This is a genomic window from Streptomyces prunicolor NBRC 13075 (assembly GCF_000367365.1).
GTDB classification, from domain to species: Bacteria; Actinomycetota; Actinomycetes; order Streptomycetales; family Streptomycetaceae; genus Streptomyces; species Streptomyces prunicolor.
The window spans coordinates 113103-163208 of sequence record NZ_BARF01000054.1; the positions used below are offsets into that span (position 1 = coordinate 113103).

Below are 50106 nucleotides of genomic sequence, written 5' to 3' on the forward strand. Positions count from 1 at the left end.
CTGCGGGACAGTGTCGAGACCCTGGTCACGGCCGCCGTGGACTTCGACCGCTCACTCGGTTTCTCGTGGGACGCGGTGGGCTCGGCCCTGGGCGTCACCAAGCAGGCGGTCCACCGCCGCTACGGCGCCCGCCGCGCCGCGACCCAGGCCGCGGCCGACGCCGAGCGCACGACGGAGGCGGCGACGACCCGCCCGGTGGGCGTGAACACCGGCCTCCCCACGATGCCCGCACTCCCCGCGCTCCCCGCGCTCCCGACGGTCCCCGCCGCCCGCTCCATGCCGACCCAGCCCACAGCAGGCAGCCCCACCCTCCGCGAAGAGCCCAGGCCCACGGCTTTCCCGGGCCCCCGAAACGGCTGACCCCACTCGAACCTTGCCTGCCTCCCGGCGAAAACCCGGGAGGCAGCTGCATGTTCAAACCCAGTTCGCCTGCGGCCCGGACCCACGCACGGCCACCCACAAACGCAGACCAAGCGCGCGCACGGCCACCCGCTGGCCGCCGACGAGAACTCCCACGCCAAAGGCCCACCCCTCAACCGACGGTGAACGCCGCGCGCGGAGCACACACCCACCCAACAACCACCGGCCGGCGGCCGCCGACGGCGAGAACCCCCACGGGAAACGTCCACTTCTCAGCGGACGGTGAACGGGCGGTGCGCGGGTGGGAGACAAACCGAGGCCGAAGGCCGAGGTGACTCACCCGATATCCGGCGGATCAACACGCACCCGCACCACATCCCCCCCACCCCGAGCCATCCGAGCAGCCTGCGCAGCCTTCAGCGCCGCAGCCAACGCCCCCCCACTCCCCGGCCGCACCCGAATCAACGCCCGCACCCACTCCTCCCCGACAGGGGGATCCCCCACCCGCCGAGCCCGCCCCGCCGAAGCAACCGGCACCACCATCGCAACCGGCCCCAACACCTCAGCATCCGGCGGCAGTTCAACAGCAGCGAGAAACTCCGCAACAGCCCCCGCCACCCCCGCCACCGCAGCCATCCGAGAAACCGGCGGAAACCCCAACTCCCCCCGCTCCGCAAGCTCCCGCACGGCATGCCCAACGGGATCCCACCGCACCAACGCCTGCACAGGCCGCAAGGTAGGTTCCGCAACCACGACCACAGTCCCCCCACCCCCCTGCGCCCGCACCAACGAACTCGCCGCGATCCATCGCCGCAACGCATCCTCCCCGGCCCGCAGATCAGGCCGCCCGAGCATCGCCCACCCGTCCAGCAGCAACGCCGCCGCATACCCCCCGTCGGCAACCGGCTCGGCCCCCGGCGTACTCACGACCAACGCAGGCGTCCCCGGCACCGTGTCAAGCACCTGCTCCCTCCCGGACGTCCGCACCGGCACCGCAGGAAACGCCCGCCCCAACTCCTCCGCGGTCCGCCGCGCCCCCACGATCTGGGCCCGCAACCGGAACCCCCCGCACTCGGGACAGTGCCAGGAGTTCTCCTCGACCCCGCACCACCCGCACCGCAGCACACCGGCGTCCTGCCCCTCCAACGGCCCCGCACAGTGCCGACACCGCGCGGCAGCCCGACACTGCGCACAGGCCATCCGCGGCACATACCCCCGCCGAGGCACCTGCACCAGCACGGGCCCGTGCTTCAACCCCTCCCGCACCGCCTGCCACGCCAACGTCGGCAACCGCGCGGCCCGAGCAGCCTCGTCCCGCGCCAAGTCCCCGTCCCCCACGGTCCGTACAAGCGGCGCAGCCCCCCGCACCTGCTCGCGCGACGCGACCAACGGCCGCGCCCACCCGCTCTCCACCAGCTGCGCGGCCTCCACCGTGCAACTCCAACTCCCCAACAAGAACCCGCACTTGTCCAAAGCGGCCCGCAGCAGCAACACATCCCGCGCATGCGGCTGCGGCGCGTGCGGCTCGCTGTGACTCCCGTCCCCGTCGTCCCAGATCGCGACAAGCCCCAGATCCTGAACGGGCGCGAACATCGCGGCCCGCGTCCCGACGACCGCGCGCACGGACCCCCGCCGCACGGCCAGCCACTGCCGATACCGCTTCTCGGGCCCCGCATCGGCGGTGAGCAGCGCATGCCGCCCCTCCCCCAGCAGCGCGGTCAACGCGGCGTCGACCCGCCCGGCGGCCCGCCCGTCCGGTACGACGACGAGCGCCCCGCGCCCCGAGGCGAGCGTCGCGGCGACGGCCCGCGCGATCTCCTCGCTCCACTCCGGCCCCGGCAACGCGTTCCACACGGCCCGGGGCGCGCCCCCCGACGCGAGCGCCTCCAGGAACCCGGCCCCCCGCTCGTACCGCCCCCAGGACCCCACCTCGGGCACCTCAGGCGGCGGCAACGGCGCCGGCGACGGCTTCTGCTCGGCCCGAGCACTACGCGGCGGCACGGCAAGCTGCAGCACATCGGCAAGGCTCCCGGCGTACCGATCGGCAACGGCCCGAGCGAGCCCCAGCAACTCTTCACTCAGCACAGGCTCGGGCGACACGACCTGTGCCAGCGCGGCAAGCGGCCCGGAGTAATCCGACTCGGCCAGCCGCTCGACAAGAAACCCGTCGATCAGCCCCCCGCCCTCACGCCGCCCGTCCCGCACCCGATGCCGCCCGGCCCCGAACCGCACCCGCACCCGCACCCCGGGCTGCGCATCGGCGTCAAGTTCCTCGGGCACCGCATAGTCGAAGTACCGGTCAAGATGCAGCACCCCTTTGTCGACGAGTACCCGCGCAACCGGCAACCGCCCGGCCAACGCGGCCCCCCGCCACGTCCGCGGCTTCGCCTTCGGCCCCTTCGCCTGCCGCACACTCTCCCGAATCAACGCAAGCTGCTCAGGCGGCGCACCCTCCGCACCGCCACCCCGTTCCCCGTTCTCGCTGCTCACCCTTGCATTCTTACCAAACGCCACTGACAACGGCCGCCGCCCGCCCTACGCACTCGCCCCTCTAGCCCTCGGCGAGGACCCGAACAATGAGGTCCTCGGCGAAGGCCATGTCCTCGTCCGGGTCACTGTCGCGGAACCGCCCCCCGGCCTCCGAGGCGGCGAACCCGAGCATGAACGTGGACAACAGCCGCTCGGCCCGCGGAATCCGCTCCTCCTGAAGACCGGCGGCGCGCAGCGCACCGTAGACCGCGTTCCGAGGCCCGACGGCCTCCGGCGTGACCGCAGGACGCTGGAAGAGCAGCAGAAACAGATCGGGGTGGCGTCGGGCCGTGGCCCTCATACTGCGGCCGAGCAGACGCAGTTGCTCCCGCCAGCCCAGCCCAGGCCCGGGCACCTCGATCTCCAGCAACAGCCGCTCCACGAGGCCGTCGAGGAGCCCCTGCTTGTCGCCGACATGGCGGTAGAGCGTCATCGGGTTCACGTCGAGTTCCTGCGCGACGGCCCGCATCGTTACGGCCGACAGCCCCTTCCGGGTCGCCAACTCCCATGTCACATCCAGCACTTGATCACGACTGATCCGCCGTGGCGTCACTTGACATCCTCCTCCGAAGCTACGTATACACAGTATACGTATACGTTGTATATATCGACGGAATCGAGGGAACGGCAACCATGCTGACCGTCACCGGCCTGCGCAAACGATGGGGCCCCGTCCAGGCCCTCGACGGCTTCGACCTCCACATCGACCCCGGCGAGATCTGCGGCCTGATCGGCCACAACGGCGCCGGCAAAACCACCTTCGCCCGCACGGTCACCGGCCTGGAGCACCCCGACGCGGGCACGATCCTCGTAGCCGGAGTGAACCTCGCCACGGCCCCACGCTCCGCCCGCACCCTGATCGGCCTGGCCCCCCAGGAACTGGCCCTCTACCCCACCGCCACACTCCGCCAGAACCTGCGCCTCTACGGCGGCCTCGCCGGCCTGCGCCGATCCGAACTGCGCACCGAACTGGCCGCCGTAGCAGAGGAGTTGCTCCTCACCGACGTACTCGACCGCCCCATCTCAACACTCTCCGGCGGCCAACAGCGCCGTGCCCAGGCGGCCACGGTCCTCCTCCCCCGCCCCCGCGTCCTGCTGCTCGACGAACCCACCATCGGCGCCGACCCCACCACCCGCGAAGCGCTCCTACGACTCGTCAGGACCCGCGCCGACGAAGGCGTCGCCATCTGCTACACCACGCACTACCTACCGGAGTTGGAGCACCTGGACGCCACGCTCGCGGTCGCCGCGTCCGGCCGCGTGATCGCCCGCGGCAACCGCGCCGACCTCCTGAACGGCCTGCCCGGCGAGATCACCGTGACATTCAACGGCCCTGCACCCGGGCACCTGACACAGCCCTCGACCGCCCCCGACGAACTGCGTTTCAGCACCACGGCCCCGGCACAGGCACTGGCCCGTTTCCTCCACGACCTGGGCCCCGACACCACCCGAGTCCGCTCGGCCACGATCCGCGAACCCTCACTGGACGACCTCTACCGCAGCCTGGCCACGCGCCAACTCCCCACGGAGACCCCCGATGCGGCCTGAACTCACGTCGCCCACGGCCCGCCGCACCTGGGTCATGACCCGCCACACCCTGGTCCTCCTGGTCCGGGACCCGGGAACCCCACTCGCCTACACCGTCATGTCCCTGGTGCTGCTGAGCGTGCTCCACCCGGTGTACGACCGCCTGGCCACCCCCGGCACACCGGGCATCGTGCAGGCCGCTCCGGGCATCGCGGTGATGTTCACCCTGCTCGCCCTGGACGTGGCCGGCCAACTCCTGCTCTCCGAACGCACCTGGCACACCTGGGACCGCCTGCGCTCCGGCCCGGCGTCCCCGTCGACGATCCTGGCCGGCAAGGCCCTCCCGTTGGTCACGCTGTTCCTGGCCCAGCAGACCGTACTGTTCCTCTTCGCCGCCACGGCCTTCGGTTTCCCCCTCACCGCCGGCACCTGGCGAGTCCCCCTACTGGCCCTCCTCTGGGCGGCCTGCGTCACCTCCTGCGGCCTCGCCCTCGGCGTCCACGCCCGCACCCAGGGCCAGTTGGCCGCCGCCTCCGACATAGGCGCCCTCACGATCACCTGCCTCAGCGGCTGCCTGGTCCCCCTCACCGTCCTCCCCCACTGGGTCTCCACGGTGGCCCCCGCGACCCCGGGCTACTGGGCCCTCCACGGCTTCCAGGCAGCGGTCACCGGCGACACCCGCGCCTACGCGCACTCGGCGGCGGTCATCGCAGCCATCACAGCGACGGCACTCGTCGTCTCGGCCCGGGGTATCCGCCGCTGATCTCGGCCGGAAAACACCGAGGCCCGGCTCCCCCAAGGGAAACCGGGCCTCGTAGAGCCTGAAGACAGCGCAGGAACTAGCGCAGGAACTACAGTCCCGCGGCCTTCCGCAGCGCGTCCACGCGGTCGGTGCGCTCCCACGTGAAGTCGGGGATCTCACGGCCGAAGTGACCGTACGCCGCGGTCTGGGCGTAGATCGGGCGCAGCAGGTCGAGGTCGCGGATGATGGCGGCCGGACGCAGGTCGAAGACCTCGTCGATCGCCTTCTCGATCCGGTCCGTGTCGACCTTGGCCGTGCCGAACGTCTCGACGAACAGGCCCACCGGCTCGGCCTTGCCGATCGCGTACGCGACCTGGACCTCGCAGCGCGAGGCGAGGCCCGCGGCCACGACGTTCTTCGCTACCCAGCGCATCGCGTAGGCGGCGGAGCGGTCCACCTTGGACGGGTCCTTGCCCGAGAAGGCGCCGCCGCCGTGACGGGCCATGCCGCCGTACGTGTCGATGATGATCTTGCGGCCGGTCAGGCCGGCGTCGCCCATGGGGCCGCCGATCTCGAAGCGGCCGGTCGGGTTGACCAGGAGGCGGTAGTTCTCCGTGTCGAGCTTGATGCCGTCTTCCAGGAGCGCCTTCAGCTCGGCCTCGACCACGAACTCGCGGATGTCGGGGGCGAGCAGCGACTCCAGGTCGATGTCCGACGCGTGCTGCGAGGAGACGACGACCGTGTCGAGACGGACGGCCTTGTCGCCGTCGTACTCGATGGTGACCTGGGTCTTGCCGTCGGGGCGCAGGTACGGGATCGTCCCGTTCTTGCGGACCTCCGAGAGGCGCTTCGCGAGGCGGTGCGCCAGGAAGATCGGGAGCGGCATCAGCGTCGGCGTCTCGTCCGTCGCGTAGCCGAACATCAGGCCCTGGTCGCCCGCGCCCTGCTTGTCGAGCTCGTCCCCTTCTTCACCTGCGGCGGAACCCTCGACCCGCTTCTCGTACGCCGTGTCGACACCCTGCGCGATGTCCGGGGACTGCGCGCCGATCGACACCGACACACCGCAGGAGGCGCCGTCGAAGCCCTTCTTCGAGGAGTCGTAGCCGATCTCCAGGATCTTGTCGCGGACGAGCTGCGCGATGGGCGCGTAGGTCTTGGTGGTGACCTCGCCGGCCACGTGCACCAGGCCGGTCGTGATCAGCGTCTCGACGGCGACCCGGGAGGTCGGGTCCTCCGCCAGAAGCGCGTCGAGAATGGTGTCGCTGATCTGGTCAGCGATCTTGTCGGGGTGACCTTCGGTCACGGACTCCGAGGTGAACAGACGACGGGACACAACGCTCCCTGAGGTTGCAGCGGCTGCTGGCTGATCATTGGCGGACGGGACGGGAGCTGCGCCCGACGTCGTCCGAGAACAGTTTATCGGTCGCGGTCGACAGACGGTCCCCCTGTCTCGTCTCTCGGGAAACGCTGTGACCTGCGGCACGCGCATTTTGCCGAATGCCGAGTGCCGTTGGCCAGAGCCGCCACGCACCAATGTCAGGTTTCGGCGAACTGACAGACGGCTGACAGATGGCTGAAACACATCAGGCGAGACGCTGCGCCACCAGGTCCCATACGGTCTCGGCCAGCGCTTCCTTCGGTCCGTACGGAACGGCGGTCTCGCTGCCGTCGGCGCCCAGCACAACCGCCTCGTTCTCCTCGGAACCGAACGTCTTGCGCTCCCCCACCTCGTTCACCACCAGCAGGTCGCACCCCTTGCGTGCCAGTTTGGTACGGCCGTTGGCGAGGACGTCGTCCGTCTCGGCGGCGAACCCGACGACCACCTGTCCGGGACGGGCCCGCTCGGCGGAGATCTCCGCGAGGATGTCCGGATTCCGTACCAGGACGATCGGGTCGGGTTCCTTGCCGTCCTTCTTTTTGATCTTCCCGGACGCGTACTCCGCCGGTCGGAAGTCGGCGACCGCCGCCGCCATGACGACGGCATCCGCGTCCGCGGCGGCCTTCAGCACCGCTTCCCGCAGCTGTACGGCGGTCCCGACCGGGACGACGTCCACGCCCGCCGGGTCCGGCAGTCCCGTGTTCGCGGCGATCAGCGTGACCCGGGCGCCCCGGGCTGCGGCCGTGCGCGCGAGGGCGTAACCCTGCTTGCCGGAGGAGCGGTTGCCGAGGAAGCGGACCGGGTCGAGGGGCTCGCGGGTGCCGCCGCCGCTGACGACGACGTGCCGGCCCTTGAGGTCGGGCTCGGTGACGCCCCGCGCGAGCACCCGGCGGCAGACCTCGAAGATCTCGGTGGGGTCGGGCAGCCGGCCCTTGCCGGTGTCGACGCCGGTCAGCCGGCCGACGGCCGGTTCGATCACCACAGCACCCCGGCGGCGCAGCGTCGCCACGTTCTCCTGGGTGGCCGGGTGTTCCCACATCTCCGTGTGCATGGCGGGCGCGAAGACGACCGGACAGCGGGCGGTGAGAAGGGTGTTGGTGAGGAGGTCGTCGGCCAGGCCGTGCGCCGCCTTCGCCAGCATGTCCGTCGTCGCCGGTGCCACGATCACCAGGTCGGCGCTCTGTCCGATGCGCACATGCGGGACCTCGTGGACGTCGTCCCACACCTCGGTCGAGACGGGGTGCCCGGAGAGCGCGGACCAGGTGGCCGCGCCGACGAAGTGCAGGGCGGAGGCGGTGGGGACGACGCGGACGTCGTGGCCCGACTCCGTCAGTCTGCGCAGCAGTTCGCACGCCTTGTACGCGGCGATGCCTCCGCTGACCCCCAGAACGACCTTGGGCTTGTCCACCGTCTCTCCCCGAACTCGGAAACGTGCGTGCGACTCGTGCGACCTGTACGACTCCATGACACACCACAGGCCCGACAGTCGCTGCCGGGCCTGTGGATAAAGCTGCTGCGGCTCAGGTCGCGGGGCCCTCGACGGCCTCGGAGGTGAGCAGACCCGCGTTGATCTCGCGCAGGGCGATGGAGAGCGGCTTCTCGTGGACGTGGGTGTCGACGAGCGGACCGACGTACTCGAGCAGGCCCTCGCCGAGCTGCGAGTAGTACGCGTTGATCTGACGGGCACGCTTGGCGGCGTAGATCACGAGGCTGTACTTCGAGTCCGTGGCCTCGAGGAGCTCGTCGATCGGAGGGTTGATGATGCCCTCGGGAGCGGTGATGGAAGAGGACACGCTCTGCCTTCCGAAAGATGGGATGAGATCGGAAAAACGATCACACAACTTCCATCAAGGCTAGCAGCTCGCGCGCTACGTCCTCGACGGAGGTGTTGACCAGGGTCGCGTCGAACTCGGGCTCCGCCGCGAGCTCGATCTTGGCCGCCTCCAAGCGGCGCTCGATCACCTCGGGCGGCTCGGTGCCCCGTCCGGTGAGCCTGCGCACCAGCTCCTCCCAGGAGGGAGGAGCCAGGAACACCGAGTGCGCCTCGGACATGGACTCGCGGACCTGCCGGGCGCCCTGGAGATCAATCTCCAGGAGGACCGGTACGCCGGACTCCAGGTGCTCGAGTACGGCGGTACGCGGCGTGCCGTAGCGGTTGCCCGCGAATTCGGCCCACTCCAGAAGCTCGCCGTTGGCGATCAGCTTGTCCATCTCCTCGTCGGAGACGAAGAAGTAGTGGACGCCGTGCTTCTCGCCGGGGCGGGGCCTGCGGGTCGTCGCCGACACCGAGAGCCACACCTCGGGGTGTTCCTTGCGCATATGGGCGACGACCGTGCTCTTGCCGACCCCAGAGGGGCCGGAGAGCACGGTCAGCCGCGGACGTACGTCCGGGGGCTCGGGGGTCGTCCCCCGGAATGTTGCAGCCATGCAGCGATTATTCCAGCAATCCCGGTGTGCCCGGGACTCCCGGTCCGGAGTATCCGGACTCAGGAACCAGTGCTGCCGAACTCACGCTCCAGGGAGGCGATCTGGTTGGAACCAAGGCCACGGACACGGCGGCTCTCGGAGATACCGAGTCGCTCCATGATCTGCTTGGCGCGGACCTTGCCCACGCCGGGCAGAGACTCAAGCAGGGCGGAGACCTTCATCTTGCCGATGACGTCGTTCTCCTGGCCCTGCTTGATGACGTCATGCAGGGAGGCGCCGGAGTGCTTGAGTCGATTCTTGACCTCGGCCCGCTCCCGGCGAGCCGCGGCGGCCTTTTCGAGCGCGGCTGCGCGCTGTTCAGGGGTAAGGGGCGGAAGAGCCACGCCTACGTCACCTCGGATGTCGAACTGTCGGATACGGACCGGTGAGGAACCTAGTCGCCCCACACCTGGGGAGCTACGAGCAACACGCTTGCCCGTTGTCCCCCACTACCTAAAGGGTGTGGGGGTACCCCCACTGCTCGGAGACTAGCGGCCAGGGACGCCAGAGTCAGCGAGAACAGAGGAAAAGTCCTGGTCAGCCTGCGCCAGGCCGGACATTCCAGACATAATGCCCCTGATTTGAGGATGTATTCAGACTCAAGTCGCTCCGGAGTCGCTCGTCGAGCCACTCATCGGAGGACTCGATCGACCCGTTCGAACACCTCAGACGGTCGCAAAGGCGACGCGGATCTCCTCCGCGAAGCCATCTGAGGCCGTCCGCAGGGCTCCCACGTCGGGACCATGACGTAGAACACTCCGGCTCACGTTCGGGACGACGTTGCGCAGCGCCGACCCGAAGACCCCGGAAAGATCCGCCGGAGTGGCCCCCTGCGCCCCGATACCGGGCGCGAGGATCGGACCGTTGATGGCGAGGTCGTACGACGACAGGTCGCCCAGCGTGGCGCCGACGACGGCCCCGAAGGAGCCCAGTGGCTCCTCCCCGGCGTTCTCGGCGGCCAGGTGGGCCAGCATGGTCGCTCCGATGTTCCGGCCGTCCGCGCGGAGCGCGTGCTGCACCTCGCCGCCCTCCGGGTTGGAGGTCAGCGCGAGCACGAAGAGGCCCGCGCCGCTCTCCCGCGCCAGTTCGATCGCCGGGGCGAGCGATCCGTAGCCGAGATACGGCGAGACGGTCAGCGCGTCGGAGAAGAGCGGGGCGTCCTTCCGGAGGAAGGACTCGGCGTACGCGGCCATGGTCGAGCCGATGTCGCCGCGCTTGGCGTCCATGACTACGAGCGCGCCGGCCGCCCGCGCCTCCTCGACGGACTTCTCCAGGACGGCGATCCCGCGCGAGCCGAAGCGCTCGAAGAAGGCGCTCTGCGGCTTGAGGACGGCGACCCGGTCGGCGAGTGCCTCGACGACCGTGCGGCTGAACCGCTCAAGGCCGGCCACGTCGTCGTTCAGGCCCCACTCGGTGAGCAGCGAGGCGTGCGGGTCGATGCCGACGCAGAGCGGGCCGCGTTCGTCCATGGCCCGGCGGAGACGTGCGCCGAAGGGTTCGAGAGGGCTCATACCGGCTTCCTTGCGTCGGCGCCGACCGCGTCGGCGAGGGTGGCGTACGGGCTCGTGCGCAGGCGTGCGGCGAGGCCCTTGTGGATCGCGCGGCCCCAGAAGGGGCCTTCGTAGATGAAGGCGCTGTAGCCCTGCACGAGCGTGGCGCCGGCGAGGATGCGCTGCCAGGCGTCCTCGGCGTTCTCGATGCCGCCGACGCCCACGAGGGTGATGCGGTCGCCCACGCGCGCGTAGAGGCGGCGCAGTACCTCCAGGGAGCGGGACTTCAGAGGTGCTCCCGACAGTCCGCCGGTCTCCTTGACGAGCTCGGGTTCGGATTTCAAACCGAGTCCATCGCGCGCGATGGTGGTGTTCGTGGCGATGATGCCGTCCAGGCCGAGTTCGACGGCAAGGTCGGCGACCGCGTCCACGTCCTCGTCGGCGAGGTCCGGGGCGATCTTCACCAGGAGCGGGACGCGGCGGTCGGTCACCGCGCGGTCGGCGGCCTCGCGGACGGCGGTCAGCAGCGGGCGCAGTGCCTCGGTCGCCTGGAGGTTGCGCAGCCCGGGCGTGTTGGGCGACGACACGTTGACGACGAGATAGTCGGCGTGCCGGGCGAGCCGCTCGGTCGACTTCACGTAGTCGCCGACGGCCTCCTCCTCGGGGACGACCTTGGTCTTGCCGATGTTGACGCCGACGACGGTCCGGAAGACCGCCTCACGAGCCTTCAGGCGGGCCGCCACGGCCGCGGAGCCCTCGTTGTTGAAGCCCATGCGGTTGATGAGCGCCCGGTCCGGCACAAGGCGGAACAGCCGCTTCTTGGGGTTGCCGGGCTGCGGCTCCCCCGTGACCGTGCCGATCTCGACGTGGTCGAAGCCGAGCATCGACATGCCGTCGATCGCGACCGCGTTCTTGTCGAAGCCGGCGGCGAGCCCGAACGGGCCGTGCATACGCAGCCCGAAAGCCTCCGTGCGCAACTCCTCGAACCGGGGCGCGAGGGCGGCGGCGACGAACGTGCGCAGGACGGGGATGCGGACGGCGAGCCGGATCCAGCGGAAGGCGAGGTGGTGGGCCTGCTCCGGGTCCATCCGTTTGAAGACCAGACGGAAGAAAAGCTTGTACATCTCAGTGTCCTCACGAGAAGGGGGACACCGTTTCCGGTGTCCCCCTCAAGGCTGCTAGTCGCGGGCCGCGGTCAGGTGTTCGGCGTGTTCCTGGAGTGAACGCACGCCCACGTCACCGTGGTTGAGGGCGTCGATGCCCTGGACCGCGGCGGCGAGCGCCTGGACCGTCGTGAGGCACGGCACGGACCGCGCCACGGCCGCCGTACGGATCTCGTAGCCGTCGAGGCGGCCTCCGGTGCCGTACGGGGTGTTGACGATGAGGTCGACCTCGCCGTCGTGGATGAGCTGGACGATGGTCTTCTCGCCGTTCGGGCCGACGCCCTCGGACTGCTTGCGGACGACCGTGGCGTTGAGGCCGTTGCGCCGGAGGACCTCAGCGGTACCGGACGTGGCGAGCAACTCGAAGCCGTGGGCGACCAGTTCACGCGCCGGGAAGATCATCGAGCGCTTGTCGCGGTTGGCGACCGAGATGAACGCGCGGCCCTTGGTGGGCAGCGGGCCGTAGGCGCCCGCCTGGGACTTGGCGTACGCCGTGCCGAAGACGGAGTCGATGCCCATGACTTCGCCGGTGGAGCGCATCTCCGGGCCGAGGACGGTGTCGACGCCACGCCCATGGATGTCGCGGAAGCGCGACCACGGCATGACGGCCTCCTTGACGGAGATCGGCGCGTCGAGCGGGAGTTCGCCGCCGTCGCCGTGGGCCGGGAGCAGCCCCTCGGCGCGCAGTTCGGCGACGGTCGCGCCCAGCGAGATCCGGGCGGCGGCCTTGGCGAGCGGTACCGCGGTCGCCTTCGAGGTGAAGGGGACCGTACGGGACGCGCGCGGGTTGGCCTCCAGGACGTAGAGGATGTCGCCGGCCATCGCGAACTGGATGTTGATCAGCCCGCGTACCCCAACACCCTTGGCGATGGCTTCGGTTGAAGCCCGCAGGCGCTTGATGTCGAAGCCGCCCAGGGTGATCGGCGGCAGGGCGCAGGCCGAGTCGCCGGAGTGGATGCCGGCCTCCTCGATGTGCTCCATGACGCCGCCGAGGTAGAGCTCGTGGCCGTCGTAGAGCGCGTCGACGTCGATCTCGATGGCGTCGTCCAGGAAGCGGTCGACCAGGACCGGCCGCGAAGGGCTGATCTCGGTGGACTCGGCGATGTACGACTCCAGGCGGGTCTCGTCGTAGACGATCTCCATGCCTCGGCCGCCCAGGACGTACGACGGGCGGACGAGGACCGGGTAGCCGATCTCGTCGGCGATGGCCTTGGCGCCCACGAAGGTGGTCGCGGTGCCGTGCTTGGGGGCCGGGAGGCCCGCCTCCGCGAGCACCTGGCCGAAGGCGCCGCGGTCCTCGGCGGCGTGGATGGCCTCGGGCGGGGTGCCGACGATCGGAACGCCGTTGTCCTTGAGGGCCTGGGCGAGACCGAGCGGGGTCTGGCCGCCGAGCTGCACGATCACGCCCGCGACCGGACCGGCCAGGGACTCCGCGTGGACGATCTCCAGCACGTCTTCCAGCGTGAGCGGCTCGAAGTACAGGCGGTCGGAGGTGTCGTAGTCCGTGGAGACGGTCTCGGGGTTGCAGTTGACCATCACGGTCTCGTAGCCCGCGTCGCTGAGCGCGAAGGAGGCGTGGACGCAGGAGTAGTCGAACTCGATGCCCTGGCCGATGCGGTTGGGGCCCGACCCCAGGATGATGACCGCGGGCTTCTCACGCGGGGCGACCTCGTTCTCCTCGTCGTAGGACGAGTAGAAGTACGGGGTCTGCGCGGCGAACTCGGCGGCGCAGGTGTCGACCGTCTTGTAGACCGGGCGGATGCCGAGCGCGTGCCGGACCTCGCGGACGACGTCCTCGCGCAGGCCGCGGATCTCGCCGATCTGCTGGTCGGAGAAGCCGTGCCGCTTGGCCTCGGCGAGCAGTTCCGGGTCCAGCTTGTCGGCGGCGGCCAGCTCGTCGGCGATCTCCTTGATGAGGAAGAGCTGGTCGACGAACCAGGGGTCGATCTTCGTGTACTCGAAGATCTCCTCCTGGGTGGCGCCCGCGCGGATGGCCTGCATGACGGTGTTGATCCGGCCGTCGGTGGGCCGTACGGCCTCCTCCAGGAGCTGGATCTTCTCGCCGGGCTCGCCGACGAACGTGAACTGGCTGCCCTTCTTCTCCAGGGAGCGCAGCGCCTTCTGGAAGGCCTCGGTGAAGTTGCGGCCGATCGCCATGGCCTCGCCGACCGACTTCATGGTGGTCGTGAGGGTCGAGTCGGCGCTCGGGAACTTCTCGAAGGCGAAACGGGGCGCCTTGACGACTACGTAGTCGAGGGTCGGCTCGAAGGAGGCCGGGGTCTCGCGCGTGATGTCGTTCGGGATCTCGTCGAGGGTGTAGCCGACGGCCAGCTTGGCGGCGATCTTGGCGATCGGGAAGCCGGTCGCCTTGGAGGCGAGGGCCGAGGAACGCGACACGCGCGGGTTCATCTCGATGACGATGACGCGGCCGTCGACCGGGTCGATCGCGAACTGGATGTTGCAGCCGCCGGTGTCGACGCCGACCTCGCGGATGATCGCGATGCCCACGTCGCGCAGCACCTGGTACTCGCGGTCGGTCAGCGTCATCGCCGGGGCGACGGTGATCGAGTCGCCGGTGTGCACGCCCATGGGGTCGAAGTTCTCGATGGAGCAGACGACGACCACATTGTCGTTCTTGTCGCGCATCAGCTCCAGCTCGTACTCCTTCCAGCCGAGGATGGACTCCTCCAGGAGGACCTCGGTGGTCGGAGACAGGGTGAGGCCCTGGCCGGCGATGCGGCGCAGCTCCTCCTCGTCGTGGGCGAAGCCGGAACCGGCGCCGCCCATGGTGAAGGAGGGCCGGACGACGACCGGGTAGCCGCCCAGGGTGTCGACGCCGGCGATCACGTCGTCCATGGAGTGGCAGATGACCGAGCGGGCGGACTCGCCGTAGCCGATCTTCTGGCGGACGGCCTCGACGACGTCCTTGAAGAGGTTGCGGTCCTCACCCTTGTGGATGGCCTCGACGTTGGCGCCGATGAGCTCGACGCCGTACTTCTCCAGGGTGCCCGCCTCGTGCAGCGAGATGGCGGTGTTGAGCGCCGTCTGGCCGCCCAGGGTGGGCAGGAGGGCGTCCGGGCGCTCCTTGGCGATGATCTTCTCGACGAAGTCCGGGGTGATCGGCTCGATGTAGGTGGCATCGGCGATCTCCGGGTCGGTCATGATCGTCGCCGGGTTGGAGTTGACCAGGATGACGCGGAGGCCCTCGGCGCGCAGGATGCGGCAGGCCTGGGTGCCGGAGTAGTCGAACTCGGCGGCCTGGCCGATAACGATCGGACCGGAGCCGATGACCAGGACGGACTGGATATCGGAGCGCTTAGGCACGCTGGCCCTCCATCAGTGCTGTGCTCATCAAAGATGTGAAGCGGTCGAACAGGTAGGCGGCGTCGTGCGGGCCCGCTGCCGCTTCGGGGTGGTACTGGACGCTGAACGCCGGCCGGTCGAGCAGCCGCAGCCCCTCGACGACCTGGTCGTTCAGGCAGACGTGCGAGACCTCGGCGCGGCCGTACGGCGTCTCGGAGACCTTGTCGAGGGGCGCGTCGACGGCGAAGCCGTGGTTGTGCGCGGTGACGTCGACCTTGCCCGTCGTACGGTCCTGCACGGGCTGGTTGATGCCCCGGTGGCCGTACTTCAGCTTGTACGTGCCGAAGCCGAGCGCGCGGCCCAGGATCTGGTTGCCGAAGCAGATGCCGAAGAGCGGAGTGCCGCGCTCCAGGACGGCCTGCATCACGGCGACGGGGTGGTCGGCGGTGGCGGGGTCGCCTGGGCCGTTCGAGAAGAAGACCCCGTCGGGCTGTACGGCGTAGACGTCCTCGACGGTCGCGGTGGCCGGGAGCACGTGCACCTCGATGCCGCGCTCGGCCATCCGGTGCGGGGTCATGCCCTTGATGCCGAGGTCGACGGCGGCGACGGTGTACTTCTTCTCACCGATCGCGGGGATGACGTACGTCTCCTTGGTGGCGACCTCGGCGGAGAGGTTCGCGCCCGTCATCTCGGGGGCCTCGCGCACCTCGGCGAGCATGGTGTCGTCGTCGGGCAGCGTGCCGCCGGAGAAGATGCCGACGCGCATGGCGCCGCGCTCGCGCAGATGGCGGGTCAACGCGCGCGTGTCGATGCCGGAGATCCCGACGACACCCTGGTTGCGCAGTTCCTCGTCCAGGGAGCGGCGGGAGCGCCAGTTGGAGGGCACGCGCGCGGGGTCGCGCACCACGTAACCGGCGACCCAGATGCGCTGCGACTCGGGGTCCTCGTCGTTCACACCGGTGTTGCCGATGTGCGGGGCGGTCATCACGACGACCTGGCGGTGGTACGACGGGTCGGTCAGGGTCTCCTGGTAGCCGGTCATGCCGGTGGAGAACACGGCCTCGCCGAAGGTCACCCCCACGGACCCGTAGGCACGGCCGCGGAAGATCCGGCCGTCCTCCAGGACGAGTACGGCGGGAACCTTGGCGGCTCCCCTGGTGGAGGTCGTCATCGTGCGCCTTCCGTGTCGGTCGTTTCGAGACTCTTGTTGAGCATGCTGTTCAGGGTGTCGACCCACTCCGCGTGCTCGGCCGCGTGGTCCGAGCGGAACCCGGAGTCGATCAGCCGGTCGCCGTGCGCCCACGTCACGACCAGCAGCCCGCCCTCGCTGAGCACCTTCCCGGCGATGCCCTTGCCGAGCAGTGCCTCGCGCAGCGCGCCGGCCGGGATGAAGAAGTCGGTGGCTCCCGGTCGTACGACATCCAGGCCCGCCTCCGTCAGGGTCAGCTCGACCCGGCTGCGGGTGCCCAGGCCGTGCGCCACGATGCGGTCGAGCCACTGCCCGGCGGTGGTGGAGCCGTGGTAGCGGCCACTCATCGTCAGTTTCACCTCGCCGGGCTCTTCCGGCGCGGCGGGCAGCTCGGGCAGGTCTCCCTGGAGCGTGCCGCGCCACTTCCAGCCCTCGCGCATCAGCCAGTAGACGAGCGCGATGAACAGGGCGAGGCCGACGAGCCAGCCGATACGGGCGGCCCAGTCGGTCACCGGGGCGGACTTCTCCCCGGCCGCGAGGTGGGTCAGTTCCAGAGGTGTCACGTGAGCTTCCCGTCGACGAGCGTGGCCTTGCCCCGGAGCCAGGTGTGCGTCACACGGCCCGGCAGCTCACGCCCCTCGTACGGGGTGTTGCGACTGCGCGAAGCGAAGCCCGCGGGGTCCACCGACCCACGGTATTCCGTGTCGACGAGCGTGAGGTTGGCGGGCTCACCAGCCGAGACGGGACGGCCGTGCCCCACCGCCCGCCCGATCTCGGCGGGCTTGGCGGACATGCGCTCGGCGACCCCGGTCCAGGTGAGAAGCCCGGTGTCCACCATGGTCTCCTGCACCACTGACAACGCGGTCTCCAGGCCGACCATCCCCATGGCGGCGGCGGCCCACTCGCAGTCCTTGTCCTCGTGCGGGTGCGGGGCGTGGTCGGTGGCGACGATGTCGATCGTGCCGTCGGCGAGCGCCTCGCGCAGGGCCAGCACGTCGCGCTCGGTGCGCAGCGGCGGGTTGACCTTGAAGACGGGGTTGTAGGAGCGCACCAGCTCATCCGTGAGGAGGAGGTGGTGCGGGGTGACCTCGGCGGTCACGTCGATGCCACGGGACTTGGCCCAGCGGACGATCTCGACGGACCCGGCGGTCGACAGGTGGCAGATGTGGACGCGGGAGCCGACGTGCTCGGCGAGCAGGACATCTCGGGCGATGATCGATTCTTCGGCCACCGCCGGCCAGCCCCCGAGCCCGAGTTCGGCGGAGACGACACCCTCGTTCATCTGGGCGCCCTCGGTGAGGCGCGGCTCCTGGGCGTGCTGCGCGACGACTCCCCCGAAGGCCTTCACGTACTCCAGCGCCCGGCGCATGATCACCGCGTCGTCGACGCACTTGCCGTCGTCGGAGAAGACGGTGACCCCGGCGGCCGACTCGTGCATGGCGCCCAGCTCGGCGAGCTTCTTGCCCTCCAGGCCGACGGTGACGGCGCCGATGGGCTGCACATCGCAGTACCCGTGCTCCTGGCCGAGCCGGTAGACCTGCTCGACGACACCGGCGGTGTCGGCGACGGGGAAGGTGTTGGCCATGGCGAACACGGCCGTGTAGCCGCCGCTGGCGGCCGCGCGGGTACCGGTCAGGACGGTCTCGGAGTCCTCACGGCCGGGCTCGCGCAGGTGGGTGTGCAGGTCGACGAGCCCGGGCAGCAGCACCTTGCCGTCGGCCTCGACGACCTCGGCACCTTCGGCGGACAGCCCACTGCCGACCTCGGCGATGGTGTCCCCGTCGATCAGCACGTCCTGCGGCTCGCCGCCGAGGATCTTCGCACCACGGATCAGGATCTTGCTCATGTGACTTACTTCTCCTCGATACGGGTGTGACTGACGGCGGGTTCGTTGCCGCCCAGAAGCAGATAGAGCACGGCCATCCGGATGGACACTCCGTTTGCGACCTGCTCGACGACGGTGCAGCGGTCCGAGTCGGCGACCTCGGCGGTGATCTCCATGCCCCGGACCATCGGCCCCGGGTGCATCACGATGGCGTGCTCGGGCATCTTCGCCATGCGGTCGCCGTCGAGGCCGTAGCGCCGCGAGTACTCGCGCTCGGTCGGAAAGAACGCCGCGTTCATGCGCTCGCGCTGGACGCGCAGCAGCATCACCGCGTCGGACTTGGAGAGCGTGCTGTCGAGGTCGTAGGAGACCTCGCAGGGCCAGGCCTCGACGCCGACCGGCACCAGGGTCGGCGGGGCGACCAGGGTGACCTCGGCGCCGAGGGTGTGCAGCAGGTCGACGTTCGAGCGGGCGACGCGGCTGTGCAGGATGTCGCCGACGAGCGTGATCCGCTTGCCGGCCAGGTCCTGCCCGAGCCCGGCGTCCCGGCCGACGAGTCGGCGCCGCATGGTGAACGCGTCCAACAGGGCCTGCGTCGGGTGCTGGTGGGTGCCGTCACCGGCGTTGATGACGGCCGCGTCGATCCACCCGGAGGTGGCGAGCCGGTACGGCGCTCCGGAGGCGCCGTGCCGGATGACGACCGCGTCGACGCCCATGGCCTCCAGGGTCTGCGCGGTGTCCTTCAGGGACTCGCCCTTGGAGACGCTCGACCCCTTGGCGGTGAAGTTGATGACGTCGGCGGAGAGGCGCTTCTCGGCGGCTTCGAAGGAGATACGCGTGCGCGTGGAGTCCTCGAAGAAGAGGTTGACGACGGTACGGCCGCGCAGGGTCGGCAGTTTCTTGATCGGCCGGTCGGCGACCCGGGCCATCTCCTCGGCGGTGTCGAGGATCAGGACGGCGTCGTCGCGGGTGAGGTCGGCGGCCGAGATGAGATGACGCTGCATCTGTCAGGCTCCGTAAGGCAGTTCAGGTCAGGAGAATTCGGGCGCGCGGAGGCAGGACGTGCCACAGGGGCACGGCATCCGTCCGCTACGGGGTCTGCTTGACGCCGAGCAGCACGGTGTCGCGACCGTCCTCCTCGGCGAGCTGGACCTTGACCGTCTCCCGCAGCGACGTGGGGAGGTTCTTGCCGACGTAGTCGGCGCGGATGGGCAGTTCGCGGTGGCCTCTGTCGACCAGGACCGCGAGCTGCACCGCGCGGGGGCGCCCGATGTCGTTCAGGGCGTCGAGGGCGGCGCGGATGGTGCGGCCGGAGAAGAGCACGTCGTCGACGAGGACGACCAGGCGGCCGTCGATGCCGTCACCGGGGATGTCGGTGCGGGCCAGCGCGCGGGGCGGGTGCATGCGCAGGTCGTCGCGGTACATGGTGATATCGAGGGAGCCGACCGGGATCTTGCGGTCGGTGATCTCTTCGAGCTTGACGGCGAGCCGCTGGGCGAGGAAGACGCCCCGGGTCGGGATGCCGAGGAGCACCACGTCGTCGGCGCCCTTGGCGCGCTCGACGATCTCGTGGGCGATGCGGGTCAGGACCCGCGCGATGTCGGGGGCTTCGAGAACCGGCCGGGCATCGGACTCGTACTGCTGGGTGTCCATAAGAAACGGACCTCCTTCTCCGCCTCACGGGACGGACCTTAAAGGACGTCGGATTTGCGCCATCCACGGTAGCAGGCCGGGGCGACACCCCTGATCACCCCTATGGAGTAATCGGACACCGCTACCGCGGAAGAGCCGGTGCGGACCATTCGGCTTGACGCGGGAGCGTAACGCTGCGTAACCTCACAGTGAGTTACCAGCCGCGCGGCGCGGAAACACTGCAGCCGCGTCGACACAGTGTCCGGGAGCTATATGTCCAGCGAATACGCCAAACAGCTCGGGGCCAAGCTCCGGGCCATCCGCACCCAGCAGGGCCTTTCCCTCCACGGTGTCGAGGAGAAGTCACAGGGACGCTGGAAGGCGGTCGTGGTCGGGTCGTACGAGCGCGGCGACCGTGCCGTCACCGTGCAGCGCCTCGCCGAATTGGCTGACTTCTACGGGGTTCCGGTGCAGGAGCTGCTGCCGGGCACCACGCCGGGCGGGGCCGCCGAGCCGCCGCCGAAGCTGGTCCTCGACCTGGAGCGGCTGGCCCACGTGCCCGCCGAGAAGGCCGGCCCGCTGCAGCGCTACGCGGCGACGATCCAGTCCCAGCGCGGCGACTACAACGGCAAGGTGCTCTCGATCCGCCAGGACGACCTGCGCACACTCGCCGTCATCTACGACCAGTCCCCCTCGGTCCTCACCGAGCAGTTGATCAGCTGGGGCGTGCTGGACGCCGACGCGCGTCGCGCGGTCTCCCACGAGGAGAACTGAGCCGCTCCCGCCGAGCCGCTTCCCGTCTCAGCAGAAACGTGCCGCCGGGGTGGCCGGAACTTCACCGTTCCGGCCACCCCGGCGGCTTTCTGCGGGCCTCAGGAGCCTCATGCGTACGGGAACGCCCTGATGCCCGCGGGAACGCCGGAGGGCCCGCAGCGGTCGTGCTGCGGGCCCTCCGGCGTTTCGCTCGCGTATTGCTCTCGCGTACTGCTTACGCCTCGTCGCGGCGCAGCGTGGGCTTCAGGTCCTTGAAACGGCCCAGCAGGCCGTTCACGAACGAGGGCGACTCGTCCGTGGAGAACTCCTTCGCCAGCTGCACCATCTCGTCGAGGACGACGGCGTCCGGGGTCTCGTCGACCCAGATCAGCTCGTAGGCGCCGAGGCGCAGGATGTTGCGGTCCACCACGGGCATGCGGTCGAGCGTCCAGCCGACCGAGTACTGCGCGATCAGCTCGTCGATACGGCGCGCGTGCTGCGCGTACCCCTCGACCAGCTCCATCGTGTACTCGCTGACCGGCGGCTGCCGGGTGTCGTCCCGGGAGAGCCGGATCCAGTCCGCGAGGACGGTCTGGACGCCGACACCGCGCTGGTCGCCCTCGAAGAGGATCTGGAAGGCGCGCTTGCGGGCCGTATTGCGGGCAGCCACGGTTAGCTGTTCACCCGGCCGAGGTAGTCGCTGGAGCGGGTGTCGACCTTGATCTTCTCACCGGTGGTGATGAAGAGCGGGACCTGGATCTGGTAGCCGGTCTCCAGGGTGGCGGGCTTGGTGCCACCGGTGGAGCGGTCGCCCTGGACGCCGGGCTCGGTCTCCTGGATGACGAGCTCGACGGCGGCCGGCAGCTCGACGAAGAGCACCTCGCCCTCGTGCTGCGCGACCGTGGCGGTGAAGCCCTCGATCAGGAAGTTGGCGGCGTCGCCGACGGCCTTGCGGTCGACCATGAGCTGGTCGTAGGTCTCCATGTCCATGAAGACGAAGTACTCGCCGTCCATGTACGAGAACTGCATGTCGCGCTTGTCGACAGTGGCCGTCTCGACCTTGACGCCGGCGTTGAACGTCTTGTCGACGACCTTGCCGGAGAGCACGTTCTTGAGCTTGGTGCGCACGAAGGCAGGGCCCTTGCCGGGCTTGACGTGCTGGAACTCGACGACGGACCAGAGCTGGCCCCCGTCGAGCTTGAGCACCAGGCCGTTCTTGAGGTCGTTCGTGGAAGCCACGGTTGCGGAATCTCCTGGACTGACGTGGACGACCACGGGACACGCGCACAGCTCGGAAAAGCTAGAGCGCGAGCAGCTCCTTGGTCGTGATGGTGAGTAGCTCGGGTCCGCCGTCCGCCTCAGGGCGTACGACGAGCGTGTCATCGATCCGGACACCGCCCCGGCCCGGGAGGTGAACCCCCGGTTCGACGGTGACCGGCACGCAAGCGTCCAGTTTACCCATGGCCGCGGGGGCCAGCTGCGGCTCCTCGTCGATTTCGAGTCCGACACCGTGGCCGGTGGGGGCCGCGAGGCCCTCTGAGTACCCCGCGGAGTCCAGTACCTGACGGGCCGCGCGGTCCACATCCCGGTAGGCGGCACCGGGGCTCAGGGACTCCCGCGCAGCGCGCTGGGCGGCGAAGACGAGGTCGTAGAGCTCGATCTGCCAGTCGGCGGGAGAGGTGCCGATGACGAACGTACGGCCGATCTCGCAGCGGTATCCGCGATAGGTGGCGCCGAGGCAGACGGAAAGGAAATCTCCTTCCTCGACCCTGCGATCGGTCGGCCGGTGACCGCGTCTGCCGGAGTGCGGGCCGGTGGCGACGGAGGTGGCGAAGGCCGGGCCCTCCGCGCCGTGGTCGACGAGCCGTCGCTCCAGTTCGAGGGCGAGGTGGCGTTCGGTGCGGCCGACGAGGATCGACTCCAGGAGCTCTCCGAGGGCTTGGTCGGCGATCTCGGCGGCGATTCTCAGACAGGAGATCTCCTCCTCGTCCTTGACGACCCGCAGCTGTTCGACCGCGCCGCCGATGTCGGTGAGGCGGAGCGTGGGGGCGACCGAGCGGAGGGCTCGGTGGCGGGTCACGGTGAGGTGGTGTTCTTCTACGGCCATGGATTCGGCACCGTGCGCTGCCGCGAGGTCTGCGGCTGCTACGGCGGGGTCGCCACCGGGGCCGGGGAGTGTGTGGATGCGGAGGGCCTCGTCGGGACGGCCCTCTGGTGGCCGCTCGTCCAGCGGGTCTGTGCAGACCAGCGTGTCGTCGCGCTTGCCGAGCAGCAGGACGGTTCCCTGCGGGGCTGGACCGGCCAAGTAGCGCACGTTGGCTGGATTGGTGACCAGCGCGGATTGACTGCCGCCGGCTTGGGCTCGGTCCCTGAGCCTTGCTCGGCGGGCTGCGTAGACCTCTGACATGAGATGAGCGTAGGAGCGGTGGCTGGATTGTGCTGGTTGGGAGGGTGCCGTTCGGGGGACGGGGTGGGTTCGGCGGTTGTGTGCCGGGTGCGCGCCGGTGGGGGCTCGTCGCGCCCACGCGGCGGAGCCGCACATTGATACAGCCCCGCGCCCCTAAAAGACAAAAGACATGAGTCCCGGTGATTACCAGCTCGGGGGGCTGGCTATCGATCGTGCGAGTACGTCGTTCAGGACCTGGGCCGTCTGCTGGACGTCCATCTGGGAGTTGTCGATGATCGGGAGGCCCGAGCCGTACCAACCCGCCATGCGGCCGTGGATGCGGGCGACCTCCTCGTCGGTGAGGCGGCGGTTGCCGGCTCGTTTGGCGTTGCGTTCCAGGACGATTTCCAGGCCGGGCAACAGGACGACCGGGAGGAGGCCGGGGCCCACGTGGCGTTTCCAGCCGCCGAGGCCTACGACCGGGCGGTCGGGGAAGACCGCGTCGTCGAGGATGCAGGAGATGCCGTTCGCGAGGAAGTTGCGCGCGGCGAAGCCGCAGGTGCGGCGGGCCAGGCGGTACTGGGCCTCGGAGTGGTCGTTCCAGCCCGACTGGGGGTCGGCGAAGCCCGAGCGGACCCATTCGCGGACGTCGTCGAGGCTGATATGGGCCGTGGGGACCCGGCGGTGGTCCGCCCAGTACTTGGCGACGCTCGTCTTGCCCGCGCCGGCGGGGCCGATGAGCAGCACCGCGAGGGTCGTGGAGGTCGGGTCGGGGGCTGCCGCGGCCGGTGGGGCGCTGGGCATGGGCACGGGGCCGCCCGGCGGGAGCTGGATGTGGCCGGTGGTGTCCGGGGTGCGGCGCGGCATCGTGTGCGGCACCGGCGGGGTGGGCGCGAAGCCCGGGGCCGGTGGCGGGGGTGGCACGGGCGCCGGGCCCGGATGGTGCGGGCCCGACTGTTGTCCGGCCGGGGACCAACCGGTGGTCGGTCCCTGCCCCGGCTGGTGGGGCGGCGGCAGCGGTGACCCCACTGCGTGCTGCATCCGGTGCCACTCCGTCTCGTACAAGGCAATTGGCGCTGGCAGCGGGCCCGAACCCCGCTCCGTACCGAACGGTACCTTCCCCGGCCGCCATTTGGTGAACGGCCGGGGAGCGGCCGAAGTGCCCATCCCCGCAAGGCAAATGGGCAGGAACGGGCTTCGCCGGACTTACTCGCCCACTTCGCCGTACGCGGCGAGCAGGACGGCCGGGTCGGGGCCCTCAAGGACCGTCGGCTTGGCGAGGCCGTCGAGGACGATGAAGCGGAGCAGGTCGCCGCGGGACTTCTTGTCGACCTTCATGTTCTCCAGCAGCTTGGGCCACTGGTCGTAGCGGTAGCTGAGCGGCAGGCCGACCGATGCGAGGACCGTGCGGTGCCGGTCGGCCGTCGCGTCGTCCAACCGGCCCGCGAGACGGCCCAGTTCGGCCGCGAAGTGCATGCCTACGGCCACTGCGGCGCCGTGCCGCCACTTGTAGCGCTCGTTCTTCTCGATGGCGTGCGCGAGGGTGTGGCCGTAGTTGAGGATCTCGCGCAGGCCCGACTCCTTGAGGTCGGCGGAGACGACCTCGGCCTTGACCTTGATGGAGCGCTCGATGAGCTCGGCGGTGTGCGGGCCCGCCGGGGTGCGGGCGGACTCCGGGTCGGACTCGATGAGTTCGAGGATCACCGGGTCGGCGATGAAGCCGGCCTTGATGATCTCGGCGAGCCCGGAGACGTAGTCGTTGACCGGGAGGGAGTCCAGCGCGGCCAGGTCGCAGAGCACGCCGGCCGGGGGGTGGAAGGAGCCGACGAGGTTCTTGCCCTCGGCGGTGTTGATGCCGGTCTTGCCGCCGACGGCCGCGTCGACCATGGCGAGCACGGTCGTCGGTACGGCGATCCAGCGGACCCCGCGCAGCCAGGTCGCGGCGACGAAGCCGGCCAGGTCGGTGGTGGAGCCGCCGCCGACACCGACGATGACGTCGGAGCGGGTGAAGCCGGACTGGCCCAGCGCCTTCCAGCAGTAGGCGGCGACCTCGGCGGTCTTGGCCTCCTCCGCGTTCGGCACCTGGATGGCGACGGCCTCGAAGCCCTGCCCGGCCAGGTCCGCGCGCAGCGCCTCGCCCGTCTCGGCGAGGGCCTCCGGGTGGATGATCGCGACCCGCTTGACCCGGTCGCCGATCAACCCGCCGAGTTCACCCAGGAGTTGACGGCCCACCAGGACCTCGTACGGGTCGCTGCCCGCCGTGCCGCCGACCTGGATCCGCGTCACTGACTCGCTCATGCTTCCTTCAACTCCAGTGCGTCCAGGACGGCTTGGGTGACGTCCTCGGGGGTGCGGCCGTCGGTGGGTACGACGGCCTGCGCGACCTCGGCGTACAAGTGGCGCCTGGCTTCCATCAGTTCGCGCCACTGCTTGCGCGGGTTGATGGCGAGCAGCGGGCGGGCCGCGTTGAGGCCGGTGCGCTTGACCGCCTCGTCCACGTCCATGGAGAGGTAGACGACCCGGTGTCCGGTGAGCAGCGTGCGCGTGTCCTCGTCGAGGATCGAGCCGCCGCCGAGCGCGAGGACGCCGTCGTGCCCGGCGAGTGCCTGGTGCACGGCGCGCTTCTCGATGGCGCGGAAGACGGGCTCGCCCTCGTCGACGAAGATCTCGGCGATGGTGCGGCCCTCGGCGGCCACGATGTCGTCGTCGGTGTCCCGGTAGCCGACGCCGAGCCGGTCGGCGAGCTGCTGCCCGACGGTGGACTTGCCGACGCCCATGGGACCGACCAGGACGACGAGCGGGGCTGCGGTCACCGGATGGCCAGGTTCTCGAGGTACGAGCGGACGTTGCGGCGGGTCTCGGGCACCGAGTCGCCGCCGAACTTCTCGGCAACGGCGTCCGCGAGGACGAGGGCGACCATCGCCTCGGCGACGATGCCGGCGGCCGGAACCGCGGACACGTCGGAACGCTGGTGATGAGCCTGCGTGGCCTCACCGGTCACCACGTCGACGGTCTGCAGGGCACGCGGCACGGTCGCGATGGGCTTCATCGCGGCGCGCACGCGCAGCAGTTCACCCGTGGACAGCCCGCCTTCGGTGCCACCGGAGCGCCCGGAGACCCGACGAATGCCCTCATCGGTGTTCACGATCTCGTCGTGCGCCTGGGAGCCGGGCACCCGAGCCAGCTCGAAACCGTCACCGATCTCGACACCCTTGATCGCCTGGATACCCATGAGGGCACCGGCGAGGCGGGCGTCCAGCTTGCGGTCCCAGTGCACGTGCGAACCGAGGCCGACGGGAACGCCGTAGGCAAGGATCTCGACGACACCACCGAGGGTGTCACCGTCCTTGTGGGCCTGGTCGATCTCCGCGACCATCGCCTTCGAGGCATCCGCGTCCAGGCAGCGCACGGGGTCGGCGTCCAGCTTCTCGACATCGGCGGGCGTGGGCAGCACACCCCGCGGCGCCTTGGCGGAAGCCAACTCCACGACATGCGAGACGATCTCGATCCCGGCCGTCTCCTTGATGTACGACCGGGCGACGGCGCCCAGCGCGACACGGGCCGCGGTCTCCCGCGCGGAGGCACGCTCAAGGATCGGCCGGGCCTCGTCGAAGCCGTACTTCTGCATACCGGCGAGGTCGGCGTGACCGGGCCGCGGGCGGGTCAGCGGAGCGTTACGGGCGAGACCCGCCAGGATCTCCGGATCGACCGGGTCGGCCGCCATGACCTGCTCCCACTTGGGCCACTCCGTGTTGCCCACCATGATCGCGACCGGCGAACCGAGGGTCAGCCCGTGCCGGACACCGCCGAGGAAGGTGACCTCGTCACGCTCGAACTTCATGCGCGCGCCGCGTCCATAACCGAGCCGGCGCCGGGCCAGGTGGTCCGCCACCATGTCCGTGGTGATCGGCACGCCGGCGGGAAGGCCCTCCAGCGTCGCCACGAGTGCGGGACCGTGGGACTCCCCCGCGGTCAGCCAGCGCAACCTGCTCAACGGTGCTCCTCATGCTCGCGCCCTGGTACTGCTGCGTACGCGCGTCCTCGCGTACGACGACGACGTGACCGGGTGCGCGGCCCTGGCCCGCCACCCCCCGATCCTCCCACGTCCGGGGCACACACCTGCCCGACGGTCCAGGGAACGGACGCGGAGTGGTGGAGGCGCCTGGCGTACGGCCCGTCCTCGCTCCGCACGACCGGGCCAAGGCCGGGGTTCGATTGTCGCGCGCGTGGCCGCCTTGCGGGGGCCGCGTGAACGGCCGGACGGTGGCTTCTTGACGGCTTTGCCGGGGTGAGGTCGAGGGTCGCCTGACGGCGATGGTGGACGCTCTACGGAGCCTGGGTCAGCAGTCGGCCATCACCTCTCACCCGCGGCATCTGGCCGGAGGCAATGACCCGCCAGACCGTGCTGCCGGGTTGGGTTCATCAATCAACCGACGTCGTCCAGCCCGCCCTGTCGACCCCGGCCGGCAACAGCGGAGTGGCGCCCCTCACCGATCCGCCAGCGCCTTCTCTCCCGCCCTCCGCATCGCGTCCACCGGTGCCGGTCGGCAGCCCGTCATCTGTTCCACCTGGAGTACCGCCTGGTGGACCAGCAGGTCGAGGCCGCTGACGACCGCGCCGCCGTAGCCGGACCAGCGGGCCGCGAGGTTCGTGGGCCAGGGGTCGTAGAGGACGTCGAAGAGGGTGGCAGGCCGTTCCGGTACGGCCGAGGCGAGTGCGTCCGTCGTACCGGCGGGCGTGGTCGCGAAGACCAGGGGGGCGCGCAGCCCCTCGGCCGCGTCGGCCCAGTCCGCCGTGCGGACCTCCACGTCGAGCCGCTCGCCCCACTGCCGCATCTCGGCGGCGCGGGCCTCGCTGCGGACGTAGGCGACGACCTTGCCGGTGCAGACGCGGGAGAGGGCGGCGAGCGCGGAGGACGCGGTGGCGCCGGCGCCGAGGATCGCGGCCGAGTCGACCTGTTCGATGCCGTGTTCGCGGAGGGCGGCGACCATGCCGGGGATGTCCGTGTTGTCGCCGACCCGTCGGCCGTCCTCGGTGAACACGACCGTGTTGACCGCGTCCACCGATGCCGCGGTCTCGCTGATCTCGTCCAGCAGCGGTATGACCGCCCGCTTCAGCGGCATGGTCAGCGACAGGCCCGCCCACTCCGGTCCGAGGTCCTTGAAGAACCCCGGCAGGCCCGCCTCGTCGACGTCGAAGCGGTCGTAGGACCAGTTGTCGAGCCCCAGCTCCCCGTACGCCGCGCGATGCAGCACCGGGGAGAGGGAGTGGGCGATGGGCGAACCGAGCACGGCGGCACGGCGGGCGTCAGTTGCCCGAACTGTCATTGAACTTTTCCTTGAGTGCCTGGAATTCGGCGTACGTCTTGGCGAATTCGGTCTTGTTCTCGCCGTCGGTCGCCACGAAGTAGATCCAGCCGTCGCGGGTCGGGTTCAGTGCCGCTGCCAGAGCCTCGTCACCGGGGTTGTCGATGGGGCCGGGCGGCAGGCCCTTCTGGGTATAGGTGTTGTACGGGTCCTTGTTGCTGTTGATCTCGGACTCGCTGATGCGGATCTTGCTCTGGCCCTTCAGATAATTGAAGGTCGAGTCGAATTGCAGATACTGGTTGGTCTGATCGTTCGTGGTCTTGAGACGGTTGTAGACGACTTCGGCCATCTTGCGGAAGTCCTCGTGCGTCTTGCCCTCGGCCTGGACGAGGCTCGCGACCGTGATGAGCTGCAGCGGGTTTTCCAGGTTGAGCGCCCTGGCCTTCGCCGAGAGGCCGATCGCGTCGTATTTCTCATTGGCCTGGGCGACCAGCTGCTTGAGGACCGTCTCGGGTTTCATGCCCTTGGCGGCGCCATAGGTTCCCGGGAAGAGGAAACCCTCCAGCGGGTCCTTGATGTTCTTGTTGTCGTTCGCCCAGCTGGGCAGTCCGAGGCTCTTGTACTCCTTGGCGGCAACAGCCTTGGTGGTGCCGTCGGAAATCTGGAGTTTCTTGTCGATCGCCGCGTAGACCTGGGCGTTTCGCCAGCCCGGGGCGACGATCAGATTGTCCTGGCTCGTAGGGTCGAGCATCAGCTTGACGGCGCTCGCGGCGGACATATTCTTCTTCAGCAGGAAGACGCCGGCCTGGATCTTCTTCCCGTCCGGATTCTGGGACTGGGCGACCACGAAGGCGTCCACGCTCTTGACGACGCCCGCTTCCTTCAGCTTCTGCCCGATATCCGATCCGAAGGCGCCCTTGGGGATGGTGACGCTCACCGAACCGGTACCGTCGCCCGCGTAGTCCGGCGCCGAGCCGAAACGGTTCTGGTAGAGGTGGTAACCGAAGTAGCCGACGGTGGCCAGGCCGCCGCCGAACACCATGACGACCACAAGGCAGGCGCAGCCGTTGCGACGCTTCCGCTCCTTGCCGCCTTTATCCTTGCCTTTGCCTTTGCCGCCCTTGCCCCGCCGGTCACCGCGCCCACGCCCGTCCGGCTCGTCGTCGGCCTCGTCGTCATCGTCGCCGCCACCCGCGAAGAACGCGTGTTCACCCTGATCGGGGCCCGGGTCCCAGTCGGTCTTCTCGGGTTCGGGCTCGGTGCGGCGCCTGCTCGGCGGCTCCGGCGGCGGGTACGCCTCGGGCGTGCCGTAGAAGTCGGGCTGCTGTTCGCCGTAGGCCGCGGCCTGTTGCCCGTACGGGTCGACAGGATCCGCGACGTACGGGACCTGACCGGGCACACCGGTGCCGTCCCAGCCGCCCTGCTGATATTGCTGCTGACCGGCGTACTGCTGATGGCTCTGATCGGCGTACTGCTGCTGGTCCGCCCACTGTTGCTGGTCGGGGTACTGCGGGTTGCCCTGTTCGTCGTAGACCTGGTATTGCTGCTGCGCCTGACCGTAGTCGGCCTGCTGGCCATGGCCCCAGTCGCCGTACTGCTGCGGCTGCTGCGGCTGTTCCGGATAGTGCTGCGGCTGGCCGCCGTAGGAGGACTGCTGCCCCGGCTGGGCCTGCTGTCCTTCCCATCCGACGTCCCCGAACAACGGGTCCTCCGGATGCCACGGTTCGGAGCCTGGGCCCCGGCCATACTCAGTCATCGATCCCCTAGAGCCGCGAGGCGGCGGTCGCGGCGCTTGCGGCTCCGGCTTCCGTCCCGCCTCTTGCTGTGCCATGGCTGTTCGAACACCATCACATCGCGCGGAACGTTACCGTATCGCGATCAGATGACCACTTCGACGCCCTCGCCGGGTGCTTTACCTGACACCCGTTCGGATTCCAGGGCCTGCTGCAGAATGATGACCGCTGCCGCCTGGTCGATGACCGACCTGCCCTTCTTGGACTTCACCCCGGAGGCGCGCAGTCCCTGACTGGCCGTCACCGTGGTCATCCGTTCGTCCAACAGTCTGACCGGTACCGGGGCGATGCCCTTCGCGAGTTCCTGGGCGAAGGCCCGGACCTTCACGGCGGCCGGTCCCTCGCCGCCCTTGAGGGAGCGCGGGAGACCGACGACGACTTCGATCGGTTCGTACTCCTCGGCGAGTTGCTTCAGCCGGCGGTGCGCCGCCGGGATGTCGCGGCCGGGGACCGTCTCGACGGGAGTGGCGAGGATCCCGTCGGGGTCGCACGAGGCGACCCCGATCCGGGCGTCCCCGACGTCGATCGCGAGTCGACGTCCTCTGCGCATCTTCGCGGCCGTTTCTTACTTGGCCGTGTCGGCGACGAGGCGTTCGACAGCGTCCACGGCCTCGCCGACGGCGGCCGGGTTCTGGCCACCACCCTGGGCCACGTCCGGCTTGCCGCCACCGCCACCGCCGAGGGTCTTGGCAGCCGCGCGGACCAGGTCGCCGGCCTTGAGACCGCGCTCGCGGGCGGCCTCGTTGGTGGCGATGACGGTGAGCGGCTTGCCGTTGTTGACCGTGAAGAGGGCTACGACGGCTGCGCGTCCGCCCTGGATACGGCCGCGCACGTCGAGGACCAGCTTGCGCAGGTCGTCGGCGCTCGTGCCGTCCGGCACCTGGCCGGTGACCAGCGCGACACCGTGCACGTCCTTGGCGGACTCGACGAGACCGGCGGCCGCCCGGAGCACCTTCTCGGCGCGGAACTTCTCGATCTCCTTCTCGGCGTCCTTCAACTTGCCGAGCATGGCGGAGACCTTCTCCGGAAGCTCCTCCGGGCGCCCCTTGATCAGCTCCTGGAGCTGGGCGACGACCGTGTGCTCACGCGCGAGGAAGTTGTAGGCGTCGACACCAACGAGCGCTTCGATACGGCGGACTCCGGAGCCGATCGACGACTCGCCGAGCAGCTTGACCAGGCCGAGCTGCGAGGTGTTGTGGACGTGCGTACCGCCGCACAGCTCCTTGGAGAAGTCGCCGATGGTCACGACGCGGACCCGCTCGCCGTACTTCTCGCCGAACTCGGCGATGGCGCCCTGCTTCTTGGCCTCGTCGAGGCTGAGGATCTCGGCGTGCACGTCCAGGTCGCGGGCGAGCACCTCGTTGATCTTCTGCTCGACGTCGGTCATCACGGCCGTGGGAACCGCGGACGGCGATCCGAAGTCGAAGCGGAAGCGGCCCGGCTGGTTCTCGGAACCGGCCTGCGCGGCCGTCGGACCCAGCGCGTCACGCAGCGCCTGGTGGGTGAGGTGGGTGGCCGAGTGGGCGCGGGCGATGGCGGTACGGCGGCGGATGTCGATCGCGGCCTCGGCCTTGGCGCCGACGGTGACCTCGCCGTACTGGACGACGCCCTTGTGAACGTAGACGCCCGGGACCGGCTTCTGGCAGTCGCGGATCTCGATCACGGCACCGGACTCGACCTTGATGCGGCCGGTGTCGCCGATCTGGCCGCCGCCCTCGGCGTAGAACGGGGTGCGGTCGAGGACGATCTCGACCTCGTCGCCCTCGGTCGCGGCCGGGGAGGAGACACCGTCGACGAGGATGCCGACGATGGTGGACTCGCCCTGGGTGTCCGAGTAGCCGATGAAGTCGGTCTCGCCGGCCTTGTCGGCGATCTCGCGGTAGGCACCGACGCCCGCGTGGCCGGTCTTCTTGGCCTGCGCGTCGGCCTTGGCCTGGTCGCGCTGCTGCTTCATCAGTCGCCGGAAGCCGTCCTCGTCCACGGAAAGGCCCTGTTCGGCGGCCATTTCGAGGGTGAGGTCGATCGGGAAGCCCCAGGTGTCGTGGAGCAGGAACGCCTTGTCGCCGGCGAGGATCTTGCCGCCCGACTGCTTGGTGTCGGCGATGGCGGTGTCGAGGATGTTGGTGCCGGCCTTCAGCGTCTTGACGAAGGCGGCCTCCTCGGCGAGGGCCACGGTCTCGATGCGCTGGCGGTCGGTGACGAGCTCGGGGTACTGCTGGCCCATCATCGCGATGACGGTGTCGATGAGGTCCTTGACGACCAGACCCGTGGCACCGAGCAGGCGCATGTTGCGGATGGCGCGGCGCATGATGCGGCGCAGGACGTAACCGCGGCCCTCGTTGCCGGGGGTTACGCCGTCGCCGATGAGCATCACGGACGTACGCATGTGGTCGGTGACCACGCGCAGGGAGACGTCGGACTCGTGCGACTCGCCGTACTCGACGCCGGTCAGCTCGGTGGCCTTCTTGATGACGGCCATGGAGGTGTCGATCTCGTACATGTTCTGCACGCCCTGCAGGATCATCGCGAGGCGCTCCAGGCCGAGGCCCGTGTCGATGTTCTTGCTGGGCAGCTCGCCGAGGATCTCGAAGTCCTCCTTGCCGATGCCCTCGCCGCGCTCGTACTGCATGAAGACGAGGTTCCAGATCTCCACGTACCGCTCGTCGTTGACGGCGGGGCCGCCCTCGACGCCGAACTCGGGGCCGCGGTCGTAGTTGATCTCGGAGCACGGGCCACAGGGTCCGGGGACGCCCATCGACCAGTAGTTGTCCTTCTTGCCGAGGCGCTGGATGCGCTCGGCGGGGACGCCGATCTTCTCGCGCCAGATGGTCTCGGCCTCGTCGTCGTCGAGGTAGACCGTGATCCACAGACGCTCGGGGTCGAGGCCGTAACCACCCTTGTCCTGGGGCGAGGTGAGCAGCTCCCAGGCGTAGGTGATGGCGCCTTCCTTGAAGTAGTCGCCGAAGGAGAAGTTGCCGCACATCTGGAAGAACGTGCCGTGCCGGGTGGTCTTGCCGACCTCTTCGATGTCGGGCGTGCGCACGCACTTCTGCACGCTGGTGGCGCGCGGCCACGGCGGCTTGACCTCGCCGAGGAAGTACGGCTTGAAGGGGACCATGCCGGCGGGGACCAGGAGCAGAGTCGGGTCGTCCGCGATGAGCGACGCCGAGGGGACGACGGTGTGGCCGCGCTCCTCGTAGAAGCTCAGCCAGCGGCGGCGGATTTCAGCCGACTCCATCAGTGGTCCTCATTCCGGTTGTACGAGTACGTCGTCCTGTCGTTTCTTTCGACGGACATCGGGGTGTTGCGGTTCTCGATGGCGATGTGCTGCCGGGGCGCCGGGAGTTCGGGGTCGACCGGGGCGTTGATCCCCAGCGCGTCACCGAGTTCGGCCTCGCGCTGGGCCATGCCCGCGCGGACGTCGAGCGCGAAGTGCACCGCGCTGTCCTTGAGCTTGTGGCCCGCTTCGAGCGCCTTGTTGGCCGCGGCGACGGCGAGGTGCTCGGGGGTCAGCTGCTTCAGCTTGCGATTGACCTTGGTGGTCGCCCAGACACCGGCGGCTACGCCCGTGCCGAACCAGAACGTACGGCGGAACATCGCTCGGTCAGTCCTTCTTCCGGGTGCGCTTGCCCCGCCGTCCGGCCGGGACGGTACGGCCCACGATCACCGTACGACGGGACGCCCCGGACGGCGCGGGCACGTCCTCGCGGCGGCCGCCCAGGGCCCGGCGGACGCCGTAGCCGAAGGCCGCGACCTTGACGAGGGGCCCGCCGAAGGTGGAGGCGACGGTGGTGGACAGTGCGGAGGCGTTCGAGGTGACTTCCTGGACGTCGGTGGCGATCGCGTCGACCCGGTCGATCTGGGTCTGCGCGGAGCGCACCGCCGCGGAGGCGTCCGCCAGCAGCGGCACGGCCTGATCGGTCACGTCCGCGACCAGCTTGGTGGTCGCCTTGAGCGTCTGGGCCAGCCTCACCAGTGCGACGGCGAGGAACGAGACCAGGATCGCCCAGAAGACGGCCACCAGGATCCCGGCCACCTCTCCACCGGACACCTGACACCCGCTCTCGTAAACACCTGTTGATGACTCGTCCGAGCCTATCGCGCCGGAGGCGGCGCCCCGTAAACACCTGTGGATAACCGGGCCCGAGCCTATCGCGCCGGGGGTGGCGCTCCGTACCGCATTACCGCCCCGCGCGCGGTGGAGTTGGGCGAAGCGATTGTACGGACTGAATACGGTTCAGTACGCTCCGTGTTCCATGCGAGCTTCCCATGGCGGCGACGCCACCGCGGACGGCAATCTACCCCTCGAACCCGACCGGTTCGTGGGCCGCTCGGCCGAACTCACCGAGCTGGCCCGGGCGCTCGACGCCTCGCGTCTGGTCACGGTGACCGGCCCCGGCGGGGTCGGCAAGTCCCGGCTCGCGGCCCACGCGGCGGCCCTCTCCGCACCCCCGGACGGGGTGTGGCGGGTGGAGCTGGCGGCGGTGCGCGACCCGGAACTCGTGGGCTTCGCGGTCGTGGAGGCGCTGGGGCTGACGGATCACACCGCACGGTTGCCGCGTGAGGCGCTGCTCGCTCACTTGACGGATCGTCAACTGCTGTTGGTGCTGGACGGGTTCGAGCATCTGGTGGAGGTGTGCGCCTCGCTGGTGGCCGAGTTGCTCGGGCGGGCGCCGGGGCTGCGGGTGCTCGCGGTGGGGCGGCGGCCGTTGGAGCTGTCGGGTGAACGGGTGGTCGCGCTGGCGCCGTTGGGCGAGGACGAGGCGGTGGAGCTGTTCGCCGACCGGGCCGCGCAGCAGGGGGTCGCCCTCGATGAAGACGACCCGGATGTACGGGAGTTGTGCCGACGGCTCGACGGGATTCCCCTTGCCGTCGAACTGGCGGCGGGGCGGCTGCGGGCGCTGGCGCCCGGGGAGTTGCTGGCACGGTTCGACGACCGGTTCCGGCTGCTGGCCGGCGGGCGCAGGGACGCGCTGCCCCGGCATCAGACGTTGCGTACGGCGATCGGTTGGAGCCATGAACTGTGCACGCCCCAGGAGCGGTTGCTGTGGGCACGGCTGTCGGTATTCGCCGGACGCTTCGACCTGGAGGCCGCCGAGTACGTGTGCGGCGGCGACGGATTACCTTCGGACAGCGTCCTCGACGTGCTGTCCGAACTCCTCGCACAGTCCGTGGTCGTCCGCGAGGAGACTCCGACGGGCATGCGCTACCGGATGCTCGACACGATCCGGGCCTACGGCGCCGACTGGCTGGAGGCGACCGGGGACGCGGCCCGGCTGCGGCGGCGGCACCGCGACTGGTATCTGGGGCTGGCCACTTGGTGCGAGCTGGACTGGTTCTCGCCGCGCCAGGGCGAGGTCGCCGCGCGGGTCGAGGCGGAGCTGCCGAATCTGCGCGGCGCCCTGGAGTACTGCCTGACCGAGCCGGACGAGACACACCTGGGCCAGTACCTCGCGGGCTCCCTGTGGTTCTACTGGGCGGGCTGCGGGCGCCTCGCGGAGGGCCGGCACTGGCTGGAGCAGGCCGTGCAGCTGGACGCCGAGGACACGGCCAACGACCAGTCGCGGCTGAAGGCCCTGTGGGTGCTCGGCTATGTGGCGATCCTCCAGGGCGACACCGTGCCCGCGCTGGCCGCGCTCCAGGAGTGCCGCGAGGAGGCCGACCACGCGGCGAACCCCACGGCGGTCGCGTACGCCGAACACCGCACCGGCTGCCTGGCGTTGGTCACGGACGACATGCCGCGCGCGGAGACCCTGCTGCGCTCGGCGCTCGACCGCTATCAGCAGATCGGCGAGCTCAACAGCAACGTACTGATGGGCCAGGTCGAGCTGGCGATGACCCGGGCGTTCCAGGGCGATCTGGCGGACGCGGTGAAGCTGTGCGAGGACGTCCGCCGCGTGTGCGAGGACCACGGCGAGCGCTGGACCCGGGCGTACGCGCTGTACGTCCTGGCCTACGTCGCCTGGAGCGACGGCGAACTCCCGCTGGCGCGCGACCTGTTGGCGGACTGTCTGGGCAGCGCGCACGGCTTCCGCGATCTGCTGGGCTCGGTGCTCGCGGTCGAGCTGCTGGCCCTGGTGACGGCGGCGGAGGGCGATGCCGCCGAGGCCGCCCTGCTGCAAGGCGCGGCGGGCGGGATGTGGCCGTCGGTGGGGCTGCCGCTGTTCGGCTCGGCGTACTACAACGCGCCGCACGAGCTGTGCGAGGCGATGGCCCGCGAGCGCCTCGGCGACGAGAGGTACGCGGAGTGCGTACGGGAGGGGGCGCGGCTGGGCCGTGAGGAGGCCGTGGCGCGGGCGCTGGGGCCGTCCCGGGCGCTGGACGCGGTGCCGGTGCCGCGCGGCCCGGTGCGGCCCACTGCGGTGAGCGTGGACATGCGAAAGCCCGCCGCCTCGCCCACCCGGAAGGGCGGGGAGACGGCGGGCTGACGCGAAAGGTGGTGCTACGTCCGTGAGGTGATCAGCGGGCGTAGTACTCGACGACGAGCTGCTCGTCGCAGATCACCGGGATCTCCTTGCGGTTCGGCTCGCGGTCCAGGCGGAACGCCAGGGCGCCGAGGTTCACCTGGAGGTAGCGCGGGGTCTCGCCGTCGGGGGCGAAGCCACCGGCGCGGGAAACCTCGAACAGGGTCTTGCTGCGGCTGCGCTCGCGCACCATCACGACGTCGTCGGGCTTGACGCGGAACGACGGCTTGTCGACCTTGCCACCGTTGACCTCGATGTGGCCGTGAACGACCATCTGGCGGGCCTGGTAGATCGTGCGGGCGATGCCCGAACGAAGGACCAGGGCGTCGAGACGACGCTCCAGCTCGATGATCAGGGCCTCACCGGTCTTGCCCTGGACCTTGGAGGCACGCTCGTAGGCGCGGACGAGCTGGCGCTCGGACACGTCGTACTGCGCGCGCAGACGCTGCTTCTCCAGCAGACGGACCTTGTAGTCCGAGTTCTGCTTGCGGCCACGACCGTGCTCACCCGGCGGGTAGGGACGGGCCTCGAAGTACTTGACGGCCTTCGGGGTCAGCGCGATGCCGAGGGCACGCGACTTCTTGACCTTGGGGCGGGGCTGATTCGCCACTGCTTATTCCTTTTCCTTTTCGGCTGCCTCAGGGTTAGGGGAGGTCGCATCCGCAGCCGGGGGAATCCCAACAGGTCCACGAGGGACTTGCCAGGCTGCCGTTCCCCTGGTCTGGGCACATGTGCAGCACACGAACGGCCCACCGACCGGTCCCGGAACCCCGGGTGGTGGTGGGCTGCCCGCGACACCTACGACGGTGCGCGACGCTCCTGGATCAGAAGATCCGGCTGGTTGTCCCGCCTGAGGCGCCGACCGGAGTCGGACACGGGACGCAGCACTGCGCAGGATTCTACAGGGTGCTCAGGACCGCTTACGACCAAGGTGTTTCCTGGTCCACTCCACGGCGTCCGCGTACCGCGCCTCGGCGCCGTGCCGGGTCGGCTCGTAGTACTCGCGGTCCTTCAGCTCCTCCGGGGCGTACTGCTGCTCGGCGATCCCCTCGGGCAGATCGTGCGGATAGACGTACCCCTGGGCATGCCCGAGCTTGGCTGCGCCCTTGTAGTGCCCGTCCCGCAGATGCATCGGCACCGGGCCCGCGTGCCCCTTGCGTACGTCCTCCATGGCGGCGCCGATCGCCATGGTCGCCGCGTTCGACTTGGGGGCCAGCGCGAGCGCGATGGTGGCGTGGCTGAGGGTGAGCGCGGCCTCCGGGAAGCCGATCATCGCTACGGCCTGGGCGGCGGCGACCGCGATCGGCAGGGCGTTGGGATCGGCGAGGCCGATGTCCTCGCTCGCGGAGATCATCAGGCGGCGGGCGATGAAGCGGGGGTCCTCGCCGGCCTCGATCATGCGGGCGAGGTAGTGCAGCGCCGCGTCGACGTCCGAACCCCGGATGGACTTGATGAGGGCGCTGGCCACGTCGTAGTGCTGGTCGCCGTCGCGGTCGTACTTCACCGCCGCGCGGTCGACGGTCTCCTCCAGGGTCTGGAGGGTGATGTCCGGCTCGCCCTTGTCGAGGGCGGCCCCGGCGGCGGCCTCCAGGGCGGTCAGCGCGCGCCGGGCGTCGCCGCCGGCGATGCGCAGCAGGTGGTTCTCGCTGTCCTCGGGGAGGGTGACCGCGTCCTTCAGGCCGCGCTCGTCGGACAGGGCCCGGCGGAGCAGGGCGCGCAGGTCGTCGTCGGTGAGGGGTTCGAGGGTCAGGAGGAGGGAGCGGGACAGGAGCGGGGAGATCACCGAGAAGTACGGGTTCTCCGTCGTCGCCGCGATCAGGGTGATCCAGCGGTTCTCGACGGCCGGGAGCAGGGAGTCCTGCTGGGCCTTGCTGAAGCGGTGGATCTCGTCGAGGAAGAGGACGGTCTCCTTGCCGAAGCCGCCGGTGGCGCGGCGGGCACCTTCGATGACCGCGCGGACCTCCTTGACCCCGGCGGTGATCGCGGACAGCTCCACGAACCGCTTGTTGGTCGCCTTGGAGACGACGTACGCGAGGGTCGTCTTGCCGGTGCCGGGCGGGCCCCAGAGGATCACCGAGGAAGCTCCGGCGGGGCCGCCCGCGCCCTCGCCGACCAGTCGGCGCAGGGGTGAGCCCGGCTTCAGGAGGTGCTGCTGGCCCACGACCTCGTCGAGGGTGCGCGGGCGCATCCGTACCGCCAGGGGACTGCTGGACGGGTCCTTCTCCTGGCGTTCTTCGGCTGCGGCGGTGAAAAGGTCGGGCTCCACGTTCAAAACCCTATGTCACGCCACTGACAATCCGGTCAGGGCCGGGGTCAGGGCCGGACAGGTCCTAGGCCCAGAGCTGAGTGCCCCAACGGGTCAGGATCAGCATGGCGATGATGCCGACGTGGGTGACCGGGAGGACCCAGGTGAACTCGCCCAGGAAGTTCTTGACCGGGCGGGGTGCCTTCAGGAAGTCGTTGCGGATGTTGAACGACGTGACGTACCAGAACATCGTGATCGTGGCGACCCAGGCCAGCGAGCACCACAGGCACAGTGCGTTGATCCGGTACAGCGACTGGAACTGCAGCCAGGTGCAGAAGGCCACCCCGAAGAGCGTGCCGAAGTTGAAGGTCAGCCAGTACCAGCGCGGGAACTGGACCCGGGTCAGCAGGCTGATGCCGACGCAGATGACGATGCCGTAGGCGACCAGGCCGAGCATCGGGTTCGGGAAGCCGAAGGCGGCGGCCTGCTTGCTCTCCATGACGCTGCCGCAGGAGACGATCGGGTTGAGGCTGCAGCTCGGGGTGAACGTCTTGCCCGCGAGCTTGCCTTCGAGGATCTTGAACTTGTCGATCGTGATGACCCACGCGGCGAGCAGGCCGGCCGCACCGGTGATCACCAGCAGCAGGGCGAAGGCCCGGCTGGCGCCGACCGTGCGCGGCTCCGCGGCCGTGTGCTCCGGCTCGGAGTCGGTGTCGACGTCCTTCACTGTCGTCTTGCTCATCACGCCGATCCGTCACTTGAGAGTTGGACCTTCTTCGGGCACGGCCATTGTGCCGCACGCGCACCTCTGTCCACCGTTCGATGGACATAAGGAAGTACGCACGGTCGTCCCTGAGCGCTCGATTCCGGACGATGCTCGTCGCATGACAACACAGGCGAACGAACTCGCAGTGGATGTGCGGGGGCTGCGCAAGCAGTACGGGGACGTGACCGCCGTAGCCGGAATCGACCTCCAGATCCGCACGGGAGAGGTGTTCGGCCTGCTCGGGCCCAATGGGGCGGGCAAGAGCACCACGGTCGAGATCCTCCAGGGCAACCGCGGCCGGGACGCGGGTGAGGTGTCGGTGCTCGGTTCGGACCCGGCGACGGGCACGCGTACGTGGCGTTCGCGGGTCGGAATCGTCTGGCAGGACGAATCGGCACCCGCGGAGTTGACGGTCGGCGAGACCGTACGGCACTTCGCCCGCTACTACCCCCGGCCGCGCGACCCCGAGGAGGTCATCGGCCTGGTGGGTCTGGAGGCCAAGGTGGACAGCCGCATCAAGGCCCTGTCGGGCGGGCAGCGCAGGCGTCTCGACGTGGCCCTCGGGGTGATAGGTGGCCCCGATCTCCTCCTCCTGGACGAGCCGACGACCGGTTTCGACCCGGCGGCCCGGCGCCAGTTCTGGGACCTGATCCGCAAGCTCGCCGACGAGGGCACCACCATCCTCCTCACCACCCACTACCTGGAGGAGGCGGAGAACCTCGCCGACCGCCTCGCCATCGTCGCCAAGGGCCGCGTGGTCGCCGAGGGCGAACCGGCCGCCCTGCGCGAGCGCCACGGCACCGGAGCCACGGTCGAGTGGACGGAGCCGGACGGCACCCCGCGCGCGGAGCACACGGACACTCCTACCAAGGTCGTAGCCGAGCTCATGCACCGCTTCGACGGCGAGATCCCCGGGCTGCTGGTGAGCCGCCCCACCCTGGAGGACGTCTACCTCCGCCTGACCGGACAGGAGGACGCGCGATGAGCACGACGACGGTGGCGCAGGCCCGGACGAAGACCTCCGGGGAGCGACTTCCCGGTGCCTGGGGACTCGGGCTGCAACGAGGCGTGCTGGAACTCAAACAGTTCTTCCGCCAGCGCGACCAGGTGGTGTTCACCTTCGCCTTCCCGGTCGTCTTCCTCTTCCTCTTCGCGTCGATCTTCAAGGACGACGTCCGGGGCGCGGGCATCAACGCCTCGCAGCTGTACGTCCCGGCGATGATGGCCGCCGGCATCATGTCGACGAGTTTCCAGTCCCTCGGCATCTCGATCGCGATCGAGCGGGACGAGAAGGTGCTGCGCCGACTGCGCGGCACGCCGATGCCGCCGGCCGCGTACTTCCTCGGCAAGATCTGGCTGGTTCTGGTCACGGGCCTCATGGAGACGGCGATCCTGCTCCTCGTCGGCACCACGCTCTACGACGTGGACCTGCCCTCGTCGGCGGTGAAGTGGCTGGACTTCGGGTGGATCTTCGTGCTCGGTCTGACGGCCTGCGCCCTGCTCGGCATCGCGGTCAGCTCGGTCCCGAAGTCCGGCAAGAGCGCGACCTCCGTGGTCGTACTCCCGTTCCTGGTCCTGCAGTTCATCTCCGGGGTGTACATCTCCATCGACACCATCCCGGACTGGATGCTCAACATCGGTGCCCTGTTCCCGCTGAAGTGGATGTGCCAGGGGCTGCGCGGGGTGTTCCTGCCCTCGTCGGCGCAGGTGCTGGAGCAGGCAGGGAGCTGGGAGTTCGGGAAGATCGCGCTGGTGCTCGGGGCGTGGTGCGTCGGAGGATTGCTGCTGTGCCTGCTGACCTTCCGGTGGAAGAACCGGCGCGACGGATGACCGCTCCGCACGGGGCGACGGGTTCGTACACCTGGGACCGCTCGTTCCGGCTCTGGGACACGTACTTCGCCCTGATCTGGCTGGCCACCCTGGTGTTCGTGCTCGGCACGAGCCATCCGGGGTGGCCGGTACGCGTCGCGGCGGCCGGGCTCCTCGTCCCGCTGATCCCGCTCTACGTCGGGGTCGGGCGCCCCGTGCTCCAGGGCGATCCGCCCGACGAACGGCGCGCCGTCGGCTACCTGGTGGCGCAGATGGCGCTGTTCCTGCCGTCAGCGGTGCTGGTCGGCGAGACCCGGCTGATGGGCTTCGCGCTCGTCCCGCCCTGCTTCATGGTGCTGCGGCTGCGCTGGGCGCTGATCGCGGTGACTGTGATCAACATCGCACCGGTGATCGGCTGGGCGCTGCTGTGGTGGCCGAGCGCGCAGGACGTGTTCTTCAACGCGGTGTTCGCCGTGGTGACCCTGGTCTTCTCGATGGCCCTCGGCACCTGGGTCATCCGCGTCATCGAACAGAGCCAGGAGCGGGCCGAGTTGATCGCCGAACTGGATGCCAGCCGCCACGAGGTCTCCCGACTGTCGTCGGCGCACGGTGCGTTGGCCGAACGGGAACGCATGGCCCGCGAGATCCACGACACCCTCGCCCAGGGCTTCACCAGCCTGCTGATGCTGACCCAGGCGGTGGAGGCCGAGCTGGACGAGGACCTGCCCCAGGCCCGCCGCCACTTGGCCCTGATGGACGAGACGGCCCGGCAGAACCTCGCCGAGGCCCGCGCGCTGGTCGCGGGCGGCACACCGGCGGACCTCGCGGACGCCTCACTGCCGGACGCGCTACGTCGGCTCGCCGCCCGCCATGACGCGACGCTCCAAGTCACCGGCCCTGTACGTGCGTTGCCCGCCGGGCCCGAGGTGGTCGCCCTGCGCTCCTGCCAGGAGGCCCTCGCCAACGCCCGTAAGCATGCGGGGAGTTCGGCGACGGTGAACCTCGCGCTGGCGTACGCCGACGAGCAACTCACCGTGTCGGTACGGGACGACGGGTGCGGATTCGATCCGGGGGCGGTGTCCGGCGGCTACGGTCTGGCGGGGCTGCGGGCGCGGGTCGCCGAGGTGGGTGGGACGGCGGTGGTGCGCAGCGTGCCGGGCGCGGGCACGACGGTGACCGTCCGGCTGCCGGTGTCGCCCTCGTCCGTATCGCCTCTGAGGAGTCCCCGATGATCCGGATCGTCCTGGCCGACGACCATCCCGTCGTACGCGAGGGCCTGCGCGCGATGCTCAGCGCCGAGCCGGACCTCGACGTCGTCGCCGACGCGTCGAGCGGGCCGCAAGCGGAGGCGCTGGCGGCCGAGTTGAGGCCGGACATCGTGTTGATGGACCTGCGGATGCCGGGCGGCGGGGGTGTCGACTCCATCGTGCGGATGAGCGCGGCCGGGCTGCCGTGCCGGGTGATCGTCCTCACGACGTACGAGACGGACCGGGACATTCTGCGGGCGGTGGAGGCGGGGGCGGCGGGCTACCTGCTGAAGGATCTGCCGCGGGGTGAACTGGCCAACGCCGTTCGGGCCGCTGCGCGGGGCGAGACGGTGCTCGCTCCTTCGGTGGCGGCGCGGTTGGTGGACCAGTTGCGGACGAGGCCGGAGCGGCCTCGGTTGTCCGAGCGGGAGACGGCCGTGTTGCGGTTGGTGGCGGAGGGGTGCACCAACGCGGAGATCGGGCGGCGGTTGTACATCGGGGAGTCGACGGTGAAGACCCATCTGCTGCGAGTCTTCGGGAAGTTGGGGGTTGATGACCGGACGGCCGCGGTGACGAGTGCGATGCGGTACGGGTTGCTGGACTGAGTTTTCTCGCCCCCGCCGCCCCTACCCGTCCCATCCTTCTGGGGCTCCGCCCCAGACCCCGCTCCTCAAACGCCGGACGGGCTGATTTTCAGCCCGTCCGGCGTTTGAGGACGAGGCCGTTCAGGCCGAAGCGGGGGTCTGGGGGTGGCAGCCCCCAGTGATGGGCTGGGTAGGGGCGGCGGGGGCGAAAAACCAGGCCTCAGCCCAGCTTCGACTCCAGCTCAGCCACGATCTCGTTCACCCCGACCGCCCGCTGCTCCCCGGACTCCATGTCCTTGAGCTGCACGACGCCCTCGGCGAGGTCGCGCTCGCCGGCGACGATCGTGTAGCGGGCGCCGCTGCGGTTGGCGTTCTTCATCGCGCCCTTGAGGCCCTTGGAGCCGTAGGAGAAGTCGGCCGCGATGCCGAGCTTGCGGAGTTCGGTCACCTTGGTGAAGAGGACGCGGCGGGCCTCGTCGCCGAGCGGGACGGCGAACACGCTGGTGGACGCGGGGAGTTCGAGTTCGACACCCTCCGCTTCCAGAGCGAGGACCGTTCGGTCGACGCCCAACGCCCAGCCCACGGAGGGCAACGCGGGGCCGCCGATCATCTCGGACAGGCCGTCGTAACGACCGCCGCCGCCCACCGCGGACTGGGAGCCCAGACCGTCGTGGACGAACTCGAAGGTCGTACGGGTGTAGTAGTCCAGGCCGCGGACCAGCTTGGGGTCGTCCTCGAAGGCGACGCCCGCCGCCGTGATCAGCTCGCGGACCTCCTCGTGGTACGCCTTGCACGCGTCGCACAGGTAGTCGCGGAGCAACGGCGCGTCCGTCAACTGCTTCTGGACGTCCGGGCGTTTGTCGTCGAGGACCCGGAGCGGGTTGATGTCCGCGCGGCGCAGGGTCTCCTCGTCGAGGTCCAGGCCCCGGAGGAAGTTCTGCAGGGCCTCCCGGTAGACCGGACGGCACTCCTTGTCGCCCAGGCTGTTGAGGAGGACGCGGAAGTTGCGCAGGCCCAGAGAGCGGTACGCCTGGTCCGCCAGGATGATCAACTCGGCGTCCAGGGCCGGGTCCTCGGCACCGATCGCCTCGGCGCCGACCTGGGAGAAGTGGCGGTAACGGCCCTTCTGGGGGCGCTCGTAGCGGTAGTAGGAGCCCGAGTACCAGAGCTTCACCGGCAGGTTGCCGAGCTTGTGCAGGTTGGCCTCAAGTGCCGCGCGCAGTACGGAAGCCGTGCCTTCGGGACGCAGGGCGAGCTGGTCGCCGCCCTTGGTCTCGAAGGCGTACATCTCCTTGGTGACGATGTCGGTGGACTCACCGACACCGCGCGCGAAGAGCTCGACGTTCTCGAAGCCGGGCGTCTCGATGTACCCGTAGCCGGAGTTGCGCAGCGGGGCGGCGATGGCCTCGCGCACGGCGAGGTACTTGGCCGACTCCGGCGGAATCAGGTCGTACGTGCCCTTGGGGGCCTGAAAGGTGCTCACGAAAATCTCTCGTCACATTCCTCGTCGGGGAGCGTCCGAGCTCCCGAGGCCGGCGGCCACCTCCCGCAGATACGGGTTGGTGGCGCGCTCCTGGCCGATGGTCGTCTGGGGGCCGTGGCCGGACAGCACCACGGTCGAGTCGTCGAGCGGCAGGCACACACGGGCCAGCGAGTCGAGGATCTCGGCGTGGGAGCCGCCGGGCAGGTCGGTGCGTCCGATGGAGCCGGCGAAGAGCAGATCCCCGGAGAAGAACACGGAGGGGGTCTCCGTGTTCTCGGGCATCTGGAAGGTCACCGACCCCTTCGTATGGCCCGGCGCGTGCGCGACCGAGAACTCCAGTCCCGCGAGCGCGAGCCGCGCGCCGTCGGTCAGCTCCTTGACGTCGTCCGGCTCCCCCAGGGTCAGCTCGCCCATCAGCGGCATCCCGATAGAGCGGCCGAGCGCCTTCTCGGGGTCGCTCATCATGAACCGGTCCTCGGGGTGGATCCAGGCCGGCACGTCGTGCGCGCCGCACACCGGGACGACCGAGGCCACATGGTCGATGTGACCATGGGTGAGGACGACCGCGACGGGCTTGAGCCGATGCTTCCTGAGCGCTTCCTCGACTCCCTGGGCGGCCTGATGGCCCGGGTCGATGATCACGCACTCCTCACCGGCGGCGGGGGCGACGAGATAACAGTTCGTCCCCCAGGCCCCGGCGGGGAACCCGGCAATGAGCACGATCGTCCTTCGTTGTGTCGATACGGGTGGGGATAAGGATCCCTGCGTCAGTGGTCAGAGCCTACCGGCGCTGCCGAATCCTCAGCGAACCCATATACGGTACGGGGCACACGCAGGCGGTCGGCTCACAAGACGCACGCGTCCCAGTCGACGTACGAGACGCATGAGGAGAGAATCCGGTGGTCACCCAGGAACAGCGGAAGCGGCAGCTCGCGCGGGAGAAGTTCTTGCGGCAGCAGCAGCGGCGTACGTCCGCTCGACGCAAGGCACGTATGCGCAACTCGGTGATCGCGTCGGTGCTCGGCGTGATCGTGATCGGCAGTGTCGCGCTCTACACGACCGGCGTCCTGAAGGGCGACGACGACAAGTCCAACGCGAGCGCGGACGTGACGCCCAGCGCTTCGGCGACGAGCAAGGCGCCGGACCCGTGCGCGAAGCCGGCGGCCGGCAAGATCAAGACGGCGACCTGGAAGAAGGAGCCGGCGGTCACGATCGACAAGTCGGCCAAGTACACGATGAAGCTCGCGACGACCTGCGGTGACATCGACATCGCGCTGAAGACGTCGGCCGCGCCGCACACCGTGAACTCGTTCAACTTCCTCGCGGGCAAGGGCTTCTTCGACCACACGAAGTGCCACCGGCTCGTCAACAGCGGCATCTACGTGCTGCAGTGCGGCGACCCGACCGGCACCGGCAGCGGCGGTCCCGGCTACACGATCCCGGACGAGAACCTGAAGGACGCGAGCCTCAAGGGCGGGACCTACCCGGCGGGCACGGTGGCGATGGCGAACACCTACGACGCCTCCACGGGCAAGGGCCGCAACACCGGCGGCAGCCAGTTCTTCCTCGTCTACCAGGACAGCCAGCTCCCGGCCAACTACACCCCGTTCGGCACCATCTCGGCCTCCGGACTGAAGGTCCTGAAGAAGATCGCCGCAGCTGGGGCGGCGGCCGCCGACCCCACGACGGGCAACACCGCTCCGAACGCGACGGTCGTGATCAACAAGGCGACCGTGACGAAATCCTGACCGTCAACAGCGAATTTTCGGTCGCGCGGGATGCGGACAGGCAACCCGCCGGTCGCCTATGTTGGCCGTGACGAAACTGTGGACGATGCCCGGGGGCACAGAGGCCCTGTGCAGGCATCATGTGGAGGAGGCGCTGTGAGCAGCGACCCGTGGGGACGCGTCGACGAGACGGGGACCGTGTACGTGCGTACGGCCGACGGCGAGCAGGTCGTCGGTTCCTGGCAGGCCGGCTCCCCTGACGAGGCGCTGGCCTACTTCGAGCGCAAGTACGAGGGCCTGGTTGTCGAGATCGGCCTCCTCGAGAAGCGCGTGAAGACCACCGACCTGTCGGCGAAGGACGCCCAGGCCGCCGTGGACCATCTCCGTGAGCAGGTCGACGCCCACCACGCGGTGGGCGATCTGGCGGCGCTCACGGTGCGGCTGGACAAGCTCGTGGAGACCGTCGAGGCGCGTCGCGAGGAGCGCAAGCAGCAGCGCGCCAAGCAGTCCGACGAGGCCCGGCACTCCAAGGAGGCGCTGGTCGTCGAGGCGGAGGAGCTGGCGGCGTCCGACCAGTGGCGGGCGGCCGGTGAGCGGCTGCGCGCGCTGGTGGACACCTGGAAGGGTCTGCCGCGCCTGGACCGCAAGTCGGACGACGAGCTGTGGCACCGCTTCTCGCACGCCCGGTCGGCCTTCTCCAAGCGCCGCAAGGCGCACTTCGCGTCGCTGGACGCGCAGCGCGAGGATGCCCGCAAGACCAAGGAGCGGCTGGTCGCCGAGGCCGAGGGTCTGTCGGCCTCGACGGACTGGGGTCCCACGGCCGCGCGCTACCGCGAGCTGATGGCGGACTGGAAGGCGGCGGGCCGCGCCCAGCGCGAGCACGAGGACGATCTGTGGAACCGCTTCCGCGGTGCCCAGGACGTCTTCTTCGCCGCCCGCAGCTCGGTCTTCGCCGAGCGGGACGCGGAGCAGACGGAGAACCTGAAGCTCAAGGAGGAGCTGGCCGAGGAGGCCGAGAAGCTCCTGCCGGTCACCGACCTGAAGGCGGCCCGCGCGGCCTTCCGCTCGATCAACGAGCGCTGGGAGGCCATCGGCCATGTGCCGCGTGACTCCCGCCCGAAGGTCGAGGGCCGGATGCACACGATCGAGCGGGCCCTTCAGGAGTCCGAGGAGACCGAGTGGCGCCGGACGAACCCGGAGGCACGCGCGCGTGCCGAGGGTCTGACCGGCCAGCTCCAGGCGGCCGTGGACAAGCTCACGGGCCAGATCGAGCAGGCCCGCACCCAGGGCAACAACTCCCGCGCCGACAAGCTCCAGCGCGAGCTGGAGGGCCGCCAGGCCCTGCTGGAGCAGGCTCTGAAGGGGCTCCAGGAGTTCGGCGGCTGACACCCGCAGGCACGCACGAAGAAGGGGCTCCCGTACGCACCGTACGGGAGCCCCTTCTTCGTGTGCGAGGTGTCCGCTACGTCTTGTTGCGCGCCGACGTCACGCGGTAGACGTCGTAGACCCCCTCGACGCCCCTGACCGCCTTCAGGACGTGGCCCAGGTGCTTGGGGTCGCCCATCTCGAAGGTGAAGCGGGAGGTGGCGACGCGGTCGCGGGAGGTCTGGACGGCCGCGGAGAGGATGTTGACGTGCTGGTCGGACAGGACGCGGGTGACGTCCGAGAGGAGCCGGGAGCGGTCCAGGGCCTCCACCTGGATGGCGACCAGGAAGACCGAGGACTGGGTGGGCGCCCACTCGACTTCCAGGATGCGCTCGGGCTCACGGGACAGTGACTCCACGTTGACGCAGTCGCTGCGGTGAACCGATACGCCGCTACCCCGTGTGACGAAACCGATGATGGGGTCGCCGGGGACGGGCGTACAACAGCGGGCCAGTTTGACCCACACGTCCTCGACGCCCTTGACGACGACACCGGGGTCGGCGTTGGTCCGGCGCTTGCGCCCGCGGCCGTGCGCCGGCGGCACGCTCTCGTCGATCTCCTCGGTGGCCGCCTCCTCGCCGCCGAGCGCCTGCACCAGCTTCTGTACGACGTTCTGCGCGGCGACATGGCCCTCGCCGATCGCCGCGTACAGCGAGGAGATGTCGGGGTAGCGCATCTCGTGCGCGAGCGTGACGAGGGAGTCGCCGGTGAGGATGCGCTGGATCGGCAGGTTCTGTTTGCGCATCGCGCGGGCGATGGCGTCCTTGCCCTGCTCGATCGCCTCGTCGCGGCGCTCCTTGGAGAACCAGGCTCTGATCTTGTTGCGGGCGCGCGGCGACTTGACGAAGCCGAGCCAGTCGCGGGAGGGGCCCGCGCCGGGCGCCTTGGAGGTGAAGACCTCGACCAAGTCGCCGTTGTCCAGGGTGGATTCGAGCGGTACGAGCCGCCCGTTGACCCGTGCTCCTATGGTCCGGTGGCCGACCTCGGTGTGCACCGCGTACGAGAAGTCCACCGGGGTGGCGCCCGCCGGCAGCGCTATCACGTCGCCCTTGGGCGTGAAGACGAAGACCTCGTTGCGGGACAGGTCGAAGCGCAGGGACTCCAGGAACTCCCCGGGGTCCTCGGTCTCCTTCTGCCAGTCGAGCAACTGGCGCAGCCACGCCATGTCGTTGAGGTGGTCGTCCTTGCCGGTGGTCCTGGGCGTCTCCGCGCGCACCTTGGAGGTGCCGGCGACGGCCTCCTGCTTGTACTTCCAGTGCGCGGCGATGCCGTACTCCGCGCGGCGGTGCATGTCGAACGTGCGGATCTGGAGCTCAACAGGCTTGCCGTTGGGGCCGATTACCGTGGTGTGCAGCGACTGGTACATGTTGAACTTGGGCATCGCGATGTAGTCCTTGAACCGGCCGGGAACCGGGTTCCATCGCGCGTGCACCGTGCCGAGGGCCGCGTAGCAGTCGCGGACGGTGTCCACGAGGACGCGGATGCCCACCAGGTCGTAGATCTCCGCGAAGTCGCGGCCGCGGACGATCATCTTCTGGTAGACGCTGTAGTAGTGCTTCGGGCGGCCGGTGACGGTCGCCTTGATGCGGGCGGCGCGCAGGTCGGTCTGGACCTCGTCGGTCACTATGGCCAGGTACTCGTCGCGCTTCGGTGCCCGCTCGGCCACCAGCCGGACGATCTCGTCGTACATCTTGGGGTAGAGGATCGCGAAGGCGAGGTCCTCCAGTTCCCACTTGATGGTGTTCATGCCGAGGCGGTGGGCGAGCGGCGCGTAGATCTCGAGGGTCTCGCGCGCCTTCTTCTCCTGCTTCTCGCGCTTGAGGTAGCGCATGGTGCGCATGTTGTGCAGGCGGTCGGCGAGCTTGATGACCAGGACGCGCGGGTCCTTGGCCATGGCGACGACCATCTTGCGCACGGTCTCGGCCTGCGCGGCCTCGCCGAACTTGACCTTGTCCAGCTTCGTGACGCCGTCGACGAGGAGGGCCACGGAGTCGCCGAAGTCGCGGCGGAGCTGGTCGAGGCCGTACTCGGTGTCCTCGACGGTGTCGTGCAGCAGGCCGGCCATCAACGTGGCCGGGTCCATGCCGAGTTCGGCGAGGATGGTGGTCACGGCGAGCGGGTGCGTGATGTACGGGTCGCCGCTCTTGCGCTTCTGGCCGCGGTGCCAGCGCTCGGCGACCTGGTAGGCGCTCTCTACCTGGCGGAGGGTGGCCGTCTCGATCTTCGGGTCGTTGCTGCGCACTATCCGCAGCAGGGGCTCCAGGACCGGGTTGTACGGGTTGGAGCGCTGGACGCCGAGGCGGGCGAGGCGGGCGCGGACGCGGTTGGAGGAGCCGCCGCCGGTGCGCGCGGGCTGACCTGCCGTGGGACGGGGCGCGGGAGGAGTGGCCGCCGGGCGCTCGGCCGGGGCCGGCTTGGGGCGCGCGGGCTCGGCCGCCTTGTCGGCGGGCGCCGACCGGTCGTGCTCCGCCGCCGGGCGGGGTTCGGCCGGTGCGGTGCTCGCCGGTGCGGTGC

The 50106-nt window shown here is 69.7% G+C and carries 45 protein-coding genes (1 of these 45 cut by a window edge); 11 read left to right on the top strand and 34 right to left on the bottom strand.

Going from position 1 to position 50106, the window contains the following annotated elements; all coding sequences use genetic code 11:
• Positions 1 to 360, top strand: partial view of a hypothetical protein gene (locus tag SPR02S_RS24895; protein ID WP_019059725.1) — the 3' portion only. 210 nt of this gene lie to the left of the window's left edge; 360 of the gene's 570 nt are visible here — the last part of the coding sequence; its start codon lies off the left edge, out of view; its stop codon occupies positions 358 to 360.
• Between the two features lie 336 nt (positions 361 to 696).
• On the opposite strand, the gene SPR02S_RS24900 is transcribed toward SPR02S_RS24895, so the two are convergent.
• Complete coding sequence (locus SPR02S_RS24900; protein WP_026150840.1) at positions 697 to 2850, bottom strand: primosomal protein N'; 2154 nt, start codon at positions 2848 to 2850, stop codon at positions 697 to 699.
• Positions 2851 to 2911: 61 nt separating this feature from the next.
• A complete protein-coding gene (locus tag SPR02S_RS24905; RefSeq protein WP_106437005.1) occupies positions 2912 to 3442 on the bottom strand; it encodes a TetR/AcrR family transcriptional regulator in 531 nt (176 codons plus the stop codon).
• 80 nt (positions 3443 to 3522) lie between these two features.
• Between SPR02S_RS24905 and SPR02S_RS24910 the strand changes: the two genes are divergently transcribed.
• Positions 3523 to 4437 carry an ABC transporter ATP-binding protein gene (locus tag SPR02S_RS24910; RefSeq protein WP_019059728.1) on the top strand — a complete coding sequence of 305 codons (915 nt, stop codon included), beginning with the start codon at positions 3523 to 3525 and terminating at the stop codon, positions 4435 to 4437.
• The gene (locus tag SPR02S_RS24915; protein ID WP_019059729.1) at positions 4427 to 5179 is read left to right on the top strand and encodes an ABC transporter permease; all 753 of its coding nucleotides are present in this window, start codon (positions 4427 to 4429) and stop codon (positions 5177 to 5179) included. Before SPR02S_RS24910 ends, SPR02S_RS24915 begins: the two co-directional genes overlap by 11 nt.
• Before the next feature lie 88 nt (positions 5180 to 5267).
• On the opposite strand, the gene metK is transcribed toward SPR02S_RS24915, so the two are convergent.
• From metK to pyrR, 13 genes are all read right to left on the bottom strand, one after another.
• Positions 5268 to 6491 (bottom strand): methionine adenosyltransferase, encoded by a 1224-nt coding sequence (gene metK, locus SPR02S_RS24920; protein ID WP_019059730.1) that lies wholly within the window; start codon positions 6489 to 6491, stop codon positions 5268 to 5270.
• A gap of 250 nt (positions 6492 to 6741) precedes the next feature.
• Positions 6742 to 7944 (bottom strand): bifunctional phosphopantothenoylcysteine decarboxylase/phosphopantothenate--cysteine ligase CoaBC, encoded by a 1203-nt coding sequence (coaBC, locus tag SPR02S_RS24925; protein ID WP_019059731.1) that lies wholly within the window; start codon positions 7942 to 7944, stop codon positions 6742 to 6744.
• Between the two features lie 112 nt (positions 7945 to 8056).
• Positions 8057 to 8329: a DNA-directed RNA polymerase subunit omega gene (gene rpoZ, locus SPR02S_RS24930; RefSeq protein ID WP_019059732.1), complete on the bottom strand. Its 273-nt coding sequence runs from the start codon at positions 8327 to 8329 to the stop codon at positions 8057 to 8059.
• A gap of 40 nt (positions 8330 to 8369) precedes the next feature.
• Positions 8370 to 8963: a guanylate kinase gene (gene gmk / locus SPR02S_RS24935; RefSeq protein ID WP_043258466.1), complete on the bottom strand. Its 594-nt coding sequence runs from the start codon at positions 8961 to 8963 to the stop codon at positions 8370 to 8372.
• Between the two features lie 59 nt (positions 8964 to 9022).
• On the bottom strand, positions 9023 to 9346 hold the full coding sequence (locus SPR02S_RS24940; protein ID WP_019059734.1) for an integration host factor: 324 nt from the start codon (positions 9344 to 9346) through the stop codon (positions 9023 to 9025).
• A gap of 321 nt (positions 9347 to 9667) precedes the next feature.
• The gene (gene pyrF / locus SPR02S_RS24945) at positions 9668 to 10513 is read right to left on the bottom strand and encodes an orotidine-5'-phosphate decarboxylase (protein WP_019059735.1); all 846 of its coding nucleotides are present in this window, start codon (positions 10511 to 10513) and stop codon (positions 9668 to 9670) included.
• A complete protein-coding gene (locus tag SPR02S_RS24950) occupies positions 10510 to 11616 on the bottom strand; it encodes a quinone-dependent dihydroorotate dehydrogenase (protein ID WP_019059736.1) in 1107 nt (368 codons plus the stop codon). The genes pyrF and SPR02S_RS24950 overlap by 4 nt, the downstream gene beginning before the upstream one ends.
• 54 nt (positions 11617 to 11670) lie before the next feature.
• Positions 11671 to 14979: a carbamoyl-phosphate synthase large subunit gene (gene carB, locus SPR02S_RS24955; RefSeq protein ID WP_019059737.1), complete on the bottom strand. Its 3309-nt coding sequence runs from the start codon at positions 14977 to 14979 to the stop codon at positions 11671 to 11673.
• Entirely contained in the window at positions 14972 to 16129 is a 1158-nt protein-coding gene (gene carA, locus SPR02S_RS24960; protein WP_019059738.1) for a glutamine-hydrolyzing carbamoyl-phosphate synthase small subunit, read from the bottom strand. The genes carB and carA overlap by 8 nt, the downstream gene beginning before the upstream one ends.
• Complete coding sequence (locus SPR02S_RS24965) at positions 16126 to 16710, bottom strand: PH-like domain-containing protein (protein WP_019059739.1); 585 nt, start codon at positions 16708 to 16710, stop codon at positions 16126 to 16128. The genes carA and SPR02S_RS24965 overlap by 4 nt, the downstream gene beginning before the upstream one ends.
• Positions 16707 to 17993 (bottom strand): dihydroorotase, encoded by a 1287-nt coding sequence (locus tag SPR02S_RS24970; RefSeq protein ID WP_019059740.1) that lies wholly within the window; start codon positions 17991 to 17993, stop codon positions 16707 to 16709. The genes SPR02S_RS24965 and SPR02S_RS24970 overlap by 4 nt, the downstream gene beginning before the upstream one ends.
• Before the next feature lie 5 nt (positions 17994 to 17998).
• Positions 17999 to 18976 carry an aspartate carbamoyltransferase catalytic subunit gene (locus SPR02S_RS24975; RefSeq protein ID WP_019059741.1) on the bottom strand — a complete coding sequence of 326 codons (978 nt, stop codon included), beginning with the start codon at positions 18974 to 18976 and terminating at the stop codon, positions 17999 to 18001.
• Positions 18977 to 19061: 85 nt separating this feature from the next.
• Positions 19062 to 19625, bottom strand: coding sequence for a bifunctional pyr operon transcriptional regulator/uracil phosphoribosyltransferase PyrR (gene pyrR, locus SPR02S_RS24980; RefSeq protein WP_019059742.1), 564 nt, complete (start codon positions 19623 to 19625; stop codon positions 19062 to 19064).
• Between the two features lie 252 nt (positions 19626 to 19877).
• Here pyrR and bldD point away from each other — a divergent pair, with 252 nt between their 5' ends.
• Positions 19878 to 20378, top strand: coding sequence for a transcriptional regulator BldD (gene bldD, locus SPR02S_RS24985; RefSeq protein ID WP_019059743.1), 501 nt, complete (start codon positions 19878 to 19880; stop codon positions 20376 to 20378).
• 214 nt (positions 20379 to 20592) lie between these two features.
• Here bldD and nusB read toward each other — a convergent pair whose 3' ends face one another.
• The 13 genes from nusB to SPR02S_RS25050 all read right to left on the bottom strand — a co-directional run bounded on the left by nusB (position 20593) and on the right by SPR02S_RS25050 (position 33893).
• Complete coding sequence (nusB, locus tag SPR02S_RS24990) at positions 20593 to 21027, bottom strand: transcription antitermination factor NusB (protein WP_019059744.1); 435 nt, start codon at positions 21025 to 21027, stop codon at positions 20593 to 20595.
• A 2-nt stretch (positions 21028 to 21029) separates the two neighbouring features.
• Complete coding sequence (efp, locus tag SPR02S_RS24995) at positions 21030 to 21596, bottom strand: elongation factor P (protein ID WP_019059745.1); 567 nt, start codon at positions 21594 to 21596, stop codon at positions 21030 to 21032.
• Between the two features lie 61 nt (positions 21597 to 21657).
• Complete coding sequence (locus tag SPR02S_RS25000; RefSeq protein ID WP_026150842.1) at positions 21658 to 22764, bottom strand: aminopeptidase P family protein; 1107 nt, start codon at positions 22762 to 22764, stop codon at positions 21658 to 21660.
• Positions 22765 to 22947: 183 nt separating this feature from the next.
• Positions 22948 to 23784 (bottom strand): Pro-rich N-terminal domain-containing protein, encoded by an 837-nt coding sequence (locus tag SPR02S_RS25005; RefSeq protein ID WP_026150843.1) that lies wholly within the window; start codon positions 23782 to 23784, stop codon positions 22948 to 22950.
• 165 nt (positions 23785 to 23949) lie between these two features.
• Positions 23950 to 25041 (bottom strand): 3-dehydroquinate synthase, encoded by a 1092-nt coding sequence (gene aroB / locus SPR02S_RS25010; protein ID WP_020684209.1) that lies wholly within the window; start codon positions 25039 to 25041, stop codon positions 23950 to 23952.
• Positions 25038 to 25556: a shikimate kinase gene (locus tag SPR02S_RS25015; protein WP_019059750.1), complete on the bottom strand. Its 519-nt coding sequence runs from the start codon at positions 25554 to 25556 to the stop codon at positions 25038 to 25040. The genes aroB and SPR02S_RS25015 overlap by 4 nt, the downstream gene beginning before the upstream one ends.
• Complete coding sequence (aroC, locus tag SPR02S_RS25020) at positions 25553 to 26737, bottom strand: chorismate synthase (protein ID WP_026150844.1); 1185 nt, start codon at positions 26735 to 26737, stop codon at positions 25553 to 25555. The genes SPR02S_RS25015 and aroC overlap by 4 nt, the downstream gene beginning before the upstream one ends.
• 493 nt (positions 26738 to 27230) lie before the next feature.
• The gene (locus tag SPR02S_RS25025) at positions 27231 to 28070 is read right to left on the bottom strand and encodes a shikimate dehydrogenase (RefSeq protein WP_026150845.1); all 840 of its coding nucleotides are present in this window, start codon (positions 28068 to 28070) and stop codon (positions 27231 to 27233) included.
• Positions 28051 to 29805, bottom strand: a complete 1755-nt coding sequence (mltG, locus tag SPR02S_RS25030; RefSeq protein WP_078622983.1) for an endolytic transglycosylase MltG — start codon at positions 29803 to 29805, stop codon at positions 28051 to 28053. Before mltG ends, SPR02S_RS25025 begins: the two co-directional genes overlap by 20 nt.
• Before the next feature lie 122 nt (positions 29806 to 29927).
• Complete coding sequence (gene ruvX, locus SPR02S_RS25035) at positions 29928 to 30392, bottom strand: Holliday junction resolvase RuvX (RefSeq protein ID WP_019059754.1); 465 nt, start codon at positions 30390 to 30392, stop codon at positions 29928 to 29930.
• Between the two features lie 15 nt (positions 30393 to 30407).
• Complete coding sequence (gene alaS / locus SPR02S_RS25040; RefSeq protein WP_019059755.1) at positions 30408 to 33080, bottom strand: alanine--tRNA ligase; 2673 nt, start codon at positions 33078 to 33080, stop codon at positions 30408 to 30410.
• Positions 33080 to 33439: a hypothetical protein gene (locus tag SPR02S_RS25045; RefSeq protein ID WP_019059756.1), complete on the bottom strand. Its 360-nt coding sequence runs from the start codon at positions 33437 to 33439 to the stop codon at positions 33080 to 33082. The genes alaS and SPR02S_RS25045 overlap by 1 nt, the downstream gene beginning before the upstream one ends.
• Before the next feature lie 7 nt (positions 33440 to 33446).
• On the bottom strand, positions 33447 to 33893 hold the full coding sequence (locus SPR02S_RS25050; protein WP_063744453.1) for a DUF948 domain-containing protein: 447 nt from the start codon (positions 33891 to 33893) through the stop codon (positions 33447 to 33449).
• Positions 33894 to 34098: 205 nt separating this feature from the next.
• Here SPR02S_RS25050 and SPR02S_RS25055 point away from each other — a divergent pair, with 205 nt between their 5' ends.
• The gene (locus tag SPR02S_RS25055; protein ID WP_019059758.1) at positions 34099 to 36270 is read left to right on the top strand and encodes an ATP-binding protein; all 2172 of its coding nucleotides are present in this window, start codon (positions 34099 to 34101) and stop codon (positions 36268 to 36270) included.
• 31 nt (positions 36271 to 36301) lie between these two features.
• Here SPR02S_RS25055 and rpsD read toward each other — a convergent pair whose 3' ends face one another.
• From rpsD to SPR02S_RS25070, 3 genes are all read right to left on the bottom strand, one after another.
• Positions 36302 to 36916: a 30S ribosomal protein S4 gene (gene rpsD, locus SPR02S_RS25060; protein WP_019059759.1), complete on the bottom strand. Its 615-nt coding sequence runs from the start codon at positions 36914 to 36916 to the stop codon at positions 36302 to 36304.
• A gap of 300 nt (positions 36917 to 37216) precedes the next feature.
• Positions 37217 to 38572, bottom strand: a complete 1356-nt coding sequence (locus SPR02S_RS25065; RefSeq protein WP_019059760.1) for a replication-associated recombination protein A — start codon at positions 38570 to 38572, stop codon at positions 37217 to 37219.
• Positions 38573 to 38636: 64 nt separating this feature from the next.
• The gene (locus SPR02S_RS25070) at positions 38637 to 39293 is read right to left on the bottom strand and encodes a vitamin K epoxide reductase family protein (RefSeq protein WP_019059761.1); all 657 of its coding nucleotides are present in this window, start codon (positions 39291 to 39293) and stop codon (positions 38637 to 38639) included.
• A gap of 142 nt (positions 39294 to 39435) precedes the next feature.
• Between SPR02S_RS25070 and SPR02S_RS25075 the strand changes: the two genes are divergently transcribed.
• The 4 genes from SPR02S_RS25075 to SPR02S_RS25090 are packed head-to-tail and all read left to right on the top strand — an operon-like array spanning position 39436 to position 42978.
• Positions 39436 to 40302 carry an ABC transporter ATP-binding protein gene (locus SPR02S_RS25075; protein WP_026150846.1) on the top strand — a complete coding sequence of 289 codons (867 nt, stop codon included), beginning with the start codon at positions 39436 to 39438 and terminating at the stop codon, positions 40300 to 40302.
• Positions 40299 to 41147: an ABC transporter permease gene (locus SPR02S_RS25080; RefSeq protein WP_019059763.1), complete on the top strand. Its 849-nt coding sequence runs from the start codon at positions 40299 to 40301 to the stop codon at positions 41145 to 41147. The genes SPR02S_RS25075 and SPR02S_RS25080 overlap by 4 nt, the downstream gene beginning before the upstream one ends.
• On the top strand, positions 41144 to 42358 hold the full coding sequence (locus tag SPR02S_RS25085; protein ID WP_019059764.1) for a sensor histidine kinase: 1215 nt from the start codon (positions 41144 to 41146) through the stop codon (positions 42356 to 42358). Before SPR02S_RS25080 ends, SPR02S_RS25085 begins: the two co-directional genes overlap by 4 nt.
• A complete protein-coding gene (locus SPR02S_RS25090; protein WP_019059765.1) occupies positions 42355 to 42978 on the top strand; it encodes a response regulator in 624 nt (207 codons plus the stop codon). The genes SPR02S_RS25085 and SPR02S_RS25090 overlap by 4 nt, the downstream gene beginning before the upstream one ends.
• Positions 42979 to 43177: 199 nt before the next feature.
• Here SPR02S_RS25090 and hisS read toward each other — a convergent pair whose 3' ends face one another.
• Together hisS and SPR02S_RS25100 are read right to left on the bottom strand one after the other, a co-directional pair.
• Positions 43178 to 44440, bottom strand: a complete 1263-nt coding sequence (gene hisS / locus SPR02S_RS25095; protein ID WP_019059766.1) for a histidine--tRNA ligase — start codon at positions 44438 to 44440, stop codon at positions 43178 to 43180.
• A 12-nt stretch (positions 44441 to 44452) separates the two neighbouring features.
• Positions 44453 to 45160 carry an MBL fold metallo-hydrolase gene (locus SPR02S_RS25100; protein WP_019059767.1) on the bottom strand — a complete coding sequence of 236 codons (708 nt, stop codon included), beginning with the start codon at positions 45158 to 45160 and terminating at the stop codon, positions 44453 to 44455.
• Between the two features lie 179 nt (positions 45161 to 45339).
• Between SPR02S_RS25100 and SPR02S_RS25105 the strand changes: the two genes are divergently transcribed.
• Positions 45340 to 46188, top strand: coding sequence for a peptidylprolyl isomerase (locus SPR02S_RS25105; protein ID WP_019059768.1), 849 nt, complete (start codon positions 45340 to 45342; stop codon positions 46186 to 46188).
• Positions 46189 to 46323: 135 nt separating this feature from the next.
• A complete protein-coding gene (locus SPR02S_RS25110) occupies positions 46324 to 47553 on the top strand; it encodes a DUF349 domain-containing protein (RefSeq protein WP_019059769.1) in 1230 nt (409 codons plus the stop codon).
• Between the two features lie 76 nt (positions 47554 to 47629).
• On the opposite strand, the gene SPR02S_RS25115 is transcribed toward SPR02S_RS25110, so the two are convergent.
• Positions 47630 to 50106 (bottom strand): RelA/SpoT family protein (locus SPR02S_RS25115; protein ID WP_019059770.1); only part of this gene is annotated, 2477 nt, incomplete at its 5' end.

Bases quoted from the DNA above. Each gene is read 5' to 3' on its own strand.
- SPR02S_RS24910 (WP_019059728.1), top strand. From the start codon at position 3,523: ATGCTGACCGTCACCGGCCTGCGCAAACGATGGGGCCCCGTCCAGGCC.
- SPR02S_RS24915 (WP_019059729.1), top strand. From the start codon at position 4,427: ATGCGGCCTGAACTCACGTCGCCCACGGCCCGCCGCACCTGGGTCATG.
- gmk (WP_043258466.1), bottom strand. From the start codon at position 8,963: ATGGCTGCAACATTCCGGGGGACGACCCCCGAGCCCCCGGACGTACGT.
- pyrF (WP_019059735.1), bottom strand. From the start codon at position 10,513: ATGAGCCCTCTCGAACCCTTCGGCGCACGTCTCCGCCGGGCCATGGAC.
- SPR02S_RS24950 (WP_019059736.1), bottom strand. From the start codon at position 11,616: ATGTACAAGCTTTTCTTCCGTCTGGTCTTCAAACGGATGGACCCGGAG.
- carA (WP_019059738.1), bottom strand. From the start codon at position 16,129: ATGACGACCTCCACCAGGGGAGCCGCCAAGGTTCCCGCCGTACTCGTC.
- SPR02S_RS24970 (WP_019059740.1), bottom strand. From the start codon at position 17,993: ATGAGCAAGATCCTGATCCGTGGTGCGAAGATCCTCGGCGGCGAGCCG.
- SPR02S_RS24975 (WP_019059741.1), bottom strand. From the start codon at position 18,976: ATGCAGCGTCATCTCATCTCGGCCGCCGACCTCACCCGCGACGACGCC.
- pyrR (WP_019059742.1), bottom strand. From the start codon at position 19,625: ATGGACACCCAGCAGTACGAGTCCGATGCCCGGCCGGTTCTCGAAGCC.
- bldD (WP_019059743.1), top strand. From the start codon at position 19,878: ATGTCCAGCGAATACGCCAAACAGCTCGGGGCCAAGCTCCGGGCCATC.
- SPR02S_RS25000 (WP_026150842.1), bottom strand. From the start codon at position 22,764: ATGTCAGAGGTCTACGCAGCCCGCCGAGCAAGGCTCAGGGACCGAGCC.
- SPR02S_RS25005 (WP_026150843.1), bottom strand. From the start codon at position 23,784: ATGCAGCACGCAGTGGGGTCACCGCTGCCGCCGCCCCACCAGCCGGGG.
- aroB (WP_020684209.1), bottom strand. From the start codon at position 25,041: ATGAGCGAGTCAGTGACGCGGATCCAGGTCGGCGGCACGGCGGGCAGC.
- SPR02S_RS25025 (WP_026150845.1), bottom strand. From the start codon at position 28,070: ATGACAGTTCGGGCAACTGACGCCCGCCGTGCCGCCGTGCTCGGTTCG.
- mltG (WP_078622983.1), bottom strand. From the start codon at position 29,805: ATGACTGAGTATGGCCGGGGCCCAGGCTCCGAACCGTGGCATCCGGAG.
- ruvX (WP_019059754.1), bottom strand. From the start codon at position 30,392: ATGCGCAGAGGACGTCGACTCGCGATCGACGTCGGGGACGCCCGGATC.
- alaS (WP_019059755.1), bottom strand. From the start codon at position 33,080: ATGGAGTCGGCTGAAATCCGCCGCCGCTGGCTGAGCTTCTACGAGGAG.
- SPR02S_RS25045 (WP_019059756.1), bottom strand. From the start codon at position 33,439: ATGTTCCGCCGTACGTTCTGGTTCGGCACGGGCGTAGCCGCCGGTGTC.
- SPR02S_RS25055 (WP_019059758.1), top strand. From the start codon at position 34,099: ATGCGAGCTTCCCATGGCGGCGACGCCACCGCGGACGGCAATCTACCC.
- SPR02S_RS25070 (WP_019059761.1), bottom strand. From the start codon at position 39,293: ATGAGCAAGACGACAGTGAAGGACGTCGACACCGACTCCGAGCCGGAG.
- SPR02S_RS25075 (WP_026150846.1), top strand. From the start codon at position 39,436: ATGACAACACAGGCGAACGAACTCGCAGTGGATGTGCGGGGGCTGCGC.
- SPR02S_RS25080 (WP_019059763.1), top strand. From the start codon at position 40,299: ATGAGCACGACGACGGTGGCGCAGGCCCGGACGAAGACCTCCGGGGAG.
- SPR02S_RS25085 (WP_019059764.1), top strand. From the start codon at position 41,144: ATGACCGCTCCGCACGGGGCGACGGGTTCGTACACCTGGGACCGCTCG.
- SPR02S_RS25090 (WP_019059765.1), top strand. From the start codon at position 42,355: ATGATCCGGATCGTCCTGGCCGACGACCATCCCGTCGTACGCGAGGGC.